Annotated in this window: 50 protein-coding genes, 2 tRNA genes and 1 pseudogene (2 of these 53 running past the window's edge); 22 read left to right on the plus strand and 31 right to left on the minus strand. The window is 70.7% G+C overall.

Going from position 1 to position 57,285, the window contains the following annotated elements:
- From R4P08_RS05510 to R4P08_RS05520, 3 genes are all read right to left on the minus strand, one after another.
- Nucleotides 1-1,097 carry the 5' portion of an FAD-binding dehydrogenase gene (locus R4P08_RS05510; RefSeq protein ID WP_317812778.1) on the minus strand. 724 nt of this gene lie to the left of the window's left edge, so 1,097 of the gene's 1,821 nt are visible here — the first part of the coding sequence; its start codon is at nucleotides 1,095-1,097; the stop codon falls past the left edge of the window.
- 58 nt (nucleotides 1,098-1,155) lie between these two features.
- Nucleotides 1,156-2,127: a DUF5995 family protein gene (locus R4P08_RS05515; RefSeq protein ID WP_317812779.1), complete on the minus strand. Its 972-nt coding sequence runs from the start codon at nucleotides 2,125-2,127 to the stop codon at nucleotides 1,156-1,158.
- Nucleotides 2,128-2,256: 129 nt separating this feature from the next.
- A complete protein-coding gene (locus R4P08_RS05520; protein ID WP_317812780.1) occupies nucleotides 2,257-2,988 on the minus strand; it encodes an AAA family ATPase in 732 nt (243 codons plus the stop codon).
- Between the two features lie 23 nt (nucleotides 2,989-3,011).
- Between R4P08_RS05520 and R4P08_RS05525 the strand changes: the two genes are divergently transcribed.
- From R4P08_RS05525 to R4P08_RS05535, 3 genes are read left to right on the plus strand one after another with little or no spacing between them, the layout of a single operon-like run.
- Nucleotides 3,012-3,836, plus strand: a complete 825-nt coding sequence (locus tag R4P08_RS05525) for an MBL fold metallo-hydrolase (RefSeq protein WP_317812781.1) — start codon at nucleotides 3,012-3,014, stop codon at nucleotides 3,834-3,836.
- Nucleotides 3,833-4,723, plus strand: a complete 891-nt coding sequence (locus R4P08_RS05530; RefSeq protein WP_317812782.1) for a Sir2 family NAD-dependent protein deacetylase — start codon at nucleotides 3,833-3,835, stop codon at nucleotides 4,721-4,723. Before R4P08_RS05525 ends, R4P08_RS05530 begins: the two co-directional genes overlap by 4 nt.
- Before the next feature lie 46 nt (nucleotides 4,724-4,769).
- The gene (locus tag R4P08_RS05535) at nucleotides 4,770-5,390 is read left to right on the plus strand and encodes a carbonic anhydrase (protein WP_317812783.1); all 621 of its coding nucleotides are present in this window, start codon (nucleotides 4,770-4,772) and stop codon (nucleotides 5,388-5,390) included.
- Nucleotides 5,391-5,442: 52 nt separating this feature from the next.
- Here R4P08_RS05535 and proB read toward each other — a convergent pair whose 3' ends face one another.
- The 12 genes from proB to R4P08_RS05595 form a co-directional block, all read right to left on the minus strand.
- Nucleotides 5,443-6,555: a glutamate 5-kinase gene (gene proB / locus R4P08_RS05540; protein ID WP_317812784.1), complete on the minus strand. Its 1,113-nt coding sequence runs from the start codon at nucleotides 6,553-6,555 to the stop codon at nucleotides 5,443-5,445.
- A complete protein-coding gene (gene obgE / locus R4P08_RS05545; RefSeq protein WP_317812785.1) occupies nucleotides 6,552-8,012 on the minus strand; it encodes a GTPase ObgE in 1,461 nt (486 codons plus the stop codon). Before obgE ends, proB begins: the two co-directional genes overlap by 4 nt.
- A gap of 126 nt (nucleotides 8,013-8,138) precedes the next feature.
- A complete protein-coding gene (gene rpmA / locus R4P08_RS05550; protein ID WP_317812786.1) occupies nucleotides 8,139-8,402 on the minus strand; it encodes a 50S ribosomal protein L27 in 264 nt (87 codons plus the stop codon).
- A gap of 69 nt (nucleotides 8,403-8,471) precedes the next feature.
- Complete coding sequence (gene rplU, locus R4P08_RS05555; protein ID WP_317812787.1) at nucleotides 8,472-8,777, minus strand: 50S ribosomal protein L21; 306 nt, start codon at nucleotides 8,775-8,777, stop codon at nucleotides 8,472-8,474.
- Nucleotides 8,778-9,015: 238 nt separating this feature from the next.
- Complete coding sequence (locus R4P08_RS05560) at nucleotides 9,016-12,786, minus strand: Rne/Rng family ribonuclease (protein ID WP_317812788.1); 3,771 nt, start codon at nucleotides 12,784-12,786, stop codon at nucleotides 9,016-9,018.
- A gap of 329 nt (nucleotides 12,787-13,115) precedes the next feature.
- On the minus strand, nucleotides 13,116-13,526 hold the full coding sequence (ndk, locus tag R4P08_RS05565; RefSeq protein ID WP_317812789.1) for a nucleoside-diphosphate kinase: 411 nt from the start codon (nucleotides 13,524-13,526) through the stop codon (nucleotides 13,116-13,118).
- A 30-nt stretch (nucleotides 13,527-13,556) separates the two neighbouring features.
- Nucleotides 13,557-13,973: a DUF4233 domain-containing protein gene (locus R4P08_RS05570; protein ID WP_317812790.1), complete on the minus strand. Its 417-nt coding sequence runs from the start codon at nucleotides 13,971-13,973 to the stop codon at nucleotides 13,557-13,559.
- A complete protein-coding gene (gene folC, locus R4P08_RS05575) occupies nucleotides 13,970-15,568 on the minus strand; it encodes a bifunctional tetrahydrofolate synthase/dihydrofolate synthase (RefSeq protein WP_317812791.1) in 1,599 nt (532 codons plus the stop codon). The genes R4P08_RS05570 and folC overlap by 4 nt, the downstream gene beginning before the upstream one ends.
- Nucleotides 15,568-18,315 (minus strand): valine--tRNA ligase, encoded by a 2,748-nt coding sequence (locus R4P08_RS05580; protein WP_317812792.1) that lies wholly within the window; start codon nucleotides 18,313-18,315, stop codon nucleotides 15,568-15,570. Before R4P08_RS05580 ends, folC begins: the two co-directional genes overlap by 1 nt.
- 64 nt (nucleotides 18,316-18,379) lie before the next feature.
- Complete coding sequence (locus R4P08_RS05585; RefSeq protein WP_317812793.1) at nucleotides 18,380-19,414, minus strand: malate dehydrogenase; 1,035 nt, start codon at nucleotides 19,412-19,414, stop codon at nucleotides 18,380-18,382.
- A gap of 78 nt (nucleotides 19,415-19,492) precedes the next feature.
- Complete coding sequence (locus R4P08_RS05590) at nucleotides 19,493-20,122, minus strand: 3-oxoacid CoA-transferase subunit B (protein ID WP_317812794.1); 630 nt, start codon at nucleotides 20,120-20,122, stop codon at nucleotides 19,493-19,495.
- Complete coding sequence (locus R4P08_RS05595) at nucleotides 20,119-20,892, minus strand: CoA transferase subunit A (protein WP_317812795.1); 774 nt, start codon at nucleotides 20,890-20,892, stop codon at nucleotides 20,119-20,121. The genes R4P08_RS05590 and R4P08_RS05595 overlap by 4 nt, the downstream gene beginning before the upstream one ends.
- Nucleotides 20,893-21,020: 128 nt before the next feature.
- On the opposite strand from R4P08_RS05595, the gene pcaD reads away from it, so the two are divergent.
- Genes pcaD through R4P08_RS05610 form a run of 3 tightly spaced genes read left to right on the plus strand, consistent with a single transcriptional unit; the run spans nucleotide 21,021 to nucleotide 23,917 of the window.
- On the plus strand, nucleotides 21,021-21,827 hold the full coding sequence (gene pcaD, locus R4P08_RS05600; RefSeq protein ID WP_317812796.1) for a 3-oxoadipate enol-lactonase: 807 nt from the start codon (nucleotides 21,021-21,023) through the stop codon (nucleotides 21,825-21,827).
- The gene (locus R4P08_RS05605; RefSeq protein ID WP_317812797.1) at nucleotides 21,824-22,666 is read left to right on the plus strand and encodes an IclR family transcriptional regulator; all 843 of its coding nucleotides are present in this window, start codon (nucleotides 21,824-21,826) and stop codon (nucleotides 22,664-22,666) included. Before pcaD ends, R4P08_RS05605 begins: the two co-directional genes overlap by 4 nt.
- A gap of 39 nt (nucleotides 22,667-22,705) precedes the next feature.
- Entirely contained in the window at nucleotides 22,706-23,917 is a 1,212-nt protein-coding gene (locus tag R4P08_RS05610; protein ID WP_317812798.1) for an acetyl-CoA C-acetyltransferase, read from the plus strand.
- Between the two features lie 539 nt (nucleotides 23,918-24,456).
- On the opposite strand, the gene catC is transcribed toward R4P08_RS05610, so the two are convergent.
- The 3 genes from catC to catA all read right to left on the minus strand — a co-directional run bounded on the left by catC (nucleotide 24,457) and on the right by catA (nucleotide 26,896).
- Nucleotides 24,457-24,738, minus strand: coding sequence for a muconolactone Delta-isomerase (catC, locus tag R4P08_RS05615; RefSeq protein WP_317812799.1), 282 nt, complete (start codon nucleotides 24,736-24,738; stop codon nucleotides 24,457-24,459).
- Nucleotides 24,739-24,808: 70 nt separating this feature from the next.
- Nucleotides 24,809-25,930, minus strand: coding sequence for a muconate/chloromuconate family cycloisomerase (locus tag R4P08_RS05620; RefSeq protein WP_317812800.1), 1,122 nt, complete (start codon nucleotides 25,928-25,930; stop codon nucleotides 24,809-24,811).
- Between the two features lie 99 nt (nucleotides 25,931-26,029).
- Complete coding sequence (catA, locus tag R4P08_RS05625; RefSeq protein WP_317812801.1) at nucleotides 26,030-26,896, minus strand: catechol 1,2-dioxygenase; 867 nt, start codon at nucleotides 26,894-26,896, stop codon at nucleotides 26,030-26,032.
- Nucleotides 26,897-27,236: 340 nt separating this feature from the next.
- Here catA and benA point away from each other — a divergent pair, with 340 nt between their 5' ends.
- The 8 genes and pseudogenes from benA to R4P08_RS05660 all read left to right on the plus strand — a co-directional run bounded on the left by benA (nucleotide 27,237) and on the right by R4P08_RS05660 (nucleotide 38,027).
- Nucleotides 27,237-28,664 carry a benzoate 1,2-dioxygenase large subunit gene (gene benA, locus R4P08_RS05630; protein ID WP_317812802.1) on the plus strand — a complete coding sequence of 476 codons (1,428 nt, stop codon included), beginning with the start codon at nucleotides 27,237-27,239 and terminating at the stop codon, nucleotides 28,662-28,664.
- 45 nt (nucleotides 28,665-28,709) lie between these two features.
- Nucleotides 28,710-29,219: a benzoate 1,2-dioxygenase small subunit gene (gene benB / locus R4P08_RS05635; RefSeq protein ID WP_317812803.1), complete on the plus strand. Its 510-nt coding sequence runs from the start codon at nucleotides 28,710-28,712 to the stop codon at nucleotides 29,217-29,219.
- 95 nt (nucleotides 29,220-29,314) lie between these two features.
- Nucleotides 29,315-31,411 carry a benzoate 1,2-dioxygenase electron transfer component BenC gene (benC, locus tag R4P08_RS05640; protein ID WP_317812804.1) on the plus strand — a complete coding sequence of 699 codons (2,097 nt, stop codon included), beginning with the start codon at nucleotides 29,315-29,317 and terminating at the stop codon, nucleotides 31,409-31,411.
- Nucleotides 31,408-32,241: a 1,6-dihydroxycyclohexa-2,4-diene-1-carboxylate dehydrogenase gene (locus R4P08_RS05645; protein ID WP_317812805.1), complete on the plus strand. Its 834-nt coding sequence runs from the start codon at nucleotides 31,408-31,410 to the stop codon at nucleotides 32,239-32,241. The genes benC and R4P08_RS05645 overlap by 4 nt, the downstream gene beginning before the upstream one ends.
- Before the next feature lie 169 nt (nucleotides 32,242-32,410).
- Entirely contained in the window at nucleotides 32,411-33,853 is a 1,443-nt protein-coding gene (locus tag R4P08_RS05650) for an aromatic acid/H+ symport family MFS transporter (RefSeq protein WP_317812806.1), read from the plus strand.
- Between the two features lie 13 nt (nucleotides 33,854-33,866).
- Nucleotides 33,867-34,385: pseudogene (locus R4P08_RS18535) on the plus strand (ATP-binding protein); the annotation flags it as partial.
- Nucleotides 34,386-34,590: 205 nt separating this feature from the next.
- Nucleotides 34,591-36,735: a helix-turn-helix transcriptional regulator gene (locus R4P08_RS05655; RefSeq protein ID WP_317812807.1), complete on the plus strand. Its 2,145-nt coding sequence runs from the start codon at nucleotides 34,591-34,593 to the stop codon at nucleotides 36,733-36,735.
- Nucleotides 36,732-38,027: a benzoate/H(+) symporter BenE family transporter gene (locus tag R4P08_RS05660; protein WP_317812808.1), complete on the plus strand. Its 1,296-nt coding sequence runs from the start codon at nucleotides 36,732-36,734 to the stop codon at nucleotides 38,025-38,027. Before R4P08_RS05655 ends, R4P08_RS05660 begins: the two co-directional genes overlap by 4 nt.
- A 152-nt stretch (nucleotides 38,028-38,179) precedes the next feature.
- On the opposite strand, the gene clpX is transcribed toward R4P08_RS05660, so the two are convergent.
- The 5 genes from clpX to R4P08_RS05685 form a co-directional block, all read right to left on the minus strand.
- Nucleotides 38,180-39,448, minus strand: a complete 1,269-nt coding sequence (gene clpX / locus R4P08_RS05665) for an ATP-dependent Clp protease ATP-binding subunit ClpX (protein WP_317812809.1) — start codon at nucleotides 39,446-39,448, stop codon at nucleotides 38,180-38,182.
- Between the two features lie 147 nt (nucleotides 39,449-39,595).
- On the minus strand, nucleotides 39,596-40,219 hold the full coding sequence (locus R4P08_RS05670; protein ID WP_317812810.1) for an ATP-dependent Clp protease proteolytic subunit: 624 nt from the start codon (nucleotides 40,217-40,219) through the stop codon (nucleotides 39,596-39,598).
- Nucleotides 40,220-40,290: 71 nt separating this feature from the next.
- Nucleotides 40,291-40,932 carry an ATP-dependent Clp protease proteolytic subunit gene (locus R4P08_RS05675; RefSeq protein WP_317812811.1) on the minus strand — a complete coding sequence of 214 codons (642 nt, stop codon included), beginning with the start codon at nucleotides 40,930-40,932 and terminating at the stop codon, nucleotides 40,291-40,293.
- A gap of 264 nt (nucleotides 40,933-41,196) precedes the next feature.
- A complete protein-coding gene (gene tig / locus R4P08_RS05680) occupies nucleotides 41,197-42,612 on the minus strand; it encodes a trigger factor (protein ID WP_317812812.1) in 1,416 nt (471 codons plus the stop codon).
- Nucleotides 42,613-42,664: 52 nt separating this feature from the next.
- A tRNA-Pro gene (locus R4P08_RS05685) sits at nucleotides 42,665-42,741 on the minus strand.
- A gap of 198 nt (nucleotides 42,742-42,939) precedes the next feature.
- Between R4P08_RS05685 and R4P08_RS05690 the strand changes: the two genes are divergently transcribed.
- A tRNA-Gly gene (locus R4P08_RS05690) sits at nucleotides 42,940-43,013 on the plus strand.
- A gap of 334 nt (nucleotides 43,014-43,347) precedes the next feature.
- Here the strand turns inward: R4P08_RS05690 and R4P08_RS05695 are convergent.
- Complete coding sequence (locus R4P08_RS05695) at nucleotides 43,348-44,274, minus strand: Fpg/Nei family DNA glycosylase (RefSeq protein WP_317812813.1); 927 nt, start codon at nucleotides 44,272-44,274, stop codon at nucleotides 43,348-43,350.
- Nucleotides 44,275-44,297: 23 nt separating this feature from the next.
- On the minus strand, nucleotides 44,298-44,771 hold the full coding sequence (locus R4P08_RS05700; protein WP_317812814.1) for a ribose-5-phosphate isomerase: 474 nt from the start codon (nucleotides 44,769-44,771) through the stop codon (nucleotides 44,298-44,300).
- Nucleotides 44,772-44,877: 106 nt separating this feature from the next.
- Between R4P08_RS05700 and R4P08_RS05705 the strand changes: the two genes are divergently transcribed.
- Together R4P08_RS05705 and R4P08_RS05710 are read left to right on the plus strand one after the other, a co-directional pair.
- The gene (locus tag R4P08_RS05705) at nucleotides 44,878-45,207 is read left to right on the plus strand and encodes a DUF1330 domain-containing protein (protein WP_317812815.1); all 330 of its coding nucleotides are present in this window, start codon (nucleotides 44,878-44,880) and stop codon (nucleotides 45,205-45,207) included.
- A gap of 55 nt (nucleotides 45,208-45,262) precedes the next feature.
- Nucleotides 45,263-45,892: a hypothetical protein gene (locus R4P08_RS05710; protein WP_317812816.1), complete on the plus strand. Its 630-nt coding sequence runs from the start codon at nucleotides 45,263-45,265 to the stop codon at nucleotides 45,890-45,892.
- Nucleotides 45,893-46,040: 148 nt separating this feature from the next.
- Here the strand turns inward: R4P08_RS05710 and R4P08_RS05715 are convergent, their stop codons facing one another.
- Nucleotides 46,041-46,667, minus strand: a complete 627-nt coding sequence (locus R4P08_RS05715; RefSeq protein WP_317812817.1) for a DsbA family protein — start codon at nucleotides 46,665-46,667, stop codon at nucleotides 46,041-46,043.
- 97 nt (nucleotides 46,668-46,764) lie between these two features.
- On the opposite strand from R4P08_RS05715, the gene pepN reads away from it, so the two are divergent.
- Together pepN and R4P08_RS05725 are read left to right on the plus strand one after the other, a co-directional pair.
- Entirely contained in the window at nucleotides 46,765-49,383 is a 2,619-nt protein-coding gene (gene pepN, locus R4P08_RS05720; protein WP_317812818.1) for an aminopeptidase N, read from the plus strand.
- A 112-nt stretch (nucleotides 49,384-49,495) separates the two neighbouring features.
- Nucleotides 49,496-51,013, plus strand: a complete 1,518-nt coding sequence (locus tag R4P08_RS05725; RefSeq protein ID WP_317812819.1) for a hypothetical protein — start codon at nucleotides 49,496-49,498, stop codon at nucleotides 51,011-51,013.
- Nucleotides 51,014-51,021: 8 nt separating this feature from the next.
- Here the strand turns inward: R4P08_RS05725 and R4P08_RS05730 are convergent, their stop codons facing one another.
- Nucleotides 51,022-51,633, minus strand: a complete 612-nt coding sequence (locus R4P08_RS05730) for an HNH endonuclease (RefSeq protein WP_317812820.1) — start codon at nucleotides 51,631-51,633, stop codon at nucleotides 51,022-51,024.
- Nucleotides 51,634-51,771: 138 nt separating this feature from the next.
- The gene (locus R4P08_RS05735) at nucleotides 51,772-52,239 is read right to left on the minus strand and encodes a hypothetical protein (RefSeq protein WP_317812821.1); all 468 of its coding nucleotides are present in this window, start codon (nucleotides 52,237-52,239) and stop codon (nucleotides 51,772-51,774) included.
- A 109-nt stretch (nucleotides 52,240-52,348) separates the two neighbouring features.
- Between R4P08_RS05735 and R4P08_RS05740 the strand changes: the two genes are divergently transcribed.
- From R4P08_RS05740 to R4P08_RS05750, 3 genes are read left to right on the plus strand one after another with little or no spacing between them, the layout of a single operon-like run.
- Entirely contained in the window at nucleotides 52,349-52,744 is a 396-nt protein-coding gene (locus tag R4P08_RS05740; protein WP_317812822.1) for a globin, read from the plus strand.
- Nucleotides 52,745-52,779: 35 nt separating this feature from the next.
- Nucleotides 52,780-54,345, plus strand: coding sequence for a glycoside hydrolase family 13 protein (locus R4P08_RS05745; RefSeq protein ID WP_317812823.1), 1,566 nt, complete (start codon nucleotides 52,780-52,782; stop codon nucleotides 54,343-54,345).
- A gap of 16 nt (nucleotides 54,346-54,361) precedes the next feature.
- Entirely contained in the window at nucleotides 54,362-55,105 is a 744-nt protein-coding gene (locus R4P08_RS05750) for an SDR family oxidoreductase (protein ID WP_317812824.1), read from the plus strand.
- Here R4P08_RS05750 and R4P08_RS05755 read toward each other — a convergent pair.
- The 3 genes in view from R4P08_RS05755 to R4P08_RS05765 are tightly spaced (each overlapping or abutting the next) and all read right to left on the minus strand, a layout consistent with a single transcriptional unit that may run on beyond the window.
- A complete protein-coding gene (locus tag R4P08_RS05755; RefSeq protein ID WP_317812825.1) occupies nucleotides 55,092-56,309 on the minus strand; it encodes a site-specific DNA-methyltransferase in 1,218 nt (405 codons plus the stop codon). The two genes, R4P08_RS05750 and R4P08_RS05755, sit on opposite strands and share 14 nt — an antisense overlap.
- On the minus strand, nucleotides 56,306-56,986 hold the full coding sequence (locus R4P08_RS05760; RefSeq protein WP_317812826.1) for a hypothetical protein: 681 nt from the start codon (nucleotides 56,984-56,986) through the stop codon (nucleotides 56,306-56,308). The genes R4P08_RS05755 and R4P08_RS05760 overlap by 4 nt, the downstream gene beginning before the upstream one ends.
- Nucleotides 56,983-57,285, minus strand: partial view of an acyl-CoA thioesterase gene (locus R4P08_RS05765; RefSeq protein WP_317812827.1) — the 3' portion only. 183 nt of this gene lie beyond the right edge of the window; only the last 303 of its 486 coding nucleotides appear in the window; the start codon falls outside the window, past its right edge; its stop codon occupies nucleotides 56,983-56,985. The genes R4P08_RS05760 and R4P08_RS05765 overlap by 4 nt, the downstream gene beginning before the upstream one ends.

The raw sequence follows: 57,285 nt of genomic DNA on the forward strand, positions 1-57,285 counted from the left end.
AAGCCCGGGAACAGCGGCACCGGCATGCGGTCGCCGTTCGCGTCGAGCCACAGCGTCGACGGCCCGGGGATGATCCGGATCGCATGCGAGGGCCAGACGGGCGCGAAGTTGGCGACCCCTTCCGTGTAGTGCCACATTCGGTCGCGGTTGATCAGATGCACCCCCGCCGCGCCGGAGATCTCCAGCATGCGCCCGTCCACGTGCTCGGGCACGCCCACGATCAGGTGCTCCGGCGCTTCGCCGAGGCGGTCGACGGGCCAGTACCGGCGGACGAGGTCCGGGTTGCCGCCGATGCCCCCGGACGCGAGCAGCACCGCCTTGGCGCGGAACTCGAATGTCCCGGTCTCGTCCCGAGGAGAGGCCACTCCGCGGTCGAGGTCGCAGGGGACGAGGGTGGCTCCGCGAACCCCGACGGCGCGGCCGTCTTCCACCACGATCTCGTCCACCCGGTGGCGCACCGCGAACCGGACCAGACCCGCCCGGGCCTGGTCGAGCACCGGCTCCTCGAAGACCCGGACCACCTCGGGACCGGTCCCCCAGGTCACGTGGAAGCGCGGGACGGAGTTGCCGTGTCCGTTCACGTCGCCGCCACCGCGTTCGGCCCAGCCGACGGTGGGGATGATCCGCAGTCCGAGCTCGTGGAGGTACTGCCGCTTCTCCCCGGCGGCGAACTCCACGTAGGCCCGGGCCCATTCGCGCGGCCAGTGGTCCTCGGGGCGGTCGAACCCCGCCGAACCCAGCCAGTCCCGCCATGCCAACTCGACCGAGTCCTTGATGCCGATCCGTCGCTGCTCCGGGGTGTCCACCAGGAACAGCCCGCCGAGCGACCAGAACGCCTGGCCGCCGAGGTTCTTCTGGTTCTCCTGGTCCACCACCAGCACCTTCTTGCCGGCGCGGGTGGCCTCGTACGTCGCGACCAGACCCGCCAGGCCGTGGCCCACCACGATCACGTCCGGCACGAATCCGGGCTCGGGGGTCGGCAGCGGTCCGGTGTTGGCGGCCCGGGAGGTCGACGGCGGCTGGTACGCCGGATAGGTGGGGTGAACGGGCCGGGCCTCGCCGGCGGTCCGGGTGGAACGGGACGCGGGATTGGTCATGAGCTCAGTGTGCCGCCTCGTCCACTTGCCATGTCCGTTACCCGGACCGTTCGAGGTTTCAGAGTCCGCCCAGCTGCGTGATCGACTGGAGCGCCAGGTCGGCGTCGACCCACAGTCCGAGGACCTGGCCTGCGGCCGTCGGCGCGACCGCCGGGTCCTGGAGGGCGAGACCGTGGACGAATGCCAGTGAGCTGTACGCCTGGTCGCCGAACCGCAGGAGCGCACCCGAGCCCACACCGGGGCCGGTGATCGAGTCGACCGCGGGCCCCACCGTGTACAGGTTCCACAGGGGGCCGAGGTCCGCGCCGTATTCGCGGCGGGTGCGGTCGATGATGAGATCGCTGTGGTCGGCGATACCGCCGACGATTTCAAAGTAACCGGCCGCGTGGTCGGGGCGGGTCCGGCTGGTCGCCACCGCCCGCGCGAGGTCGACTGTGAGGTGCGCGTTGTACCCGGTCATGGCTACGAACGCGGGGCGCTGCCGACAATCCGTGGCGAGGTCGAAGTAGCGCTTCCAGTGCTCGTCGACGGGCGCGCCGGTGAAATGGGCGTGGACCGCGGCGAGGTAGGGCTCGAGCAGCAACAGGCTCACTCGGCGAGCCCACTCCGGGTCGGGGGCCACCCCGCGCCGCTGCATCGGCAGCACCGGGTCGGACTCCACCTCGTCGAGGCCGACCCCGAACAGCCCCCGGCGGTCACCGCGCGCGGCGAGGAGGTCATGAATCTCGCGACTGGAGGCCACCCGCTGCTCGAATTGTCCGAGGGTGTCCGCCGCGGGTTCCGTGGCCGGCGCGGCGAGCACGCGGAGCCGGGCGAGGTCAGCGTCAGTCAGCGGGGCTCCGCACGCGCTCCTCGGAATCTCACCCGGAGGCAGCGCAGGTGGGGAGGGCACCGCAGTAGAGGAAGGCGCGGTCGAGGAATGGGCGTTCGAGGATTGCGCGGCCGATCCGGCCGGGGTCAGCTCGGCCGCGGTCGATCCGGCCGGGGTCGGCACGGCCGAGGCGGTGCCCACCGGGAGAACGACGAGCATGGCGGCAGCACACCAGGCGACACACCAGGCACCGCACCGGGCGACACACGAGAGTGCGGATGTCCGACGGCTCGTCGCGATCATGGTGGGCACGGTACTGCCGCGGTGACTGACGGCAACCGCTGCGGCTCACTCCAGCAGATGCCGCAGGTACGACTCGGGCGCCGCGAGGTACCGGCGGTAGTGGTTCACCATCGCCAGGTCCTCCCACCGGCTGCGGCGCATCCCGTCGTCGGAGAGCTCGTACAGCGCGGCTCCCGGAACGGAGGCCAGCACCGGCGAGTGCGTGGCCAGGAGCACCTGCGCGCCCCGGCGCCCGGCCAACTCCAGAAGCAGGGCGACCAGGCGGAGCTGGGCGTCGAAGGACAGTCCCGCCTCGGGCTCGTCCAGGACGAACAGTCCTCCGCCCGAGAACCGGGAGGTGGTGAGCATGTCCCAGAACGCCTCGCCGTGGCTGCGCGAGTGGAAGTCGTGCTCGGGGCCGGTGGACTGCAGGTAGGTGAACAACCCGTGCATGGTCTCGGCGCGCAGGAAGTACCCCCACTTCGGCGCCGCTCCCCCGCGCACCAGGCGGAGCGCCGAGTGCAGGACGGATTCGGACGCCCACGTGGAGTTGCGCGAGTTCACGGACCCGCCCTCGGAGTTCAGCCCGTACGCCATGGCCACGGCCTCGACGATCGTGGACTTGCCCGCGCCGTTCTCCCCCACCAGGATCGTGAGGTCCTCGAGCTCGAGCCCGTCGCGGGTCAGATCCGCCACCGCGGGGATCGAATACGGCCAGGCCTCGGGGTGCCCGGCCAGGCCTGCGTCCACCGCGACGCGCACGACCGGCCGCGGGTCCAGCACACCGTCTCGTCTCACGCGGCCACGGTACCGTGGCCGTCATGCGGATCCACCAGATCAACTGCGGGACGCTCGCCGGTCTGGTCCCCTGCCGCGTGCTCCTCCTCGAGGCGCCGGACGGCCTGGTGCTGGTCGACACCGGCCTCGGCCTGCAGGACATCGCCGACCCGGCCACCCGCCTGGGCCCGGCCCGGCACCTGCTGCGCGCCCGCCTCGACCCTGCCGAGACCGCACACCAGCGCATCGCGGCCCTGGGCCTGGATCCCCGAGACGTCCGGCACATCGTGCTCACCCACCTGGACGCCGACCACATCGGCGGGCTCGCCGACTTCCCCGAGGCGCAGGTGCACGTGGCCTCCGAGGCCCTGACGTGGGCGGTGCGCACCCCACGCTTCCTCGAGCGCCGCCGCTACCGGCGCATCCAGTGGGCGCACGGGCCACACTTCTGCGAGTACACCTACGGAACCGACCGGTGGGAGGGCTTCCGAGCCCATCCCCTGGACCACGTGGTCGAGGGGATGGTGCTGGTGGATCTCCCGGGTCACGCCGTGGGGCACGCGGGGGTCCTGGTCCGGGGAGGCGGGAGTGGCGGAGGGAGTGGGGACGACGACAAGAAGGACGTGCTGCACGCCGGAGACGCCTTCTACCACCGCGGTCAGCTCGACCCGTCGGTTCGTCCCCCGAAGCTGATCGCCGTCCCGGAACGCCTCATCGCGCTCCAACCGGCGGCGATCGAGCTGACCCACGCCCGGCTCGCCGCGCTGGCCCGCCGCCGCCGCGAGAACCTGGACGTGGTGTGCGCGCACGACGCCTCGGGCCCGGGCGGCCTGCGGGGACCGGGTGACTCAGGAGACCTCGCGAGATGAGGATCCGGGAGACCGCCTGGACGCCAGCCGAGCGCACCCGACCGGACCACGATCTGCCCGAGCGGGCGGCCGCGCTGGCGGATCTGCTCCGCGACCGGCGCGCGACCATCCTGACCGGGGCGGGGATCTCCACCCCCTCGGGCATCCCCGACTACCGCGGACCGGACTCCCCCGCCCGGACCCCGATGACGTTCCAGCAGTTCGTGGGCGACCCCGCGTTCCGCCGCCACTACTGGGCCCGCAACCACCTGGGCTGGAAGCACATGGAGGCCGCCCGCCCCAATGCCGCGCACCTGCTGCTGGCCGACTGGGAACGACGCGGCCTGGTCGCGGGGGTCATCACGCAGAACGTGGATCTGCTGCACCTCAAGGCCGGCAGCCGCCGACTGGTCGACCTACACGGCACCTACGCCGTGGTCACGTGCCTGGGCTGCGGCCTACGCCAGAGCCGCTGGGCGCTGCACGAGGAACTCGACCGCCTCAATCCCGGGTTCGCCGAGCGGGTGGCCGGCCGCGGGGCCATCGAGGTCGCCCCGGACGCCGACGCGGTACTGGAGGACACCGCCGACTTCCGGATGGTGGACTGCCGCCGCTGTGCCGGCGTGCTCAAGCCGGACATCGTCTACTTCGGGGAGAACGTCCCCGCGCATCGCGTGCACGAGGCCAACGCCCTGGTGGACGAGTCCGACCTCGTCGTCGTCGTGGGCTCCTCACTCACGGTCCGGTCCGGCTACCGGTTCGTGCGGCGCGCGACCACCACCGACACCCCTGTGGCCGTGGTCAACCGCGGCCACACCCGCGCGCACGCCGAGGCCACGCTCACCGTCGACGGCGACTGCGTGGAGGTGCTCACCCTGGTCGATCGAGCGCTCGGCCCGAGAGCATGACGGGGCCCGGTGGTCCGGCGCTCCGCGGCAGGCGCAAAATGGAGGGATGAGCACTGACCTGACTCCCGATGCCGCACTCGACCGACTCCTCACGGGCAACCGCCGCTACGTGGACGGCGCGGGACACCACGCCCACCAGGACCCCTCCCGCCGCGCCGAGCTCGCCGACGCGCAGCACCCCTTCGGCATGGTCTTCGGCTGCGCCGACTCGCGCGTGCCCGCCGAGGTCGTCTTTGACCAGGGCCTGGGCGACCTGTTCGTCATCCGCAACGCCGGCCACATCGTGGACCCGTCGGTCCTGGGATCGATCGAGTTCGGCGTGGACGTGCTCGGCATCCCGCTGACCCTGGTGCTCGGGCACACCTCGTGCGGCGCCGTGGGGGCGACCATCGCCGCGATCGACTCGCACTCCACGCCGTCGGGCTACCTGCGCGACGTGGTGGAGCGCATCTCGCCGGCGGTGTTCGAGGCGCGGCGCGACCCGGCGGCGGGGTACGACGACATCGTGATCGAGAACGTGCGCCAGACGGTCACCGCGATCCGCGAGAAGTCCGCGGCGGTCGACCGCGCCATCACCGAGGGCCGTACCGCGATCGTCGGGGCGCTCTACAACCTCGCCGAGGGCACCGTCACCCCGGTCCACACCGAGGGCCGGATCAGCCTCTAGGAGCGGTCAGGCGGGTCGGACCGGTCGGGCGGGGAGGACCCGGTCCTACCGGTCAGACGGGCACGAGGTCGTCGGCGTGGACCAGCGGGCGTCCCTGGCCGATATCGGAGCCCGACGCGCGCTCGGCCAGTCGGCCGCGCACCTCGATCGAGTCGTACTGGGCGATCCCCCGCGCGACGGTCTCCCCCGCGTGGTCGTGCATCTCGATCACGTCGCCGAAGTGGAACAGCCCGTCGACACCGGTCACCCCGGCCAGGAGCAGCGACCGCCGGGACCTGGTGACGGCCCGGACCGCGCCGTCGTCCAGGACCACCGCGCCGTGCGCGTCGGCGGCGTGGCGGACCCAGAACCGGCGCGCGGTCATCCGCTCGGGCCGGGGCGCGAAGACCGTGCCCACGTCCGGGTCGCCCGAGAGGGCTCGGGATGCCCGCTCGGCGGCGGTGAGCAGGACAGGGATCCCGGCGTCGGCGGCCAGGCGGGCAGCCGCCAGCTTGGAGGCCATCCCCCCGGTTCCGAGGGCGCCGCCCGCGCCGGCCACCACGCCGTCCAGGTCCTCCATCCCGGCGACCATCGACACCGGGGTGGCGCCGCCCTTGCGCGGGTCGGAGTCGTACAGCGCGTCCACGTCCGAGAGCAGGATCAGGGCGTCGGCGCTGGTCAGGTGCGCGACCAGCGCGGCCAGACGGTCGTTGTCGCCGAAGCGGATCTCGTTGGTGGCCACCGTGTCGTTCTCGTTGATCACCGGGACGGCCTTGAGCGTGCGCAGCCGGTCCAGCGTGCGCTGGGCGTTGGCGGCGCTCTCCCGGCGGCCGACGTCGCCCGCGGTGAGCAGGACCTGCCCGACCACGCGGTCGTAGCGGGCGAAGGAATCGCCCCAGGCCCGCGCCAGCTCGAGCTGTCCGACGCTGGCGGCGGCCTGCTTGGCGGCGAGGGTGGAGGGCCGGGTCGTCATGCCGAGCGGGGACATCCCCGCGCCGATGGCGCCGGAGGAGACCACGAACACGTCCGAACCCGCATCCATCCGGGTCTGACAGACGTCGGCCAGGGCGTCGAGCTGCGCGCGGCGGATCCCACCCTCGAAGCTCGTGATGGCGGAGGACCCGATCTTGACCACCACGCGGCGGGCCGAGCCGATGCGGCGGCGCAGGTCCCGCTCCGGGGTCACTCCAGGATCTCCTCGTCGGGATCGATCAGCCCGCGTCGCACCCGCTTGCGGTACTTGCGCTCGTGGGCGCCCACCCGACTCTCGTCCTCGAGGCGGATGTCGGTGCCGCGGCCGGTGCGCATGAGGTCCACGCCCGCGGGGGTCTGCGGCTCCCAGGCAAACGAGACGTCGCCGATGGTGACCGTGCACCCTTCCTCGGCGCCGGCCTTGATGAGTGCGGTCTCCACGCCGAGCCGGGACAGGCGGTCGCCGAGGAAGCCCACGGCCTCGTCGTTCTCGAAGTCCGTCTGCTTGATCCACCGCTCGGGCTTGGCTCCCGACACCACAAAGGCGCCGGCCTCGTTCGGATCCTTTCGGATCTGGAACTCCTCGACGTCGACCGCGCGCGGACGCAGCACGATCCGCTCGGGCGCCGCCGGGGGGTTGGCCTTCCGGTGTGCCTTGATCAGCTCGAAGAGCCCGTAGCGCAGCTCGTCGAGGCCCCTGTGGGCGACGGCCGAGATGGCGTAGACCGGCCAGCCCTTGGCCTCGAAGTGGGCGGTGACCATCTCGGCCATGTCCGCGGCATCGGGGATGTCGATCTTGTTGAGCACCACGACCCGCGGCCGGTCGGCCAGGTCGCCGAGGCCGGCGTCGGCCAGCTCCGGCTGGTAGGCGGCGAGCTCGGCCTCGAGCGCGTCGACGTCCGAGATCGGGTCGCGATCGGCTTCGAGGTTCGCGCAGTCCACCACGTGGGCCAGCACGGCCGTGCGCTCGATGTGGCGCAGGAAGTCCAGACCGAGCCCGCGGCCCTCGCTGGCGCCGGGGATGAGGCCGGGGACGTCGGCGATGGTGAACGTGTCGTCGCCCACCGAGACCACGCCGAGGTTGGGCGCCAGCGTGGTGAACGGGTAGTCCGCGATCTTGGGCTTGGCCGCGGACAGTACCGACACCAGCGAGGACTTGCCGGCTGACGGGAAACCGACCAGCCCGACGTCCGCCATGGACTTGAGTTCGAGCGTCACGTCGCGCTCCTCACCCGGCTCGCCGAGCAGGGCGAAACCGGGGGCCTTGCGGGCGCGGGACGCCAGCGCCGCGTTACCCAGTCCGCCCTTGCCGCCCTCGGCGGCGACGAACCGGGTGCCTGCTCCGGTGAGGTCGGCCAGGAGTTCACCGTTCTGGTCGAGCACCACGGTTCCGGGCGGCACTGCCATGACGAGGTCTTCGCCCTGGGCGCCGTTGCGGTTGGCGCCCATCCCCGCCTGACCCTTGCCGGCGCGCGCGTGGGGCCGGAAGTGGAAGTCGAGCAGGGTGTGGACCTGGGGGTCCACCACCAGGATCACGTCCCCGCCACTGCCGCCGTTGCCGCCGTCGGGGCCGCCGAGCGGCTTGAACTTCTCGCGGTGCACGGACGAGCAGCCGCGGCCGCCGTCCCCGGCCGCGAGGTGGAGCACTACGCGGTCGATGAATCTCGACATATGCGGACTCCTCCTGTTGGTCGTGGGACGTGCATTATGTGGCGGAAAAACTCTCGGGGACCGGGCGTGAGGTCAGCAGACCCCGCCCGGCCCCCGAGGGCGAATCGTGTTTCAGTGGCAGCCGGGTCAGGCCTCGACGCCGGCCGGCACGATGTTGATGGTCTTGCGGCCACGCTTGGTGCCGAACTCGACCGCACCGGCGGCGAGAGCGAACAGCGTGTCGTCGCCGCCACGGCCGACGCCGACGCCCGGGTGGAACTTGGTGCCACGCTGGCGGATCAGGATCTCGCCTGCGTTGACTTCCTGGCCGCCGAAGCGCTTGACGCCGAGGCGCTGAGCGTTGGAGTCGCGACCGTTGCGCGAGCTCGCCGCACCCTTCTTATGTGCCATGTCAGAGTCCCTCCTTAAGGAACCGCGCCCGAGGACGCTGAACTGGTGGCCGTGGTGGCCGGAAGTGGATTACTTGATACCGGTGATCTTGAGAACCGTCAGCTTCTGACGGTGGCCCTGACGCTTGTGGTACCCGGTCTTGTTCTTGAACTTGTGGATCCGGATCTTCGGTCCCTTGGTCTGCTCGACGATCTCGCCGGAGACGGTGACCTTGGCCAGGGCGTCGGCGGCGGAGGTGACGGTCGAGCCGTCCACCACGAGGATCGGGGACAGGGACACGGAGGTTCCGGCCCCGCCCTCGAGCTTCTCGACCTTGACGTGGTCCCCTTCGGCGACCTTGTACTGCTTGCCGCCGGTCTTGACGATCGCGTACATCGAGGGCTTCCCCTTGCTGCTCGGGTGTGTGGGCGCCTGAAGGGCATCCACACCGTATGTGCGGTGTTCTCTCTTACTCGCCGACTCTCGTCGGCCAGAATCGCAGGTCTTCAAAGCCCTCTCAGGCCCGACCCGCGACTTCTCGCGCGACGACATAGCGCCGCGACGAGCGACTTGTCAAGGTTACGGCCCGGCGGTACAGCAGGTCAAACCGACCGTGCCGCCGGGCCGCTGACCCCTACTGCTCGGTGCCCGCCGGGGCGGTCGTCGACCGGGTGGCACGGCGCCTGGCGGGGCGCTTGCGCGGTTCCGCGACGACCACAGGCGGGACCTCGGCCAGTGGCGCGGCCTCGACCGACGTTGCCTCGACCGGGGCTGTCTCGACCGTGGCCGCCGCGACGGCCGTGGATTCCTGCTCGGCCACCGCGGGGGCGGCGGAGCCGGCCTCGCGACGGGTGGACCGCCGGCGGGGACGCCGACCGGACGACCCCGTCTGCGCGGCGGGCTCGGCCTCGGGCTCGGGCTCGGCCGGCGCCGTTGCGACCACAGGGGCCACCTCGACTACCGGTTCCTGGGTCGACATCGCCTGCACGGCCTCTGACGCCGCTGCGACGACCTCGGCTTCGGCCGCCGGGGACTCCGTGGCCTCCGCCGCGCCTGTTGCCCCTGCCGTGCCTGCCGCAACAGTGGACTCGTCCGCCGTCGTGACCGCCGGAACCGCTGCCCCGTCGGCCGGGCGACGCGTGGAGCGACGACGACGACGAGACGGCCGCGTTCCGGCCGCATCCGAGGAGCTCGCGTCCTCCGCCGTGGCCGCCGACTCGGTTGCCCCGGTGGACTCGGTTGACCCCGTGGTCGCCCCGGAGGAGACGGGGGTCTCCGCCGCCGGCGAAGCCTCGACTGCCGCGGGGGCCTTCGCCTTGGCAGCGGCGGCAGCGGAAGCCGCGGAAGCCTTGGCGTCCACAGCAGCCTTCGCGTTGGCGCCAGCCTTCACGTCGGCCGCAGCAGCAGCGTCGGCGGCGGCCTGGTCGGCTTCCTGACGGGAGATCGCGAGAGCGGCCGGGTGGGCGGCCGGTGCCGGGCCGTCCTTCCTGGGCGTCTGCCTGGGCGCGGACACCGACGGGGACGAGCTCTCTGACTGACCCGAGCACGACCCGTCCGAGCCCTTGCCGCCACGCCGTCGACCCTTGCGGGCACCGGCCTCGTCCGCGTTGTGCGACTCGGTGTGAACCGGGTCGGAGTGGACGATCAGGCCGCGGCCCTGGCAGTGCTCGCACGGAGTGGAAAACGCCTCGATCAGCCCGGTGCCGAGCTTCTTGCGGGTCAGCTGGACCAGGCCCAGCGAGGTGACCTCGGAGACCTGGTGACGGGTGCGGTCACGGCCGAGCGCCTCGGTGAGTCGCCGCAGCACGAGGTCGCGGTTGCCCTCCAGAACCATGTCGATGAAGTCGATGACCACCATCCCGCCCACGTCGCGCAGGCGCAGCTGGCGGACGACCTCCTCGGCCGCCTCCAGGTTGTTCTTGGTGACGGTCTCCTCGAGGTTGCCGCCCGAACCGGTGTACTTGCCCGTGTTGACGTCCACGACGGTCATGGCCTCGGTGCGGTCGATCACCAGCGAACCACCCGACGGCAGCCACACCTTGCGGTCGAGCGCCTTGGCCAGCTGCTCGTCCACGCGGTACGTGGCAAACACGTCGAGGTCCGGGTTCTCGTACCGCTCGAGCCGCTCGGTCATCTCCGGCGCGACCCGCGAGACGTAGTCGCGCACGATGTTCCAGGACGTCTCGCCCTGGATGACGAGCTTGGTGAAGTCCTCGTTGAACAGGTCGCGGACCACCTTGACCAGCAGGTCCGGCTCCTCGTAGAGGGCAACCGGGGTCCCGGCGCCGGACGAGGTCCGCTTGGCGGCGGCCTCGGAGATCTCGGTCCACTGGGCCGCCAGTCGTTCGACGTCCCGCCCGATCTCCTCCTCGCTCACGCCCTCGGCCGCCGTGCGGATGATGACACCCGAGCCCTCGGGGACGACGTCCTTGAGGATCGCCTTGAGCCGGCGCCGCTCGGTGTCGGGGAGCTTGCGGGAGATGCCCGTGGAGTTGCCGTCCGGGACGTAGACCAGGAACCGGCCGGCCAGCGAGATCTGCGTGGTCAGACGGGCGCCCTTCTGCCCGATCGGGTCCTTGGTGACCTGCACCAGGACCATCGTCCCGGGCTTGAGCGCCTGCTCGATCCGCCGGGCCTTGCCACCGAGCCCGGCAGCCTCCCAGTTGACCTCGCCGGCGTACAGGACGCCGTTGCGGCCGCGGCCGATGTCCACGAACGCCGCCTCCATGCTGGGCAGGACGTTCTGGACGCGGCCGAGGAAGACGTTGCCCACCATCGACCGCGCGGACTCGGTGGTGACGAAGTGCTCGACCAGCACCTTGTCCTCGATCACGCCGACCTGGGTCATGACCCCGTCGCCGTCGGCCCGCTGCTTCTCCCGCACGACCATCACGCGGTCGACGGACTCGCGGCGCGCCAGGAACTCGGACTCGGACAGGATCGGCTGACGGCGGCGGCCGGCCTCGCGCCCGTCGCGGCGGCGCTGACGCTTGGCCTCGAGCCGCGTCGAGCTCGTGATGCCCTGGACCTCGTCCGCGGACGTACTGGTGCTGGCACCTGAACCCGAGCCCGAGCCCGCGCTCTGTCCCCCGCGTGCGGGTCGACGACGCGACTCCTGGTCGCTGACCTCCGCCTGGGGCGCATCGTCACCGGAGGCCTGGTTGTCGTCGGAGCCGGAAGCCCCACCACGACGACGACGACGACGGCGACGACGTGAACCGGACGGTGACCCGTCGGACCCGTCGGAGTCGTCCTCGGAGGAGTCGTCTCCGGAGTCGCCCTGCCCGTCGGCGTCGTCGGCCGTGCTGCTGTCGAAGGAGTCGGAGACGTCGTCCCGAACGGAGCTGCTGGAGGTCTCGTCCGCAGCGTCGGTGTCTCCCGCGCCGTCGTCGTCCTCGCTCCCGTTCTCGTTGTCCTTGTTCTGCGCGTTCTCGGTGTCCCCGGCGTTCTCGGTGTCCTGCTCGTCAAAGTTCTCGCCCCGGCCACGACCACGGCCGCGACGGCCGCGACGGCGCCGGCGGGCACTGCCGTCGCCCGCGTCGTTCTGCTCGTCCGTGATGTCGACGTCGTCCTGCGACTCCGTCTCGTCCGCGGCCTCAACGCCCGTGTCCTCGGACTGGTCACGGCCGGACTGGCCACGACCGGTCGGGCTGCTGCCCGACCGGGTGCTGTCGGTCCGGGCGGTCTCGGTCCGGGCGGTCTCAGGCTCCGTCGACCTCGAGCGCGTGGACCGCTCCTGCGCGGTCTTGGCAGCCGCCTCGTCAGGCGAGAGGAACAGGGGGGAGAACGAGGGCGTCGCGGTGGATCGACGCCGGTGATTGCCGGGCTCCGCCGTCCCGACCTCTCCGGTCACGATGGACATCTCCGGCAGCGGCCGGCGGACCGGGGCGTCCGACCCGGCGGGCGCGGCCTTCGCCGACGAGGCCTTGCGCGCAGTGGCCTTCTTGGCGGGAGCCTGCTTGGCGGCAGCCTGCTCCGCGGGAACCTGCTCCGCGGGAACCTGCTCCGCGGCAGCCTTCTTGGCGGCAGCCTTCTTCGCGGGAGCCTTCTTCGCGGGTGCCCGACGGGTGGGCTTCTCGGCAGGGGCGTCCTCCACGGCAACCGAGGCATCGGCCGACGGGGCGTCCTCGACGACGACGGGCGCCACCGCTGCGGGCCCGTCAGCACCACTGCCCCCGCCATCGCTGCTGCCGGCATCGCTGCTGCTCGAGGTGCTGTTGGCGAACCAGGTGAGCAGCACCGCGCGGGGCACCGAGGACTGGGCGCTCCTGACCTCCACGCCGATGCCGGCCATGGCGGTCAGGAACTCCTTGCTGGTCATCCCAACGGCCTTGGCGGCCGCGTGCGCGCGCATCTTCTCGGGTAGCGCGTTGAGATCGTCGATGGTCAGGTTCGAATCCGACACTTGTCTCCTCTGGCCGGACTCCGGGCGCGATCACGTCACCGAGACTTCCGGTGACCCACGCCGCCGCACGGGGTCGGCACTCTATCTGGCCCCACCTCGGGTGGGGCTATGTTTTTTGGTCCGCGGTACCGGTGTGATCCGAGCCGCAGATGGCGGGCGCCCGATCCGGGGCGAACTGGTGGTCCGCTCGCCAAGAAGGTGGGCTGCCGACATTCTCCCACATGCACGGGCGATCCGTCGCCGCGCGGGCGGGGAGAAATAGGAAAAGCACCCACCGGTCCGGGGACCGACGGGTGCTTCCAGCGCGATCGCTGCGGAGAGACGTCAGATCAGAGGTCGGGGAACCAGAGCGCGATCTCGCGAGCGGCGGACTCCTCGGAGTCCGACCCGTGGACGAGGTTGAACTGGGTCTCCAGGCCGAAGTCGCCGCGGATGGACCCGGGGGCGGCCTTCTCCACGGGGTCGGTGCCGCCGGCGAGCTGGCGCCACGCGGCAATAGCGCGGGGGCCCTCGACGACGCCCGCCACGACCGGCCCGGAGGTGATGAACTCGAGCAGGTCGCCGTAGAACGGACGCTCGGCGTGCTCGGCATAGTGCTCGGCCGCGGTCTCCCGGGGCACGGAACGCATGTCCATGGCAACGAGGCCGAGGCCCTTGGCCTCGATGCGCGCCAGGATGGTGCCGGTCAGGCCGCGCTGGACGCCGTCGGGCTTGATAAGGAAGAAGGTTCTCTCGGTCACGGCGGCAATGCTACAAGTGCGGGTCGCGTGTCAGTCGTGCTGGCTGGGCAGGTAGCCCCCGGCCATCCGCCGGGCCAGGTCCCGCCGCAGGTAGAGCACGTACGCCCACACCGCCGCGAACAGCAGGCCACACACGCCCATCGACCAGTGCACGGCCCAACCGGCCACGGCCAACCCGGCGAGGGTCAGGTTCATCGGGATCGCCCAGGGGCGCCGCTGCAGACCGCTGGCCACGATCATCGCGATCGCGAGCAGGCTGACAAACCACACCTTCCAGGACTGGAAGTGCGCCCCGCCGTCGACCCGCGCGATCACCGTGAGGACCAGGCCGATGACGATCGCCTCGAGCACGAGCGTGCCCGCCATGATGCCGCGCAGGCCCTTCCACAGATCCACCGAGGGTTCGTGGGCAGTCTCCAGGGGATTAGCCCGGATCGGATCGGTCACTGGGCGTCCTTTCCAAACAGATCGCGGGCGGCCCCGACGGTCACCACGGATCCCGTGACGATCACGCCGACGCCGGACACGTCGTCGTCGGCCGTCGGATCCGGGACGCCCACCAGGTCGAGCGCGGCGCTGACCGCGTCGGGGAGGGACTCGACCACGTGGACCCGCTGGGGGGTGAACCTCTCCTCGGCGATGCGGGCGAGCTCGTCGAGGGCCATCGCGCGCGGCGACGCCGCCCGGGTGACGACGACCTCGTCGACGACCGGCTCGAGCGCCGCGAGGAACGCGTCGGCGTCCTTGCCGTCGAGCATGGCCACCACGGCGACGAGCCGCTTGAAGTCGAACTCCGAGCTGACCGCCTGCGCGAGTGCGCGACCGCCGTGGCCGTTGTGCGCGGCGTCCACCAGCACGGTCGGGCTCGAGCTGAGCCGCTCGAGGCGGCCGGGGTTGTCCACGGCGGCGAACCCGGCGCGGATGAGCTCGGGGTCGAGCGCCCGGTCGGGACCGGCCCCGAAGAACGCCTCGACGGCGGCGAGTGCGGTGGCGGCGTTGTCGGCCTGGTGTTCGCCGAACAGCGGCAGGAACACCTCGGGGTACTCACCCCCGAGGCCGCGCAGGGTGAGCTGCTGCCCACCCACGGCGAGGCGGCGCTCGACCACGTCGAACTCCGAGCCCAACCGGGCCACCACCGCCCCCACCTCGACGGCGCGACGCAGCAGCACCTCCATGGCCTCGGGCTCCTGGCGGCCGATCACGGCGATCGGATCCCGGGGCAGCAGCTCGTCCTCGGGACCCGGTTGGATGATCCCCGCCTTCTCCCCCGCGATCGTCGCGAGGTCGTCACCGAGGTACTCGGTGTGGTCCATGCCCACCGGGGTGACGACGGCCACGGCCGGCCGCACCACGTTGGTGGCGTCCCAGGTCCCGCCCATCCCCGTCTCCACCACGGCCACGTCCACGGGCGCGTCGGCGAAGGCCGCGAACGCCATGGTGGTGATCACCTCGAAGTAGCTCATCCGGGGCCTGCCCCCGGCCTCGGAACGCTGGTCGACGAGTTCCAGGTAGGGCTGCAGTTCGCGGTAGCTGTCCACGAACAGCCGCGCGGTCACCGGCTCGCCGTCCACGGCGATGCGCTCGGTGACACTCTGCAGGTGAGGGCTGGTGTTGCGCCCGGTGCGCTGATGCAGGGCTCGCAGCAGCGCGTCGATCATCCGCGTGACCGAGGTCTTTCCGTTGGTCCCGGCCACGTGGATGACGGGGTAGGTGTGCTGCGGGTCGCCGAGGACAGTGGTCAGTTCCGCGATCCGGTCCAGGCTCGGTTCGAGCTTGCTCTCCGGCCAGCGGGTGGCCAGTTCCTCCTCGACGGCCGCGAGGTCGGCCGTGTCGGCCTGCCATTCGGGGCTGCCCACCTCGGGGATCGGGCGCGGCGCCTGGTGGTCGTCACCGTCGCCGTCCTCGTCCCCGGGGAGCGGTCCGCCGAGCGAGACGCCCGAGACCAGGCCCTCCTCGCCGAGCATGTCGGCGACGTCCTCCTCGGTGGGGGTGTCCCAGCCCTCAGCCGGGTCGTGCGGCGGGAGCCACCTCGGGCCGGCCATCAGACCGCGCTCCCGGCCGGGATGGCCTCGAGGCGGGCGGTGATCCTGGTGACATCGGTCTCGGCCAGGTCCCGTCGTGCGCGGATCTTCTCCACTACATGGTCGGGGGCCTTGCCGAGGAACGCCTCGTTGCCCAACTTGGCACCGGTGGTCTCCAGCTCCTTGCGCGCACTCGCGAGGTCCTTCTCCAGTCGGCGGCGCTCGGCGGCGAGGTCGATGGTCCCGGAGGTGTCGATCTCGACGCCCACCGTCGCCAGCCCCAACCGCACCTCCAGCGAGGCGGAGGCGGTGAAGTCGTCGCCGGCGGGGGTGAGCCTGGCGAGTGCGGCCACCTGGTCGAGCAGGTCCGCCGGGAGATCGGCGTCGTCGACGCCGACGATCCGGGCGGGGACCCGCTGGCCGGGCTTGAGTCCCTGGTCCGAGCGGAAGCGGCGGATCTCGGTGACGAGCGTCTGGGCGTCGGCCACGCGGCGGACGGACGCCGCAGCGACCGAGGCGCCGGCGGACGAGGGCGAGTCGGACGAGTCCATGTCAGACGGGACGACGTCCGTGGGCCAGTCGGCGATCACCACGGACTCCCGACCGGTCAACGCGGTCCAGAGCACCTCGGTGACGAACGGGATGACCGGGTGCAGCATCCGCAGGACCACGTCGAGGACGTGTCCCAGCACCAGTCGGGTGTGCTCGGCCCGCTCGGAGTTGCGCGCCTCGTCGTCGTTCCCGAACTGGACCTTGGCCAGCTCCAGGTACCAGTCACACACCTCGTCCCACGCGAAGTGGAAGAGGGCCTCACAGGCCTTGGAGAACTCGTAGCGGTCCAGGGCGTCGTCGACGGTCACGCGGACCTGGCCGAGCCGGTGGAGGATCCAACGGTCGGCGTCGGTGAGCGCGGAGGCGTCCGGGAGCTCCCCCACCTTCGCGCCGTTCATCAGCGCGAAGCGGGTGGCGTTGAAGAGCTTGGTGGCGAAGTTGCGTGAGGCCTGGGCCGCGTCGTCGCCAACGGAGAGGTCACCGCCCGGGTTGGCACCGCGCGCCAGGGTGAAGCGCAGGGCGTCGGCGCCGAAGCGGTCCACCCAGTCCAGGGGGTCGATGCCGTTGCCCTTGGACTTGGACATCTTCTGGCCGTGCTCGTCGCGGACCAGCCCGTGGAGGAACACGTCGGTGAACGGCACCTTGCCCGGGGCGGCGTTCTCGCCGGTGAGGGTGCGGCCCACGAAGGTCCCGAACATCATCATCCGGGCGACCCAGAAGAACAGGATGTCGTACCCGGTGACCAGCACGGATGTCGGGTAGAACCGCTCGATGTCGGCGGTGCGGTCGGGCCAGCCCATGGTGGAGAACGGCCACAGGCCGGAGGAGAACCACGTGTCCAGCACGTCGGTCTCCTGGGTGTACCCGGCGGGCGGCTGCTCGCCCGCACCCACGCAGACGACCTCGCCTGACGGCCCGTACCAGATGGGGATCCGGTGGCCCCACCACAGCTGGCGGGAGATGCACCAGTCGTGCATGTCGTCGACCCAGTCGAACCACCGCGGTTCCTGGCTCGTCGGGTGGATGACCGTGTCGCCGTCGCGCACGGCGTCGCCGGCCATCTTGGCCAGCTCCTCGACCCGGACCCACCACTGCAGCGACAGGCGCGGCTCGATCGGCTCGCCGGAACGCTCCGAGTGTCCGACCGAGTGCAGGTACGGGCGCACCTCCTTGACGATGCGCCCCTGCGCGGCCAGGTCCTCGCGGATCGCCCGGCGCGCCTCGAACCGGTCCATCCCGTCGTAGCGGGTCCCGGTGTCGGCGATCTGGGCGGCGGCGTCCATGATCGTGGGCATCTCGAGCCCGTGGCGCTGGCCGATCGCGAAGTCGTTGGGGTCGTGCGCGGGCGTGACCTTGACGGCGCCGGTGCCGAACTCCGGGTCCACATAGTCGTCGGCCACCACGCGCATGGTCCAGCCCTCGCGGAACGGGTGCGGGAGCTCGGTGCCCACCAGGTCGGCGTAGCGCTCGTCCTCCGGGTGCACGGCGATGGCGGTGTCGCCCAGCATCGTCTCGAGCCGGGTGGTGGCCACCACGACGTGCGGCTGGGAGTCGTCCATCGACCCGTAGCGGAAGCTGACCAGCTCACCCTCGACGTCGGAGTATTTGACCTCGATGTCGGAGATGGCGGTCTGCAGGGTCGGCGACCAGTTGACCAGCCGCTCGGCGCGGTAGATCAGGCCCTGGTCGAAGAGCTCCTTGAAGATGGTCTGCACGGCGCGGGACAGGCCCTCGTCCAGGGTGAACCGCTCGCGGGACCAGTCCACGCCGTCGCCGAGTCGGCGCATCTGCTCGCCGATCGTGCCGCCGGACTCACGCTTCCACTCCCAGACTCGTCCGATGAAGGCCTCGCGGCCGATCTCGTGCCGGTCGATCCCCTCGGCGGCGAGCTTGCGGTCCACCAGGGTCTGGGTGGCGATCCCGGCGTGGTCCATCCCGGGCAGCCACAGCACCTCGAAACCCTGCATCCGCTTGCGGCGGGTCAGCACGTCCATGAGCGTGTGGTCGAGCGCGTGGCCCATGTGGAGGCTGCCGGTGACGTTGGGCGGCGGCAGGACCACCGAGAACGCCGGCTTGTCACTGGAGGGATCGGCCTCGAAGTAACCGGCGTCGACCCAGCGTCGGTACAGCTCGGACTCGACCTCACCGGGGTTCCAGGAGGCGGGGAGGGAGTCCGCACGATCGGTGTCGGGGCCGGGAGCAGCAGGAGTCGTCACCCGACCATCCTAGGCCGTCGGCGCGCGGGACCCCGAACACGCCGTCGGGCGCCCACCCTCGCGCTCAGTCGGTGAGGCCGAGTCCCTGCACGGCATCGCGCTCGGAGACCAGCTCGGCCACCGAGGCGTCGATCCGGGCGCGCTGGAATCCACCGATCTCCAGCCCCTCGACGACCTCCCACTCCGCGCCGCGGCTGCGGCACGGCAGACCGGTGACCACGCCCGGGACCGTGCCGTACTGGCCCTCGGAGGGCAGCGCCACGGTGGTCCAACTCTCCCCCGGAGTGCCCTGCACCCACTCGCGCATCTGGTCGACCGCGGCCCCGGCCGCCGACGCCGCCGAGGACAACCCCCGCACGGAGATGATCTCGGCTCCCCGACCCGCCACCCGGGGGATGAACGACTCGGCGAGCCACTCCTGCTCGAGTCCGCTGGTGACCGGCTCGCCGCGCCGGGTGAGGTAGGAGACGTCGGGGAACTGGGTGGCCGAGTGGTTGCCCCAGACCACGACCCCGTCCAGCTCCGCCACGGGGGCGCCCAGCCGGGTGGCCAGCTGGCTCAGCGCCCGGTTGTGGTCGAGCCGCATGAGGGCGGTGAACCGGCCGGCGGGCACGTCCGGGGCGTGGCGGTGCGCGATGTAGGCGTTGGTGTTGGCGGGGTTGCCCACCACCACCACGCGGATGTCGTCCGCCGCGTGGGAGTTGATCGCGCGGCCCTGCTCGCGGAAGATCGCGCCGTTGGCGGTGAGCAGGTCGGCCCGTTCCATCCCCTTCCCGCGCGGCTTGGCGCCCACGAGGAAGGCCGCGTTGGCTCCGTCGAACGCGGCGTCCACGTCGTCCGTGACGTCGATCGAGGCCACCAGGGGCAACGCGCAGTCGTCGATCTCCATGGCCACGCCCTCGGCGGAGACCACGGCGGCCGGGATCTCCAGCAGTCGCAGGCGCACCGGGGTGTCCGGACCGAAGACCAGCCCGGACGCGAGCCGGAACAGCAGCGAGTACGAGATCCTCCCGGCCGCGCCGGAGACGGTGACCGTGACCGGGGTGGTGGTGACAGGGGCGGTGGTGATCGGTGTGGTCGTGACCTGGCTGGTGTTCATGAGCGGGGCTCTTCTCAGACGACGACGGGGGCCGGTCCCCACAGTAGTGAGGAACGACCCCCGGTTCGCGAGGTCGGGCTAGGCCAGGATCTCGGCGTCGGTCTTGGCGCGGACCTCGTCGAGCGTGACGTCCGGAGCCAACTCGACGAGCCGGAAGCCCTCGGGGGTGATGTCGAGGACGCACAGGTCCGTGACCACGCGCTGGACGCAGCCGCGCCCGGTGTACGGGAGGGTGTTCTCCGCCATCAGCTTGATGTCGCCCTTGCGGGTCACGTGGTCCATCATCACGATCACCCGACCGGCGCCGTGGACCAGGTCCATCGCGCCGCCCATGCCCTTGACCATGGCGCCGGGGATCATCCAGTTGGACAGGTCGCCGGACTGCGAGACCTGCATGGCGCCGAGCACGGCCACGTCGACCGTGCCGCCGCGGATCATGGAGAAGGACTCCGACGACGAGAAGAACGCCGCCCCCGCCGCGGCGGTGATGGTCTCCTTGCCGGCGTTGATCATCTCCGGGTCCAGCTGTTCCTCCGTGGGATACGGACCCACGCCGAGGATGCCGTTCTCCGAGTGCAGCGTCACCGCGACGCCCTCGGGGATGTAGTCGGGGATGAGGGTCGGCATGCCGATCCCCAGGTTGACGTACTGCCCGTCCACGAAGTCGGCGGCGACGCGCGCCGCCATCTGCTCCTGGGTCCAGCTCATGACCGGTCCTCCCCGTTGCCGCGGCTACTGAGTTTCCTGATCTCCACGCCCGTCTCCTGCCGCCCGACCTCGACGAGGCGCTGGACATAGATCCCGGCGAGGTGGACGTCGGCCGGATCGATCCCGCCGACGGGCACGATCTCCTCGGCCTGGACGATCGTGATGCGTCCGGCCATGGCGACGTCGGGGTTGAAATTCCGGGCGGTGGCGCGGAACTGGAGGTTTCCGGCGGTGTCCGCGCGGTGGGCGTGGACCAGCGCGTAGTCGGTGACGATCGACCGCTCCAGGACGTACGGCACGCCGTCGAACTCGCGCACCTCCTTGGGCTCGGAGGCCACGGCCACGCCCCCGTGACCGTCGTACCGCAGCGGGAGGCCACCGTCGGCGACCATCGTGCCGACGCCGGCGGGGGTGTAGAAGGCCGGGATGCCCGCGCCACCGGAACGCATCCGCTCGGCGAGCGTGCCCTGGGGGGTGAGCTCCACCTCGAGCTCCCCGCTGAGGTACTGCCGGGCGAACTCCTTGTTCGCCCCGACGTAGGAGGCGGTGGTCCGCGTGATGCGGCGGGCCTCCAGCAGCTTGCCGAGGCCGAAGCCGTCGGTGCCGCAGTTGTTGCTGACGGTGCTGAGGTCGGCGGCCCCCTGGTCGAGGAGCGCATCGATCAGGACGGCGGGGATGCCGACCAGACCGAAACCTCCCACGGCGAGGGAGGCGCCGTCGGGAATGTCCGCGACCGCTTCCGCGGCCGAGGCGAAGATCTTGTTGGTCATGTCACACAGCGTAGGCCGTGTTCGTCTGATGCACAAGCGTTCGCATCACGTACAACTCTCGCGTATCGTGGTGCACGTCACCCGGGTCCGACCGGTCCGGGACACGAACTGCCCGAGAGGACCGACCCATGACCGCCACCCTGTCTCACGAGGTCAGCGGCCCGCAGGCCGCAGACTCCCCCGTCGTCGTACTCCTCGGATCCCTCGGTTCCGACCGATCGATGTGGGACGCCCAGGTACGCGACCTCTCCCGTGACCACTCCGTCATCGCGGTGGACCACCGCGGACATGGAGGCTCTGAGGTCGTCCCCGGGCCGTGCACGATCGCCGACCTCTCCGGCGACGTCCTCGCGCTGCTCGATTCGCTCCACGTGGACCGTTTTCACGTGGTCGGGCTCTCGCTCGGGGGTGCGGTGGCGCAGTGGCTCGCCGTCCACGAGTCCGCCCGGGTCCGCTCCGCGGCACTGCTGTGCACGGCCGCCAAGTTCGGCGAGCCCTCGGGCTGGGCCGAGCGTGCGGCCGCCGTCCGCGGCGGCGGCACCGAGGCCGTCGCCGACGGGGTGGTGGCGCGGTGGCTCACCCCCGCCCGCGCCGAGACCGACCCGGCGCTGGTGGCCGGGCTCCGCGAGATGGTCGCGGCCACCAGCGCAGAGGGCTACGCCGCGGCCTGCGACGCGCTCGCGGGCTGGGACGGACGCGCGGACCTCGGACGCATCTCCTGTCCCACACTCGTGGTGGCGGGCGACGAGGACCCGTCGACCCCGCCGGAGGTGCTCCGGGAGATCGCCGACGGCGTCCCGGGTGCCGATTTCGTCCTCCTTTCCCCCGCCGCGCACGTTCCCACCGTCGAGATGCCCGAGCGCGTCTCCGAGGTCCTCCGCGCACACCTGACCTCGGCCGGATCACCCTCTGCCACCTCAGCGGACCCGGCGTGACCGCTGAAGTCGGGGAGTCGCCCGCATCCGAGCCCGCGACCTCCGCCGAGCAGCCGGCCTCTTCTGAACGATCGGCCTCCCCCGATTTCGTCCAGTCGCTCGCGCGCGGCCTCGCCGTCATCACCGCCTTCGACGCCGATCACCCGCGACAGACCCTCAGCGAGGTCGCCCGGACCACCGGGCTCACCCGCGCGACCGCCCGGCGGTTCCTCCACACGCTGGTCGAACTCGGATACGTGGACTGCGCCGGGTCGGCCTTCTGGCTCACCCCGCGGGTGCTCGACCTGGGGTACAGCTACCTCTCCGCCATGCCCCTGGCCGACCTGGCCCAACCACACCTCGAGCGGCTCAGCGCCCAGCTCGACGAGTCGTCGTCCGTCGCCGTTCTCGACGGCTACGACATCGTCTACGTCGGCCGCGTCCAGGTGCGCCGGATCATGACCATCGGGATCACCATCGGCACCCGCTTCCCCGCCTTCGCCACCTCGATGGGCCGGGTCCTGCTCGCGGCCCTGCCCCCCGCGGAGCTGGACGCCTACCTGACCGGAACCGACCTGCGGGTCCTCACGCCGCACGGGATCGCCGACGAGGCCGAGCTGCGCGCCGAGCTCGCGGCCGTCGCCGATCGCGGGTGGTCGCTGGTCGACCAGGAACTCGAACCCGGGCTGCGCTCCCTGGCCGCACCGGTCCGCGACCGGGACGGGCGGGTCGTGGCCGCGCTCAACCTCTCCACCCACGCCGCCCGGTACTCCACCGAACAGCTCCGGGACGAGCTGGTCCCCGTCGTGGTGGACGCCGCCCGGGCGCTGTCCGTCGACCTGGCCAGCGTCAACCGTTGATCCGTTAGACCCCGACCTCAACCCTCACCAGGAGAAATCATGCGCGACGTCGTCATCTGCCAACCCCTCCGTACCCCGGTCGGCCGCTTCGGCGGCGTGTTCCGCGACCTCGACGCGAACACCCTGGCCACCTCCCTGCTCACCGCGCTCGTCGAGCGCACCGGCCTGACCGGCACCGACGTCGACGACGTCATCCTGGGCCAGGGCTCACCCGGCGGCGAGGGCCCGGCCATCGGTCGGATCGCCGCACTGGACTCCCCCCTCGGCATCGACGTGCCGGGGATGCAGCTGGACCGGCGCTGCGGCTCGGGCCTGCAGGCCGTGATCACCGGCGCGCTGCAGGTGGCCTCCGGCGGCGTCGACCTCGTGGTGGCCGGCGGCGTCGAATCGATGAGCCAGGTGGAGTTCTACGCCACCCCGACGCCCCGCTGGGGCATCAAGGGCGACGGGCTCTCGCTGGTCGACCGCCTCGGCCGCGCCCGCACCACCGTCGGTGGCCGCTCCCACGTCATCGACGGCGGGATGATCGAGACCGCCGAGAACCTCCGCCGTGACTACGGCATCACCCGCGAGGAGCAGGACCAGCTGGCCGCGCAGTCCCATCGGCGCGCCGTGGCCGCGCAGCAATCCGGGGTGTTCGCCGAGGAGATCGTCCCCGTCGCCGTGCCGCAGCGCAAGGGCGACGACGTCGTCGTCGACACCGACGAGCACCCCCGCGCCGACAGCACGGTCGAGGCCCTCTCGGGGCTCCGGGCGATCATGGGCCGCACCGACCCCGAGGCCACCGTCACCGCCGGCAACGCCTCCGGCCAGAACGACGGCGCCGCGATGTGCGTCATCACCACGGCGGACAAGGCGGCGGCGCTCGGCCTGACCCCGCTGGTCCGGTTGGCGTCGTGGGCCGTGGCCGGTGTGGCCCCGGAGACCATGGGCATCGGCCCGGTCCCGGCCACCGCCAAGGCGCTCGGCCAGCTCGGGATGACGCTCGCCGACATGGGCGTGATCGAGCTCAACGAGGCGTTCGCCGCGCAGGCGCTGTCTGTCATGCGCGAGTGGGACATCGACCCCGCCTCAGAGCACCTCAACCCGCACGGTTCCGGCATCTCGCTCGGCCACCCCGTCGGCGCGACCGGTGCGCGGATGCTCGCCACCCTCTCCCACGAGATGGTCCGCCGCGACGCCCAGTGGGGCCTGGAGACCATGTGCATCGGCGGCGGCCAGGGCCTGGCAGCGGTGTTCGAGCGCGTCTGACCTGCCCTCCCCCGTCGGCACGAGCGTTCCGGACACACCGCCCGAGGTGGCGTCCGGAACGCTCTCGTCGTCGGGGGGTCGACCTTTTGCCCGGAGTGCGGTCGGGCCCCCGCTGTCGCCCGGAGCGCTGCGTCTTCGCCCCCCTGTCGCCGAATTCGCTGCGTCTTCGCCCCCCCGACGCGGGCGCGTGGGTCTGGACGGTCCATTCCGCCAGCGCACCTGCGGCCGGATGTGCTGCGTCTTCGCCCTACGCTGGCCGTCTGGTCCATTCCCCCAGCGCAGCCCCGGGAAATCCGGACGAAGAGGCAGCGCGGGCCGAAGAGCCAGCGTAAGGCGCGGGGGTCGCGCTGCGGCTATGCTCGCCGCTCGCGTGGACGCCACCGCTCACGTCGACGCCGCCGCTCGCATCCGCTTCGAATAGAGCAAGAGCGTTCCGCGCACCTCGCCCGGGGCGGGGCGGGGCGGGTGCGCGGAACGCCTCTTCTCGTGCCCGGGTCGGCGCGCGGGTGAATCGTCTGACCCGCCGGCCGGCCGAGCGATCAGTCGACGCGCGAGGGGTGCCGGGTCAGCGCCATGACCTCGATGTCCATGAACGGGAACAGCGGCAGGCCCTGGAGCAGCTCGTGCAGTTCGTCGCCGGACTCGACGTCGAAGATGCTGATGTTGGAGTACTGGCCCACGATGCGCCAGAGCTCGCGCCACTTGCCGGAGCGCTGCAGGTCCTGACTGTAGGCCTTCTCGCGCGCCAGGGTGTCAGCGCGCACCTGCGGGTCCAGGTCGCTCGGAATATTGACGTCCATGCGGACGTGGAACAGTGCCATCTCTTCTCGTCTCCTTCAATCGTCTTCGGTTTGTGGTCGGCTGCAAGTAGAAAGCCCAAGGAGGCAGCGGTCAGCGGCGCGTGAACTTCTCGACCGCGTCGTGGTCGATCTCGACTCCCAGCCCCGGCCCCTCCGGGAGGTGCACCCGGCCGGCCTCGTATCGGATCGGGGTGGTCACGTAGGTCTCGGCCAGCAGGAGCGGGCCGAACAGCTCGGAGCCGTAGTTGAATCCCGGTTCGGCGCAGGCCAGGTGAAGCGAGGCCATGGTGCCGATGGGGCCCTCCAGAGAGGTCGCGGCGTGGCAGGCGATGCCGGCCGTGCGGGCGATCGCCACGACCTCTTTGCTCCGCGTCAGGCCACCGAGCTTGGTGGTCTTGACCGCGATCACGCCGGCGGCGTCCTGACGGACCACCTCGAGGGCGTCGTGCGGGGACTGCACCGACTCGTCGGCCATGATGTGCACGGGCAGAGTGTGGTTGAGCTCGGCCAGGACCTCGATCTGCTCGGTCGGGGTCGGCTGCTCGATGAGCTCGATCCCCGCCTCCACCAGCGCCGGGAGATGCGTGTTGGCGGTGAAGCGGTCCCAGCGGGCGTTGATGTCCACCCGCAGTCCGGCGCGGCCGTCGAGTCGCTCGGCGAGCGCGGCGATGCGCGCGACGTCCTCGGCCGGGTCCAGTGCACCCATCTTGAGTTTGAAGGTGCGGTGCCGGTCGGTGGCGAGCAGCTCGTCGATCTCCTCGACCATCTCCTCCAGCGGCATCGCACCCAGCGCCCACGTGCACTCGATCGAATCGCGGACCGCGCCACCGAGAAGTGACCGCACGGGCACTCCCAGGCTGCGCGCCCACGCATCGAACATCGCGATCTCCAGCGAGGCCTTGGCAAAGCGGCCTCGGGCCACCACGCCCTCCATCGCCTCGAGGACCGCCGGGACCTCGTCCACGCGCCGACCCACGGCCACGGGTGCGAGGTACTTCTCCACGAGTACCTGCATGGTCTCCGCGGACTCACCTCCCCACCAGGGCCCACCCGGGGTGACGCCCTCGCCGTAACCGACCACCCCGTCGGCGGTGGTCACCGAAACGAGCAGGATCGACTGCTTGGTGGCCGTGGTGGTGGCGAACTTGTGGGGGCGGATGAGAGGGACGTCGAGAATGCGGGTCTCGACGGAACGGATGGTCATGTCGGTCATATTCGGTTCTCGATTCGGTCATAGCACCGGCGCCCCGGTCGCGGGAGGCGACCGGGGCGGGTGAGGTCATGCGTGGTGGGTGCGACGGGACACGTCAGGTCAGGCCACGTACCGCTTCTCGGACTCGGGGTCCAGGACGAAGTCGTAGACGACCTCGTCGATGCCGTCCGCACCCGGCTTCGGGTCGAGCAACAGCTCGGGCTTGACCGCCCCGGCGACATCGTCGTCGACCCACTGGCCGCCCTGGAAGTAGAGCTGGGTGGTGATGAGGCGCTTGCCCGGTGCCGTCACCTTGAGGTGGAGGTGGGCGGGGCGCCACGGGTGGCCGTCGTAGCTGGCGATGAACTCGCCGGTCGGGCCGTCGTGCGGGATCTGGTACGGCGCGGGCTGGATCGTGGTGATCTCGTAGTTGCCCTCGGCGTCGGTGGTGAACGTGCCGCGCAGGTTCCACTCCGGGATGCCCAGGCCGTCGTCGAACTGCGAGTAGTAGCCGTCGGAATCGGCGTGCCAGAGCTCGACGCCCGCACCCTCGATGCCGGCGCCGTCGAGGTCGCGGACCTGGCCCTTGAACACCAACCTGGTGCCCTTCTCGTCCTCACGCATCGGCATGGTGCCCTTGGAGCCGAGGTTCGGGGCGTTCGGCACGTAGTACGGGCCCTCGATGGAACCCTTGGTGCCGTTGAAGATCCGGCTGTTGGAGTCCTCGATGAAGTGCTCGAGGAAGACGTCGAGCCACAGCGGCCACTCGCCACCCTCGCCGACACTGATGAGCCACTGCTTGAGAACGCGGTACTCGTCGTAGGTCACCTCGTGCTGGTAGATGACCTCGGACAGCTTGGCCAACACATCCTTGTAGATGGCGGCGGCGCGCTCGGTAGAGGTGTCGGAGGTGAACCGATGGTCCTTGAACTTGTCGGTGGCGGCGGAGCCTGAGCCGGAGGCGGTGGGGACTGCAGTGGTGGACATGACGCTCCCTGAGGAAGTGGCGGACTGGATCGGGCCGGTGGAGGTTGCCGGATTCGGGCTCTCCGTCGGCCGATGGCCCTACTGTGCACCGCGAATGATGTGTCGTCAATCACTGGTCTCTACAGGTGTTGCGTGAAATTGTGCGCACTGCGAACCGCGGGATGGCGTTCTCGCAGATGAACGCATATCGACTGCATGCCTGTTCGCAGACCGAACAATGGGTACCTAGGTATGACTAGGGGATCCCCTAGTGTGACTCCGCCCACACTGAGGCACCGTGGGGTAACACCGGCGACAGGCCACCCCACGTGGCCCGCCCCGAACCCGCGAGGAGACCTCGATGTCTGAACGGCTCGACCACCTGCAGAAGACCCTCGACACCGCGCTCGACGACCGGCCCGCCGAGGGCATCATCCGCGCGAACCGCCGCATCTTCACCGACGAGGAGCTCTTCGAGCTCGAGATGAAGCACATCTTCGAGGGCAACTGGGTCTACCTCGCCCACGAGAGCCAGATCCCGAACGTCGGCGACTACTTCACCACCGACATCGGCCGCCAGCCCGTCATGATCACCCGTGGCAAAGACGGGGAGCTGAACTGCCTGATCAACGCCTGCTCGCACCGCGGAGCGATGCTGTGCCGCCGCAAGACCGACAATCGCACCACGCTGACCTGCCCGTTCCACGGCTGGACGTTCTCCAACTCAGGTGAGCTCCTCAAGGTCAAGGACCCCCGGGACGCCGGCTACCCGGAAGAGTTCAACAAGAACGGTTCGCACGATCTGCGCCGTGTGGCCAAGTTCGCCAACTACCGCGGCTTCCTCTTCGGCAGCCTGAACGCCGACGTCCTGCCTATCGAGGAGCACCTCGGCGACAGCCGGACGATCATCGACATGCTCGTCGACCAGTCCCCGGACGGGTTGGAGGTGCTCCGCGGAGCATCGACCTACACCTACGACGGGAACTGGAAGCTCCAGGCCGAGAACGGGGCCGACGGCTACCACGTCTCGGCGACCCACTGGAACTACGCCGCCACCACCGCCCGGCGCGGCTCCGGCGAGTCCAAGAACGAGACCAAGGCGATGGACGCCGGCACGTGGGGCAAGCAGGGTGGCGGGTACTGGTCGTTCGACCACGGCCACCTCCTGCTCTGGATGTGGTGGGGCAACCCGGAGGACCGCCCGCTGTGGGAGCGCCGGCAGGAGCTGGCCGAGCAGATCGGTGAGAAGAAGGCCGAGTTCATGGTCGGGGCCTCGCGCAACCTGTGCCTCTACCCCAACGTCTACCTGATGGACCAGTTCTCCAGCCAGATCCGGCACTTCAAGCCGATCTCGGTGGACAAGACCGAGGTGACGATCTACTGCATCGCACCCAAGGGCGAGAGCGCCGACGCCCGCGCCGCCCGGATCCGTCAGTACGAGGACTTCTTCAACGCCACCGGCATGGCCACGCCGGACGACCTGGAGGAGTTCCGCTCCTGCCAGAAGACCTACCTCGCCGACGTCGCCCCGTGGAACGACATGACCCGCGGTGCCACCCACCAGACCACCGGTCCCGACGCGACCGCGCTCGGACTGGGGATGGAGAACGTGCTCTCCTCCGGCGCCAAGACCGAGGACGAGGGCCTGTACCCGGTGCAGCACGGCTACTGGGTCGACACCATGCGCCGCGCGTTGGAGGTCGAGGAGCGGGCCACCGCCGAGGCCGAGGCCGCCGCGGCCGGCCAGAACGGCGTGGCGTCGCGCCCCGCGGCGACCGTCGAGATCTAGAGCCGCGCCCACCTCCACTCCAGCAAGAACACGAAAGGCCTGATCATGTCCGCACCTTCAGTGGCGTCGATCTCCGTCGAAGAGATCACCACCTTCCTGTTCCGCGAGGCCCGCCTGCTCGACGACCGGCAGTTCGAGGCATGGATCGAGTGCTATCGCGAGGACGCGATGTACTGGATGCCCGCCTGGGACGACGACGGCGAGCTCACCAAGGACCCGTACTCGGAGATCTCGCTGATCTTCTACCCCAACCGGGCAGGCATCGAGGACCGGGTGTTCCGGATCCGCACCGACCGGTCCTCGTCGACATCGCTGCCCGAGCCCCGCACCAGCCACCTGATCAGCAACATCGAGGTGATGGACCGGCGCCCCGGCGAGGTCGACGTCCGCTTCAACTGGCTCTCCTCGTACTTCCGCTACAAGACCACCGACCAGTACTTCGGCACGTCGTTCTACACCCTCGACGTCACCGGGGAATCCCCGCTGATCACCTACAAGAAGGTCGTTCTCAAGAACGACTACATCCACCACATCGTGGACGTCTACATGGTGTGATCGCGCACCCGCTCGAGCCCGCCCCGCCGGGGCGTCGGAGACCACCGATCGACCACAACGCGGCCGATCATGCCAGCGACCAGAAGTGAGAACCCATGAGTTACCAGGTGGCCCTGGGCTTCGAGGACGGTGTGACGCGCTTCATCACATGCGGCCCGTCGGAAACCGTCGCCGACGCCTCGTACAAGGCCCGAATCAACATCCCGCTCGACTGCCGTGACGGCGCGTGCGGTACCTGCAAATCGCTGTGCGAGTCGGGAGACTTCGACGGCGGCGACTACATCGACGACGCCCTCACCGAGGCCGAGGCCGCGGCCGGGTACTGCCTGCCCTGTCAGATGGTCCCCCGCTCGGACCTGGTGGTCCAGATCCCCACCACCTCCGACGTGGCCAAGACGACCGCGGCCACCCACCCCGCGACGGTCACGGCCGTCACCCGGCTGGCCGAGGGTGCGTTCGCGCTGTCCGTCGAGCTCGACGACCGCCGGGCCCTCGCGTTCCTGCCGGGCCAGTACGTGAACGTGTCCGTGCCCGGCACCGACCAGGTGCGCTCGTACTCGTTCTCGACCGGCCCGGACGACGACCGCCTGTCGTTCCTCATCAAGTACGCCCCCGGTGGCGCGATGTCGGAGTACCTGGCGCAGCGGTGCGCGGTGGGCGACCGCCTGGAATTGACGGGCCCGATGGGCAGCTTCTTCCTCCGGGAGTCCCCGCGACCCCTGCTCCTGCTGGCCGGCGGCACCGGTCTCGCGCCCGTGCTGTCGATCCTGGAGAGCCTCGCCGTCGCCGACTCCGGGGACCGACCCGTACACCTGGTCTACGGGACCTCCCGTGACGCCGACGTGGTCTACACCGACCTCCTCGACGACTACGTGACCCGCCTACCCGGACTGACGTGGGACCTCATCGTCTCCGACCCGGCCACGGCGTACCCGAACACCGGGTACGTCACCGGATTGATCCGCCCCGAGCACGTCCACAACGGCGAGGCGGACGTCTACCTCTGCGGCCCGCCCCCGATGGTCGAGTCCGTCCGTACCTTCCTGGACTCCGAGAAGCTCGAGGTCACGCACTTCTACTACGAAAAGTTCACCCCGGCCACCGGCGTGCCGGGCGGGGCGGCAGCGCCTGCCCCGGTCGAGCCCGGCCAGGACGGCTCGGTCGCGGACGGCTCCGACCGGGGCGAGGTTCCCGCGCTCGAAACGCCCGCCCCTGCGGTCGCGCCACCCCCGGTGCCGTCCCCGGCGCCGGAGACGCCGGTCATCGCACCCGTCGCCTCACGAGACGACGACGACGACGACGACGACGACGACGACAGCATCCCCTCGCACGTCGCAGCCCGAGGAGAAATCGCGACCACCGTGGGCGGTATCGCCGCTCGGCCCCTCGGTTACCGTCCGCCGGCGCCGGGGCTGCACCACGCCCCCGCTGCGGCCTCGGGTGAGGCGGCCGCAAAGCAGGCGGCCATCGCCGCCCGACCCGTCGGGTTCGAGCCCCGCGTCCCACGGGGGCCCGGTGCCGACACCTCGCCGGCCTCCTCCGCCCAGGAGACGACGGCCCCGATCGCCGCCCGTCCCGTGGGTTACATCCCGCCTCCGGTCACCGTGCGGCCGACCACCACGACCACCGCCGGCGGGACGACCTCGTCGACGCTGTCACTGTCCGGGGGCGAGCGGTCGGAGACCATCACGGCCTCGACCGGCGTGGTCAGCGGCGAGGTGCATCCGGGGATCGCCAATTCGGACGCCCAGTTCGACGCCCGGATGGCGCTCGAGCTCGGATCCATCGAGCTCACCATGGGCAGGCTCGACGCCGCCCGCCTGGCGGAGTTCCGGATGCTGGCCGAGTCCGCCAACCAGTACATCGAGGGCGACCACTTCCTCGACCCTGAGCGCTTCACCGCCGCCAACGCCCAGTTCCACGAGTACCTCTTCCGTTGCACGGGTAACGACGCGCTGCTGCAGGCCTACCGGATGCTGGAGGTCACGCAGGTGATGAACAGCGTGCTCCCGGACGCCCGGTGGGTGTCGGAGGAGATCGTGCCGGAGCACCTCGAGATCGTCGCCGCGTTCGAGAACTCCGACCGCGACGCCGCGCGCTACCTGATCCGGCGCCACACCGAGCACGCCAAGGCGACCATGCGGGCCGCGCTCGCCGCCAAGGCCGCCGACACCGCCGGGGCGGCGTCATGAGCGCCCCGGTCGGTGACCACGACTCGGTCCCTCCCGTCCTGTCCCCCGGGCGCTTCGCCGGACTGTCCGTCCTGATCACCGGCGCGGTCCAGGGAATCGGCCGGGCGGTCGCGGACCGGGTCGTCCGGGAGGGCGGGCTCGTCACCGCCGTCGACCGCGCGGACCTGATCACCACGGTCGCCAGCGAGCTCAGCGCGGTGTCCCCGGACGGCGACCGGGTCACCCCGGTGGTCGCCGACCTCGAGACCTTCGAGGGTGCGCAGGCCGCGGCGGACGCCGCGCTGGAGGCTCACGGCCGGATCGACGTGTTGATCAACAACGTCGGCGGCACGATCTGGGCCCGGCCGTACCACGAGTACTCGCCGGAGCAGATCGAGAAGGAGGTGCGCCGGTCCCTGTTCCCCACGTTGTGGATGTGCCGGGCGGTCCTGCCGTCGATGGTCGCCCGAGACGCGGGCACCATCGTCAACGTGTCGTCAGTGGCCACTCGCGGCGTCAACCGCGTCCCCTACGCCGCCTCCAAGGGCGGGGTCAACGGCCTGACCTCCGCGCTCGCGCTGGAGGCGGCTCCGCACGGGATCCGCGTGGTGGCCACCGCCCCCGGTGGCACGCTCGCCCCGGAGCGGCGCATCTCCCGCGGCGGTGACGCGCAGACCGACGACGAGAAGCGCTGGTACCAGCAGATCGTGGACCAGACCGTCGACTCCACCGCGCTCGGCCGCTACGGCACGCTCCACGAGCAGGCCGCCCCGATCTGCTTCCTCGCCTCCCCAGAGGCGTCCTACGTCACCGGGTCGGTCCTGCCCGTCGCCGGCGGCGACCAGGGCTGATCGCCCGTCCCGCCACTTCTCGCTCCTCCCTCCTCCCGCCGCGATTCCCGGCTCCCGCATCCCGGCTCCCCAGCCGCCGTCCCGCGGCGCCGCACTCCGCGGCGCCGCGCATCCTCTCACGCTCGATCGCTCCGCCTCACCCATCTCACCGATACTCGAAAGGTCCACCGTGACCGAGAAAACCGCACCAGAAGTAGACGTCTGGGAGTCCCCAGCACATAAGCGCACCGTCTACGGCGTGCTCGCCGTGGTCGCGCTGGCCATCCTCTTCGACGGCTACGACCTCGTGGTCTACGGAGCGATCCTGCCCTCGCTCATGGCGGACCCGAGTCAGATCGGTCCCCTCGGCGCCGCGCAGGCCGGAGCATTGGGTTCCTACGCCCTGGTCGGCGTCATGATCGGAGCGCTGAGCGCGGGCGCCGTGGGTGACCGCCTCGGCCGCCGGAGGATCATGCTCGGCGCGATCGCCTGGTTCTCGATCGGCATGGCCGCCACCTCCTTCGCGACCAACATCACCACGTTCGGCATCCTGCGGTTGCTCACCGGGCTCGGGATCGGCGCGATCGTCGCCACGGGCGGGGCGATCATCGCCGAGTTCGCCCCGGCCGGAAAGCGGAACCTCTTCAACGCGGTGGTCTACAGCGGAATCCCCGCCGGTGGCGTCCTCGCCTCCGCCCTCGCCATGGTGCTGCGCGAGCACATCGGCTGGCGGGGACTGTTCCTCATCGGCGCGCTGCCCATCCTCATCGTTCTGCCCTACGCCTGGTACGCGCTGCCCGAGTCCCCCCGCTGGCTCTCCTCTCGCGGCCGGACCGACGAGGCCGTCGCCCTGTGTTACGCCCGGGGGCTGCCCACCGCCGCCTTCATCGACCCCCCCGCCGCCCCCGCTGCTGACACCACTGCCGACTCCGTCGCAACGGCTGCCGCGCCCACCGGATTCGCCGGACTGCTCACCCCCGCCTACCGGCTGGGCACGCTCCTGCTCGGGTTCATGAGCTTCGCCGGACTCCTGCTCACCTACGGCCTCAACACGTGGCTCCCGACCATCATGGAGAGCTACGGCATCAACGCCAAGAGCTCGCTGGGTTTCCTCCTCGTGCTCAACGGCGGCGCCATCCTCGGCGGGCTCGCCGCGTCGCGGTTGGCCGACAAGCACGGCCCGCGCGTCATCGTGGCGTGCTCGTTCGTCCTGGCCACGCTCGCGCTGGTAGCGGTGACCCTGTCCCCGCCGTTCGCGCTGATGATCCTCCTCGTCGCGGCGGCCGGCATGGGCACCATCGGTACGCAGGTGCTCGTATACGGCTTCGTCTCGAACTACTACGAGACCGGCTCTCGCGCCGCGGGTGTGGCGTGGTGTGCAGGTTTCGGACGTCTCGGGGGGATCCTCGGTCCTGTCATCGGCGGACTCCTCGTCGCCGCCGGCCTCCAGGCCGAGACCTCCTTCCTCGTCTTCGCGGGTGTGGCGCTCGCAGGAGCCCTGATCACCCTCGCGGTGCCCCGCTCTCCGGGCCTGGTCGCCCAGGTCCCGGACACCGTGCTCGGCGCCGGGCGCGACGACCAGGCCGGCGGTTCGCCGGAACCGGTCAAGACCCCCGGGGCAGACCTACGCTGAGGGAATGACCGAGATGCCCACCCAGCTCCACCGCCACGGTCACCACCGCGCAGCCGAGAGACTCCGGCATATCCACAGCGCGGTGGTGGCCCGGGGGTCGTCGGTGGTTCTGGTGACCGCCCCGGACGGTGGGGGCAAGAGCCACCTCGTCGACACCGTGCTCACCGGGACCACCGGCGTCACCGCGGTCCTGACCAGGGCGTTGCCGTGGGAGCAGGAAGTCCCCTGGGTGACCGCGGATCGGATCCTGCAGCGGCTTCCCCGCCCCACCACCGGAGTTGCTCCAGCGCGCGGCCCGACGACCAGCGCGGACCTCAGCGTGGAGGCCGATATGGAGGCCGACGGGGACGCCGCCGGGGAGGACCCCGGCACCGCGCCCACCGGGCGGTCGACGGCGCAGGTCGTCGAGGCCCTCGCCACCGCGATCGGGTCCGCGGGCCCGGGGACGATCATCGTGATCGACGACGCAGACCACGCCGACCCGGACTCGCTGAGGGCGCTCGGGTCCGCGCTCGAGTCCTCCGTGGACGGATCCGTCCTCCTCATCCTCACCGCCCGGAGCCCCTCGATCGGACAGTCCGCCGACCTGTGCGCTGTCCTCTCCCGGGAGACCGTGCGCCTGGGCGCGCTCGACCACTCCGAGATCCGGGCGCTCGCGGCCGCGCGCACCGGCCGGGAGCCGTCCGCCGCCGCCCGCCCGCCGGATCCAGGACTACACGGGAGGCGATACCGGCGCGGTGACCGCGGTCGTCGACGAGGCGGCCGACTCCTGGTGGGCCAGCCCGTTCTCGCCGCCACCCCTACCGGCCTCGGTCGAACTGGAGACCGCGGCACTGCTGTCGGAACTCGATCCCGGGGACCGATCGATCATCGAAACCGCCGCCGTGCTGCCCTCCCCCGTCCTGCTGGAGTCGCTGGCCACCCTCGCCGCCACCCGGGAGCAGACGGCCGGCGTGGACGGGCGGGTCCTGGCGGCCCTCGATGCCGCGCACCGGGCCGGGATCCTCCGGGTGGACCTCTCCCCCGGCGCGGCCAGTCTCACGTTCCGATCCCCGCTCGTCCGCACCGCCGTCCTGCGCGGTATCCCGCCCCGCGAGTTGATCTCGCTGCACACCGCCGCAGCCCGGCTCGCCCGGGAACAGGATCCCGACGCCGCGCTCGACCACCTGGCCGCCACCTCCACCGGGCCAGATCCCGAACTCTGCCGGACGTTGCGGGACCGCGCGCTCGAGCACGCCAGGTCCGGGCACTGGAGCGCCGCCGGCCACGCCTACCTCACGGCGGCCGCACTCACCCCCGACCCGGAGGAGGCCCGTGGACTGCACATCGACGGCATCGACGCCCTGCTCGGAGCCGGACGGATAAGCGAGGCCGCCGCGCTCTCCCACGCCCTGGACCGCGTGCGGCCCGACCCTCGGCGCGACGCGGTCCTCGGGTCGCTCGCGATGCACCTCGGACACGCGACCGAAGCCGAGGCACTCTTGCGGCGGGCCCTCGAGTCGAGCGCACCGGCGGACTCCGGCGCCCCCGCCCCGGACCCGGTCGCCCTCGCGCAGAAGTTCGTCGTGCACTCGCTCTGCGGGTGGCGGCCCGACCGGTTGCGGTACTGGGCCGGAAAGGTCATCAGCAGCGCGCAACCCGACCAACCGGAGGTCGAGGAGGCCCGGGCCGTCACGCTCCTCGGACAGGCCATCGACGCGGAAGCGGGATCCGGCGCGGCCGACGAGGATCGGCTCGGGGCGCTCGCGCCGGCGGTGGCCCAGCGCTTCGAGATGTCCTCGGGGTGGATCGCCCTCGCCCACGACGACCTCGAGACTGCCCGCCGGCGCCTCGGCTCCGCCGTTCCCACCGCCGATGTCTCCGGCTCGGCGCGGATCTCGCTGTGGTCGCAGGCCTGGCTCGCGCGCACCCACCTGCTACGCGGCGACTGGGACGACGCCCTGCGCGTCGTGGACACCGCGGCCCGCCGGCTCGACGACCTCGAACTCGACCTCCTGGCCCCGGTGATCCACTGGTCCGGCGCCGTCATCAGGTCCATGCGCGGAGACCACATCGGAGCGGCCGCCCACATGCGGCACTTCACCACCTCCGGCGACGCCTACCCCGTGCAGATCATCCCCTCCGCGATGGCGCGCATGCAGGTCGCTGCGGCCGCCGCCGATCACACCTCGGTACGTCGGGCGGCAGAACCCCTGCACTCCCTGTCGCTGCGGGTCGACATCGATCAACCCGGGTTCTGGCCGTGGCACGACCTCTACGCCCACTCCCTCGTCCTGGCCGGCCGACTCGAGGACACCGAAGCTCTGATCGGCCCCCCTGAGGCGCGGGCTCTGGAACTCGGGCACAGGTCCACGCTGGCCCGGCTCGGCGCTGTCCGGTCCCGGATCGCCGCCGTCCGCGGGGACATCGACGAGTGCACCCGCATCTTCCACCGCAGTCTGGAGTACCTGGACGGATTGGCGATGCCCTACTACTCGGCGCAGCTCCACTTCGCGTTCGGCCAGACCCTGCGCCGGGCGGGGCGCCGCCGCGAAGCCCACCTCGCGCTGGGAACGGCCCGCGACCTCTACGAGCAGCTCGGCGCCCGCGCCTACGTCGAGCGGTGCGATCGGGAACGCCGCGCCGGGGGCGTCGACGTGGCCCGCAGCGTCGGGAACTCCACCCTCACCCCCCAGGAGCGAGCGGTGGCCACCCTCGTCGCCGCGGGTCGCACCAACGCCCAGTCCGCCGAGGAGTTGTTCCTCAGCGTCAAGACCGTTCAGTACCACCTCACCCGCATCTACTCGAAGCTCGGGATCAGCGGCCGCACCGAACTGGCTGCCCACGTCGCGCGGTCCAGCCGACCGTTCGGACCCGAACCGGGCGACCAAGGAGTCCCATGACCACCGAGAGCACCCCGACGGACGGCCGGGTCCGGGACGGGCAGGCCCCGGCGCCGCACCCGTTCCGGACCGCCGCCCTGCTTCCTGTCGAGCTCCCCCACCATCGTCGGCCCTCGCCCAGGCAGGTGCTCGCCGATCTCGGACCGCGCGAGTTCGCCAACGCCCTCATCGCGCTCATCTTCTCGGCGACCGGCCCCGTCGCCGTCATCCTCGCCGCCGGCGCGCAGGGCAACCTGACCCCCGCCCAGCTGTCCTCGTGGATCTTCGGCGTCTTCTTTGCCAACGGCCTCCTCACGATCATCTTGAGCTGGACCTACCGCACGCCGCTGGCCTTCTTCTGGACCATCCCCGGCACGGTGATCGTGGGCAATTCACTCGAGCACCTGCGCTGGTCCGAGGTGCTCGGCGCCTATGTGATCACGGGAGTGGTCATCCTCCTGGTCGGCCTGAGCGGACTCGCCCGCCGCATCATGGACTGGATCCCGATGCCGATCATCATGGCGATGGTCGCCGGGGTGTTCCTCCGTTTCGGGCTGGGCCTGGTCGACGCGGTGTGGTCGTCCGTGGCCGTCGCACTGCCGATGGCGCTGGCATTCCTCGCCGTCGGCGCGCTCCCCCGGGTCTCCCGCGTCGTCCCGCCCATCCTCGCGGCGATGGTGGTGGGGATCATCGCGGTGGTGATCGACGGCGGGCTGTCGCGGGGCATCCTCGACGACGGGCTCCTGGCCGCACCGATGCTGCAGGCTCCGGAGTTCACCCTCCGCAGCCTCTCGGAGCTGGTCGTCCCCCTCGCCATCACCGTGCTCGTCGTGCAGAACGGTCAGGGGGTGGCGGTGCTCCGCGCGAAGGGACACCACCCGCCGGTGAACGCGAGCGCGGTGGCGTGCGGGGTCTGGTCGCTGCTCGTCTCGGCGATCGGCGCGGTGTCCACCTGCCTGACGGGTCCAACAAACGCCCTGATCGTCTCGTCCGGCGAGCCCCGCCGGCACTACGCGGCGGCGATCGGTAACGGCGGTCTGGCGCTGATCGTGGGCGTGCTCTCCCCGGCGTTCGTCGGGCTCATCCTGGGGACCCCCGCCGCGTTCATCGCCGCGTTGGGGGGTCTGGCGATGCTCGCGCCGTTGCAGTCGTCGTTCGTCACGGCGTTCCGCACCGACCGGGCCCTGGGCCCTCTCGTGTGCCTGCTGGTGACCGTGGCCGACGTGTCCCTGGTCGGGATCTCCGCGCCGTTCTGGGGAATCGTCCTCGGACTGGCCGTCTCGGCCCTGCTGGAGCGGCGGACCCTGAGCTGACACGTTGACACGGACGGTCGGCGGTCACGGACACTGGTTGACACCGACCATCGGCTGACACGACTGAAGGGGCGCCCCCATCGGGGACGCCCCTTCAGTCGTGCCGATCGTGCGCCGGGCACAGAGCCCAAGCCGGGCCCGGCCAGCCCGACCTAAGCGGACTTCTCCCGCGGCTCCTCGTCCGAGAACGGGACGATGGTCGGCAGGACGTTGTCCCGCACCGTCTCGCCGGTGACGACCACGCGGGCCACGTCGTCGCGACCGGGGATGTCGTACATGACCGGCAGGAGGACTTCCTCCATGATGGCGCGGAGGCCGCGGGCACCGGTGCCGCGCAGGATCGCCTGGTCGGCCACCGACTCCAGAGCATCGTCGGTGAACTCCAGCTCGACCCCGTCCATCTCGAACAGGCGGGCATACTGCTTGACCAGCGCGTTCTTGGGCTCGCTGAGGATGTTCACCAGTGCCTCACGGTCCAGACTCGTCACCGATGCCAAGACGGGGAGACGGCCGATGAACTCGGGGATGAGCCCGAACTTGACCAGATCCTCCGGCATGACCTGGGCGAAGTTGTCCATGGTGTCGATGTCCTTCTTGCTCGCCACCTCGGCGCCGAACCCCATACCCTTGCGGCCCACGCGGTCGCCCACGATCTTCTCCAGACCCTGGAACGCCCCGGCCACGATGAACAACACGTTGGACGTGTCGATCTGGATGAACTCCTGGTGCGGATGCTTGCGGCCGCCCTGCGGGGGAACCGACGCCTGCGTGCCCTCGAGGATCTTGAGCAGCGCCTGCTGGACCCCCTCGCCGGACACATCGCGGGTGATCGACGGGTTCTCCGACTTGCGGGCGATCTTGTCGACCTCGTCGATGTAGATGATGCCCATCTCGGCGCGCTTGGTGTCGTAGTCCGCGGCCTGGATGAGCTTGAGGAGGATGTTCTCCACGTCCTCGCCCACGTAACCGGCCTCGGTCAGCGCGGTGGCGTCCGCGATGGCGAACGGCACGTTGAGCATCTTGGCGAGTGTCTGGGCGAGGTAGGTCTTGCCACAGCCCGTCGGTCCCAGCATGAGGATGTTGGACTTGGCCAGCTCCACACCGTCGCCCCGGCCGAGCTGGGCGCCCACCCGGATGCGCTTGTAGTGGTTGTAGACCGCGACGGCCAGCGTCCGCTTGGCGTCGTCCTGCCCCACCACGTAGCTGTCGAGGAAGGCATGGATCTCCGTCGGCTTGGGCAGTTCCTCGAGCGCCGAGTTCTGGGAATCGTCGACCTCGGACTCGATGATCTCGTTGCACAGCTCGATGCACTCGTCACAGATGTAGACCCCGGGACCGGCGATCAGCTTCTTGACCTGCTTCTGGCTCTTCCCACAGAAGGAGCACTTCAACAGGTCGCCGCTCTCGCCAACACGTGCCATGAGTTCTACGTCCTCGCATTCCAGGGGTTCGGGGTCACACCCCGTAGTCGACGGTACGCGGGAAGGGCCGGATACCTCGACCCCCGCGCGGTCAGTTCATTGGACCCGACGGCGCGCCACCACCCGCAGTGGCGCGCCGCCCGGGCGTCACTTGCCCGTCGACAGCTTGCGGTAGTCGAACACGGTGTCGATGATCCCGTAGTCCTTGGCCTCCGCGGCCGTGAGGATCTTGTCGCGGTCGGTGTCGTCGCGGACCTGCTCGGCGGTCCGGCCCGAGTGTTGCGCGAGGGTGGACTCCATGAGCCGACGCATGCGCTCGATCTCGGCGGCCTGGATCTCCAGGTCGGAGACCTGGCCCTGGAAGCCCCCGGTGGAGGGCTGGTGGATGAGGATGCGGGCGTTGGGCAGCGCGGCCCGCTTGCCCGGGGTGCCGGCGGCGAGCAGGATCGCGGCGGCCGAGGCGGCCTGACCCAGGCACACCGTCGAGACGTCGGGACGGACGTACTGCATCGTGTCGTAGATCGCCATGAGCGAGGTGAACGAGCCACCGGGCGAGTTGATGTACATGGTGATGTCGCGGTCCGGGTCCTGGCCCTCGAGCACGAGGAGCTGGGCCATGATGTCGTTCGCCGAGGCGTCGTCGACCTGGGTGCCCAGGAAGATGATGCGTTCTTCGAACAGCTTGTTGTACGGGTTGGACTCCTTGACGCCGTAGCTCGAGTGCTCGACGAAGGACGGGAGGATGTATCGGGAGGTCGGCAGTGAGGTCATCGGTGACTCCGTGGTGGTGTTCGGGGCGGGCTGGGCTGCGGGAGCGCTCCCGTGGGCAACGGGTTCGATGATCACGACGGCGAGGTTCCGCCGGTCTGGGCCGCGCGCGCGATCACGTGGTCCACGAAGCCGTACTCCTTGGCCGCCTCCGCGGTGAACCAGCGGTCGCGGTCCGAGTCCTCGGTGACCTGCTCGAAGGTCTGCCCGGTGTGCTGGGCGATGAGCTCGGCCATCTCCCGCTTGGTGGCGGCGTACTGCTCGGCCTGGATGGCGATGTCGGCGGCGGAACCACCGACACCGGCCGACGGCTGGTGCATCATGATCTTGGCGTGCGGCAGGGCGTAGCGCTTGCCCTTGGTGCCGGCGGTCAGCAGGAACTGGCCCATCGACGCCGCCAGGCCCATGCCGTAGGTGGCCACGTCGCACTCCACGAACTGCATCGTGTCGTAGATGGCCATCCCGGCCGTCACCGAACCGCCGGGCGAGTTGATGTACATCGCGATGTCGCGGGTGGGATCCTCCGCCGCGAGCAGGAGGATCTGCGCGCACAGGCGGTTGGAGATGTCGTCGTCCACCTGGGAGCCCAGGAAGATGATCCGCTCCTGCAGGAGACGCTCGTAGACCGAGTCTCCCAGCGTCAGCCCGTGCGATCCGGGCGAGTTGAGGGCGGGCTGCGTCGAACTGGGCTGTGCCACTGAACCGTTCTGGGCCACGGGGAACCTACCTTCGCTCATCGTCTCGCCGCTCACGCGGCGCCCGACCGTCCGGCGGCCGGGTTTCCGTTACGTCAGACAGTAACCAACGGCCACGACGGAACCGTCCCGGCGGGGCGTATGTTCGCTGTCAGCGTCGGTGTGCCCCACCCGGACGGCGGCCGTGGAACGCCGACGTCCAGCCCGACGTCCATACCCACAAACGGGGGCCGGTGACCACACGTGGTGGTCCCCGGCCCCCGGAGGTCGATCAGGTGGTGGCGATCAGGCGTCGGCGGCCTTCTCGTCGGTGTTCTCCGCGTCCGCCTCGATGGCGTCGGCGGAGTCGGCGGCCTCGACGGAGTCGGCGCTCTGGTCCTCACGTGAACCGAAGAACTCGGTGGTGTCGATCGTGTTGCCGTCGGTGTCCTTGATGGTCACCTGGGCGATCACGTCGGCCAGCGCCTTGGAGCGGCGGACATCCGAGAACAGGGACCCGAGCTGGCCGGCCTGCTGGATCTGCTGCACGAACTGGTTGGGGTCCATGCCGTAGCGCTGGGCCTGGAACATGATGTGCTGCGAGAGCTCCTCCTGCGAGACGTCGGTGGAGGCCTGCTCGGCCACGGCGTCCAGCAGGAACTGGCTGCGGATGGCGCGGGCGGCGCCCTCGCGGGTCTCAGCCTCGAAGGTCTCGCGGTCTGTGCCCTCCGCCTCGAGCATGGAGTTGATCATGTCGTCATCGTGCGCGGCATCACCGAAAATCGAGTGCAGCTGCTGGTGGGCCTCGGAATCGACGATGTTCTCGGGGGTCGGGACGTCGGCGGCCTCGAGAAGGGCCTCGAGGACCTTGTCGCGGATCTCGCCCGCGAGGCCGGCCTTGGCCTGCTGTGCGACCTTCTCCGCGAGGTCGGTCTTCAGCTCGTCGAGAGTGTCGAACTCGCTGGCCATCTGGGCGAACTCGTCGTCGGCGTCGGGCAGCTCGCGCTCCTTGACGGACTGGACGGTCACCGTGATGATCGCCTCCTTGCCCGCGTGATCGCCGGCGACGAGGGACGAGGTGAACTCCTTGGACTCGCCGGTCTTGAGGCCCTCGGCCGCGTCGTCCAGGCCCTCGACGAGGGTGCCCGAGCCGAGCTCGTAGGACAGGCCTTCGGTCGAGGCCTCCTCGACGGGCTCGCCGTCGACGGTGGCGGCGAGGTCCACGGAGAGGAAGTCACCCTTCTGGGCCCCGCGGTCGACGCCCTTGAGGGTGCCGAAGCGGGCGCGGAGGTTGTCCAGCTCGGCGTCGACCGCGGCGTCGTCGGTCGCGGGGACCTCGACGGTCACCGACAGGTCGGAGTAGGTCGGGAGGGTGATCTCGGGGCGCACGTCCACCTCGGCGGTGAACTCCACGAGCTCACCGTCCTCGAGCTTGGTGACCTCGATGTCCGGCTGCGCGAGGACCTTGAGGTCGTGCTCGTCGACGGCCTGGCTGTAACGCGCCGGGATCATGTCGTTGACGACCTGCTCGAGAACGGCCGGGCGGCCGATCCGCGACTCGAGGAGCTTGGCCGGGGCCTTGCCCGGACGGAAGCCGGCGATGTTGACCTGGCCCGCGAGGGACTTGTAGGCCTTGGCGAAGTCCGGCTCGAGCTCCGCGAACGGCACCTCCACCGTGACCTTGACCCGGGTCGGATTCAGCTGCTCGACAGTGCTCTTCACGGTGATGATCTCCTAGGGAAGTTCGTGTGGGGTTTGTGTTTTCGGGCTCCGCTGGTCGGGATGACAGGATTCGAACCTGCGACCCTCCGCTCCCAAAGCGGATGCGCTACCAAGCTGCGCCACATCCCGGTGAGTCGCGCGGCCGACCATCCCGCGCCGTGCGCGGAAAATCTGCCGAGCCGCCAAACCAACTCGCCCAGTGTACGACAGCGCCCTGTCCCAGCAGATTCCGAGTTCACGGGCCGGGAGTTGGGGGCGCCGGAGTGGTCCGGTAGTGTGGCTACAGCGCGAGCAAGATGTGGGAGTAATCCCAGGTCAGCCGCCGATGCGGGCGTAGCTTAATGGTAAAGCCCCTGCCTTCCAAGCAGGCTACGCGGGTTCGATTCCCGTCGCCCGCTCCACTCGAGTCCCCCGCCCCGTCACCCACCGACGAGGCGGGGATCTCCCATTCGGCGCCTGTCCCCTCGGGTGCCGCTCGCGCTTAACAGCGTCCGGTTAAACAGCGTCCGGTTCGCAGGCGCTCGTGCGGATGGCGTCTCGCTCACCCGCTTGACCGGTCGGATCGCAGCCGCTCCTGGACCTGGCTTCCCGCCTGGACTTCGGTGCACGCGAGACGCCATGTCTGTGTGCGGCTGCGTCCTGTGACCCACGGTCGGGGCGGACATGCCCCACTCGAGCGGTAAGTGAGATCGAACTCTGCGGGGCGCGGCCGGGACTTCGGTTCATCGCTTCCGGTCAGCGCCGCAGGCGCCCCGCCTGGCACGTCGGGCACCAGAACAGGGTGCGTGCCTCCATCGTCTGCAGCCGGATCTCGTCTCCGCACACCCGGCACGCCCATCCGTCGCGTTGGTACACGTAATTGCGGGGACGGTCCGAGCCCCGCCTGGGCACGTCGCCGTGGTCGTGCTCGGGCCGGATCGTCACGATCCCCCCGGCGTCCGCCCCGACCTTCATCAGTGCCACGAGGTCGGCCCAGATGCGGTCGAACTCCGCGCGGTCCAGCTCCACGCCCGGCCGGAACGGGTCGAGGCCGGCCCGGAAGAGCACCTCGGCCCGGTAGACGTTGCCCACCCCGGCCAGCACCTTCTGATCCATGAGCAGCGCGGCGATCGAGCGGGCGCTGCGGGAGATCCGGGCCCATGCCCGGTCGGGGTCGGCGCCCGGGTCCAGCGGGTCGGGGCCCAGTCGCGCGTGCACCTCGGCCACGCCGTCGTCGTCGAGGACCTCGCACCTGGTGGGTCCGCGCAGGTCCACGTAGTGGACCGGCCCGTAGGCCGCCGCTCCGCCGACTCGGGTTCCCCCGGCCTGCGCTTCCCCGGCCTGCCCTTCCCCGCCACGCGCGGAACCGACACGCGCGGCCCCGACGCGCGCAGCCCCGACGCGCATCCGCACCTGGCCGACCGGCGCCGGCGGCTCCTGTCCCTCGTCCGCGAGGTAGGTGTCAAAGAACCCGTAGAGACCCAGGTGGACGTGGACGGCCAGTCCGCCCTCGTAGTGGTGGAAGAGGTGCTTGCCGACGGCCGTGGCGTGGCTGAAGTACCGACCGTCGACGACGACGTGGTCCGCGAACCGCCCCTGTGGGCTGGAGACACGGACGGGCCCGCCTGCAAAATACTCGGTGTGCAGGCGGGCCAGCCGGTGGAGGGTGTGCCCCTCAGGCACGGGAACTCAAGCGCCCGTGGCTCTCACGCGCCGGGGACGGCGGGAGCCTCGTGGGTGCGCTCGTACTCGGCGAGGATGTCGATGCGCCGCTGATGCCGCTCCGCCTCGGACCAGCTCTGGTCCAGGAACGCGTCGACGATCGCAAGCGCCTCGGACTGCGAGTGCATGCGCCCACCGATGCCGATCAGCTGGGCGTTGTTGTGCTCGCGGGCCAGGCGGGCGGTCTCGGGGCTCCACGCCAGCGCGCATCGGGCGCCGGGCACCTTGTTGGCGGCGATCTGCTCGCCGTTGCCCGAACCGCCCAACACGATGCCGAGGCTGCCCGGGTCCGCGACGACCTTGCGGGCCGCGTCGATGCAGAAGGCCGGGTAGTCGTCCTCCGCGTCGTAGGTGTGGGCGCCGCAGTCGATCACCTCGTGGCCGGAGGCCTTCAGATGCTCGGCGATGATGTTCTTGGTCTCGAAGCCGGCGTGGTCCGCCCCCAGGTAGATGCGCATGGCGGCGATTCTGCCACGTGGGCCCGAACATCCCCTCGCCCTGTCCCCTCGCTCTGTCCCCTCGTTGGCGGCCCCGGTGCCAGCGTCCGGTTGCCATGTTCGACAAATGGCTGCCCCCGCGTACGTCCTCGTGCGGCGCCGATCTGCAGTTCGCGCCCGAATTGGGCTCGGACATCCGTTCCTCGCCCCCTCTCTCGGGGTGCACGGAGCCGAGGTTTCGGTGCAGAACCCGCCGGCCCGGGTTCTTGAAGGGGCCTGGGATGGCTTCGTCACTCTGTTGCGTTTCGCTGAGCTGTCGGCCGCCGAGAGGTGGTACGACTCTCCGGAGTACACGGCCGCTCGCCGCCTGCGCCAAAAGTCGTCGACCCCGAAGGACATCATCGTCGAGGGCGTCGCGGGCACACGTCTGCGGATCTGGCGGAGCTCCACGATCTGACCGGCCCGCTGCAGAGGGCCGTAGACCTCGGTGACGTGACCTTAGGATTCATTTCATGACGGGCAACCAAGAAAAGGGCGGAAAGAAGAAGACCGGCGGAACCACTGCCGCAGAGGCGGTTGCTCAGTTGGCGCAGGATCCCGAGTTTCAGCGGGCTCAGGCAGAGCGAGACGCCCAGTTGCAGGCCCGCGTCCGCGAGTGGCGTCGAGCTGAGCAACCGGCCATTGAAGATTTGCGCCGTGTGGGCGTGGAGGTCGAGACAGCCTGGGACCTGGTGAACACCTCGGAGCCGTATCCTGACGCGCTTCCCATTCTCATTAAACATCTCGAGCGCGGCGGATACCCCGACCGCGTTCTCGAGGGCATGGCACGTGCAATGGCCGTGAAGCCAGCGCACGAGTATTGGGAGCGTCTGCGTGACCTCTACCTGCGGGCGGAAGGTCGTGATGAAGAAGAGGGCCTGGCCGTTGCCCTATCTGCCTCAGCGACTCCTGAGCACGTCGACGACCTACTGAATCTATTGCGCGACGACTCGCGTGGGGACTCCAGAATTCTCTTATTGGAGACGATCCTCAAACTCGGCGGCAAGCGTGGCCAAGAGGTCATCGAGACGCTCTGCTCCGATCCCCTGCTGGGTCGCGAGGCGACAGCACTGACACAACGGCGGTCACGTCGGCGGCGGTGAAGCGCTGTCCCCCGTCCAGTTCACGATGACCAGGGTCGTGTAGCCGAGCAGCGTGGTACCGGCGGCTCGCAGCGGCCTGAGAGCCACCGCGCCGACGGGTCAGTCGACCGGCGTTACGCAGTCAGCCGGGGAGGCCGTCCCGATCGCCTCAGTCGAACCGCGGGTCCTCGGTGCGGCTGCGCTTGAGCTCGAAGAAGTACGGGAACTCGGCGAGCAGGGCCGCGCCGTCGAACACCCGGCCCGCGTCCTCGCCGCGCGGGATGCGGGTCAGGACGGGCCCGAAGAACGCCACGCCGTCCACGTGCACGACCGGGGTCCCGACCTCGTCGCCGACCGGGTCCATGCCGCGGTGATGCGACTTGCGCAGCTCGTCGTCGTACTCATCGGTCCCCGCGGCGGCGGCGAGGTCGGCGTCCAGGCCGGCCGCCGCCAGCGCCTCGGTGATGACGGCCGGGTCCTCGATCCCCCGACCCTGGTCGTGGATGCGGGTGCCGAGCTCCGTGTACAGCCGGCCCAGGACCTCCTGGCCGTGGCGCTGGGCGGCGGCGATCGCCACGCGGACCGGGCCCCAGCCGAGCTGCATCTTCTCCATGTACTCCTCGGGCAGGTCGCGGCCGTCGTTGAGGACCGCCAGGCTCATGACGTTCCAGGTCAGCTCGATCTCGCGGACCTTCTCCACCTCGAGGATCCAGCGGCTGGTGACCCACGCGAAGGGGCACAGGGGGTCGAACCAGAAGTCGACGGAACGGGTGGCGGCGGAACCGGGAGTTGTCATAGCGCCATCTTCCTCGTCGCGGGCACGCCCCGCCACCCGCGTCCGGTGGTAGGACTGGGACAACCACCGTCACGCCACGAACCGAGGACCTCTGAAGATGCGCTCGCTCAATCTCACCCGCTCCGACGCCGCCGCCCGGGCCGACCTCCTGGCTGTGGACACCTACCTGGTGGACCTCGACCTCACCGACGGCTCCGGCGGGCCGGGATCGGGGACGTTCCGCTCCCGGACGATCGTGCGCTTCGCCTGCTCGCGCCCGGGGTCCGAGACGTTCATCGACCTGAGGTCGGCCCGGATCCGTTCCGCCACGCTCAACGGCCGGGACCTGGGGATAGAGGACTACGACGACGAGGTGGGGCTGACGCTGACCGACCTGCAGTCGACCAACGAGCTGATCGTGGACGCCGACCTGGCGTACACCTCCACCGGCGAGGGCCTGCACCGCATGGTCGACCCGGTGGACGGCGAGGTCTACCTCTACACCCAGTTCGAGACGGCGGATGCCAAGCGGGTGTTCGCCTGCTTTGACCAGCCCGACCTCAAGGCCCGCTACACCCTCACCGTGACCGCCCCAGCCGACTGGGTGGTGGTGGCCAACACCCTGGCGTCGGAGACCCCCGGCGACAGTGGCGCGGTCGTGCACCACTTCGCACCCAGCGAGATCATGTCGACCTACCTGGTGGCGCTCATCGCCGGGCCGTACCACGTGGTGGAGGACGCCTACTCCGACGAGCACGGCACGATCCCGCTGCGCCTGCTGTGCCGCGCGTCGCTGGCCGAGCACCTCGACGCCGAGCGCCTCTTCGCCGAGACCAAGGAGGGCTTCGGCTTCTACCACCGGGAGTTCGGCCTGCCGTACGCGTTCGGCAAGTACGACCAGATCTTTGTCCCCGAGTTCAACGCCGGGGCCATGGAGAACGCCGGGGCCGTGACGTTCCTCGAGGACTACGTCTTCCGCTCCCGGGTCACCGGCTACCGCTACGAGCGGCGCAACGAGACGATCCTGCACGAGATGGCGCACATGTGGTTCGGCGATCTGGTGACCATGCGCTGGTGGGACGACCTGTGGCTCAACGAGTCGTTCGCGACGTTCGCCTCGGTCCTGGCCCAGGTCGACGCCACGCAGTACACCGACGCGTGGACGACGTTCGCCAACGTGGAGAAGTCCTGGGCCTACCGGCAGGACCAGCTGCCCTCCACCCACCCCGTCGCGGCGGACATGAAGGATCTGGAGACGGTCGAGTCCAACTTCGACGGCATCACCTACGCCAAGGGTGCCTGGGTGCTCAAGCAGCTGGTCGCCTACGTCGGCCGCGAACCGTTCCTGGCCGGGCTGCGCGCCTACTTCGCCGACCACGCCTTCGGCAACGCCGAGTTCGGCGACCTGCTGGGCGCCCTCGAGAAGGCCTCGGGCCGGGACCTGTCGGGTTGGGCCGACCAGTGGCTGCGGACCACCGGCATCAACCCGATCTCGGTGGAGTTCGACACCGCCGGCGGCGCGGGGGACCATGCGGCCGGCGACGCCCCCGGGACGATCTCGGGGCTGACCGTGGTGCAGGGACCCGCCGCCCCGGGTGCGGGCGAGTTGCGCACACACCGCCTCGCCGTGGGCCTCTACAGCCGTGACGACGCCGGCGCGCTCGTGCGTACCGCGCGGGCTGAGCTCGACGCGGAGGGCGAGCGGACGGCCGTCCCCGACCTGGACGGTCAGCCGGTCCCCGACCTGGTGCTGCCCAACGACGACGACCTCACCTACTGCTCGGTGCGGCTCGACGAGCGGTCGCTCGCCACGGTCCTGAGCTCACTCGAGGACGTGACGGATTCTCTCGCCCGCACCCTGTGTTGGTCCGCGCTGTGGGAGATGACGCGGGAGGCCCGTCTCCCGGCCCGCCGGTTCGTCGAGGTGGTCTCCCGCGCCGCACCCCGGGAGCGTCACATCGGGGTGGTGCAGCGCGTCCTGGCCCAGGCCCAGACCGCCCTGGCCCGGTACGCCGACCCGGACTGGGCCGCCGCCACCGGATGGCCGGAGTTCTCCGCCGCGATGCTCACGGCGGCCCGCGCGTCGGAGCCGGGCTCCGACCATCAACTGGCCTTCCTCGGCGCGCTGTGCGGGTGCCCGATCAACGAGGAACAGGTCCGGGTGCTCGAGCTGCTCCTGGACGCCGGAGCCGACGAGGCGGGGCTGCCCGGCCTCGTCGTCGACACCGACCTGCGCTGGACCGTCCTCACCGCACTGGTGGCGGCCGGCGCCGAGGGGACGGACCGGATCGAGGCCGAGCTGGCCGACGACGACACCGCCGGCGGCGCCCGGCGGGCCGCCACCGCACGGGCTTCCCGCCCCACGGTCGACGCCAAGGAGGAGGCCGAGGAGCTGCTCTTCTCGAGCGGCCCCGACGCCCCGAGCAACGCGATCGTCCGGGCGACCCTGCTCGGCGTGGATCTCCCCGGCCGGGAGCACCTGCTCACCGGCCTGTGCGAGCGCTACCTGGACAACGTGGCCGCCCTGTGGACCGCGCGGCCCGGGGACCTGGCCCAGACCGTCGCTGAGGGGTTGTTCCCCTCGTGGGCGGTGGACGCCGAGTCCGTGGACCGGTTCGACGCGGTGGCCGCGGATTCCTCCCGGCCGGCCGGCCTGCGCCGGATCATCGCCGAGCAGACCGCGGACCTCTCCCGGGCGCTCGCGGCTCGAGCCGTGGACATGGCCGAGGCCGGCTGAGAACTCCGTCGCGCCTCGACCAGGACGCATAAGCAAAGCCACACCAGCCGTGTGAGAGAATGTACGGCGAGTTCCGGCGCGGTCCGCGCGGGAGGCGACGCCGGGAGGCCCCGTGACCACCACCCCACCAGACACTCCTGCCCGGCGCTCCCGCCGGACACGACTGGCGACGGGGGTGGCGGCTACGGCGATCCTTCTCCTCGGCTCCGGCTGCTCCACCGCCGACGACCCCGGAGGGGTGGCGGGTGCGGCGAGTGCGGCGACGGGCGTGACCGTTGTGGAGACGGTCCTGGTCGGCGACCTTCTGGACGGGCCGAGCTCGTTGGCGGTGCGCCCGGGAACGACCGAGCTGTGGGTGGCCAACTCGGGGGACGATTCGCTGACCGTCGTCGACCTCGAGGATCCGGAGTCGGCCCGCCGCCTGCAGGACAGCTATGGCGAACACTTCACCGCTCGCCCCTCCGGGATCGCCTTCGACGAGGACGGCACGTTCTTCGCCGTATCCAACGACTCGAACAACGAGGTCCGTGACATGGAGTTCGAGCTCAACCCCGAGCGCGACTCCCACTTCCGGAACAACAACTTCATGGGGCCGTCCCTGTTCTCCCCGGATACCTTCGCGCTGGCCGGACAGAACAAGGACTACCTGGGCGACTGGCCGCAGCCGGGCATCAGCCACGACCCCCCGGACGACATCCCGGAGCACCAGTGTCCGCCGGAGTACTGGTCGGAGTCCACGGCCAGGTGCGCGTGGCCCCGTCAGGGCAGTCACCTCGACATGCTGCACGGCAATCCGCTCAGCACCGGCATCGTCCACGACGCCGCCAACGCCTACTTCGTCCTCGACGGCTGCGGAGTCGGCAACAGCGACGGTGAGTGCAGCGGGCCGGGCCACGTGGCGCGCGTCGACTTCAACCGCGACCACCAGGAGGGCAACGGCTTCCACGGCGACGGCACCACCCGGCGGTACATCGATCTGCCACATCAGCGGGTCGAGGGAGTACCCAGCGGGATGATGTCGCACGGGCAGTGGGTGTACTACGCCGACACCGGCGCGGGCGTGGTCCGACGGTTCCAACCGGACAGTGGCCGGACAGAGGTGATGGTCTCGAACTGGAACGGCTCCCCCGCCGGCCACGGTGAGCACGGCCCCGGCGTGATCGACTGGAGCCACCTCGAGGACGGGCCCGGCGACGGTGACGACCCCGACACGGTGCGGACCTGGGTAGCCGAGCACGGGAACCAGGAGGCGATCAAGGCGGCCGGGGACCGGTGGATCCACCCGCGGGAGACGCTGGCCGAGTACTCGTACGTCTGGGACGCCACGGTGGAAGAGATCGCGGTGGAGGGGATCGCGGCGGAGGGGGTCGCGGTGGAGGGGATCGCGGTGGAGGGGGTCGCGCCGGGCTCTGCGGCCCGCCCGTCCGGGCTCGTCGCCGGCGGCGAGTCATGGTTCGTCGCCGACAACGCCTCGGGACGCATCCTCGAGTTCAAGTGGGACGGCACCGCGGGCCGGGTCTTCGAGACCGGGAAGAACGGCGTGACCGGACTGGCACTCTCTCCCGACGGGCGCACCCTGTACTTCGCCGACTCGGGAACCGACGGCATCTACCGCCTCTCGCTGAGCTGACCTCCTCCTCAGGCCGCGTCGAGGAACAGGTAGTCCTCCCAGTAGGGGCCGATCTCGCGGAGCTGGGAGACCAGCCGCCACGTCCGGCCCCTCGGCGCCACCAGCGGAGCCCGCAGTTCCCACCCCAGCTCGGAGAGCAGCTTGTCGGCTTTGCGGTGATTGCACGGGGCGCAGGAGGCCACGCAGTTCTCCCAGGCGTGCGCGCCACCGCGGCTGCGCGGGATCACGTGGTCGACGGTGGTCGCGCGGGCGCCGCAGTAACCGCAGCGGTGTCCGTCGCGGTGCATGAGCGCGGCTCGGGTCATGGGCACCTGCGCCCGGTACGGGATCCGCACGTACTCACGGAGCATGATCACCGACGGCACGCGTACGGCCGTATCCACCGAGCGGACCAGCACCTCGGTGGGATGTTCGTGAACGACGACGGCCTTCTCGCAGAGCAACATCACCACCGCGCGCCGGGCCGGGAGGGCGGTGAGCGCCTCGTATCCGGCGTTGAGCAGCAGTACCCGGGGCGCCGCCGCCAGCGGGATGTGCGGGTCCGGGACGCGTTCCAGCAGGGCGGGGGGCCGTGAACCCCGTTGTCGGTACTCCGAGTTCTCGCGCACTGCTGTGCCCATGTTCGGTCTCCGCTCGTCAGCTACGAGCCCAGTGCACCATGACCGACCGGGCCCGTCGTGAACCTTGCCTGCAACGATGATGCACCCTCGATGAACACTTCGTGCGTTATCGCCGCTCAGAAGCGCACTCGCCCAGGCTCAGCCGGTTGGAGGCACTGTTCCACAGAGGTCGATGTACTCCTCTCGCGTAACCTCCTGCCAGCCGTGCAGTCCGCCGCAGACACCTTCCGCCCGCGATGACCTCGGCTCGGGGCACCGGTTGTCTGGCCGGGTGGAGCCATCGCTGTAGATCCCCATCGAGGCGAGACCCGTCACGCAGCGAACGAACGTCGGTTGCGCTCGCACTGTCTCCACCGGCGGCACGGGTAGCTCGACGGTCGCAGGGGGCTCGGCCGGCTGCGCGTCCGAGGTCGGGGGGTCCTCGCTCACCGTCAGGCTGGTGGTGCTCGCCGAGGTCGGAGCCGACGACGACGAGGTGGTCGGGTTCGTCGCCGTATCCGCCTCTCGGTCAGCGCCCGAGCCCAGGAGATAACCCAGCAGCACCGCGAGGACCACCGCGACCACCGCCAACAGCGAGAGGAGGACGTACGCCTGACGTCTGTTCACGAATCCCACTCCCCCCGTGCCTTCCCCGCGCCGCATCGGTCCCGCGGGAAGTTATCACCCGACCACGTGCCGCGCGCCCCCGATACGGCATGCGGGCATGATGGGGGGCATGAGCAGCACCACCTTCTATGAGGAGATCGGCGGGGCGGAGACTTTCCGCAAGCTGGTCCACGAGTTCTACCTGCGGGTCGCCGACGACCCGGTGCTGCGGTCGCTGTACCCGGAGGAGGACCTGGGCCCGGCCGAGGACCGCATGCGCATGTTCCTCGAGCAGTACTGGGGTGGCCCCACCACCTACTCCGACCAGCGCGGACACCCCCGACTGCGGATGCGCCACAACCCCTTCCAGGTCGACCGCGCCGCTCACGACGCCTGGCTCACGCACATGCTCTCCGCGCTGGACACGATCGACGCCCGGACGCTGGACGACGCGCACCGGGCGGCGATGGTGGACTACTTCACCCGCGCCGCCGCGATGATGGTCAACACCCCGGAGGATGTGTGAGGCCACCTGGCCACGCGCCGCGGCCGTGGGAGGACATGGTCCTGTACCAGATCTATCCCCGCTCCTTCGCCGACTCCGACGGCGACGGGTGCGGCGACCTACAGGGCGTGATCGACCGCGTCGGTTACCTGGAACTCCTCGGGGTGGACGGGGTCTGGCTGTCCCCCATCATGCGCTCCCCCGGCGCCGACCACGGCTACGACGTGTCGGACCCGCGGGACGTGGATCCGCTGTTCGGCGATGTCGCCACGCTGCGCCGGTTGGTGGAGGTGCTGCACGCCGCCCGGATGGTGCTGATCATGGATCTGGTCCCCAACCACACGAGCATCGAGCACCCGTGGTTCGCCGCCGCCGCGCAGGCGGGCCCCGGTAGCCCCGAGCGGGAGCGCTACTTCTTCCGCGACGGGCTCGGCGAGGACGGCTCGCGACCGCCCAACAACTGGCCGTCGGTGTTCGGCGGGCCCGCCTGGACCCGCCTCACCGAGCCGGACGGCCGCCCCGGGCAGTGGTACCTCCACCTCTTCGCCCCGGAGCAACCGGACCTGGACTGGTCGCACCCCGACGTGGGCGACGACCTGGACGAGACCCTGCGCTTCTGGCTGGACCTGGGCGTCGACGGGTTCCGGATCGATGTGGCGCACGGCCTGGCCAAACCCGAAGACCTGGCCGACCTGCCCGACGACGTGGAGATCGCCCAACTCGTCGTCGACCAGAGCGACGCCCGGTGGGACAGGCCCGGCGTCCACGCCATCCACCGTCGGATCCGGAAGGTCGTCGACGAGTACCCGGGCGCGGCCACGTTCGGCGAGGTGTGGGTGGGCCCGGTCGAGCGGTTCGCGCGGTACGTCGCCGCGGACGAACTGCACTTCGCGTTCCACTTCGCGCTCACCAGCGCCCCCTTCGAGGCCGGCGCCGTCCGCAGCGCCGTGGAGTCCACCCTCGAGGCCTCCCGCATCGCCGGCTCGACCCCCACCTGGGCGCTGTCCAACCACGACGTGGTGCGCGAGGTGACCAGGTTCGGCAACGGCGCCCCCGGCACCGCCCGGGCCCGCGCCATGCTGCTGGTCGAGTTGGCGCTGCCGGGGATCGCGTTCATCTACAACGGAGCCGAACTGGGCCTGCCGAGCGACTTCTCGATCCCCCAGGACCGGCTGACAGACCCGTCCTGGGAGCGCACCGGGCACGCGGAGACGGGCCGGGACCACTGCCGCGTACCGATCCCCTGGGAGGGTGCCGAACCGCCGTACGGCTTCTCGACGACCGGAGACACCTGGCTGCCGATGCCCGCGTCCTGGGGGCCACGGACGGTCGAGGCCCAGATCGAGGACGTGGAGTCCACGCTGTCGCTGTACCGGTCGGCGATCGAGATCCGCCGGTCGTGGCCGGGACGGCGAACCGCGTCCGTCGAGTGGTACGGGGCGCCGCCCGGCTGCTTGGCTTTCCGCCGCGACGACGGCGTGGTGTGCGCTCTCAACACCTCCGGCCGATCAGTCCCGCTTCCCGCGGGCGAGGTCCTGCTCGCCTCCGGTCCTGTCACCTCCGGAAACCTGACCGGCGAGGTGCTGCCGCCGGACACCGCAGTATGGTTACGCCCACACTAAGAATGGGGATTAAACCATGAGGCTGACGGAGAAGGTCGCGATCGTCACCGGTGCTGCCGGCGGCATCGGCCGAGGCATCACCCGAGCGTTCGTCAAGGAGGGCGCCTCCGTCCTCGCCGTGGACATCAACGCCCAGGCCGGCGCAGCGCTCGTCGACGAGCTCGGAGACCGGGTGCGTTTCCTGGACGCGGACATCTCTGTCGAGGCCAACGCCGAGAGCATCGTCTCCACCGCAGTCCAGGCATTCGGGCGGGTCGACGCCCTGGTCAACAATGCCCACGCCTCCCGGCAGGCGCCGCTGCTCGAGACCACCCAGGACATGCTGGACCTGTCGTTCAACACCGGTTTCTACCCCACCTTCTGGCTCATGAAAGCCGCGCACCCGCAGTTGTCCGCCAACGGCGGTTCGGTGATCAACTTCGCCTCCGGCGCCGGGATCGAGGGCAGCCCCACCCAGGGTTCGTACGCCGCCGCCAAGGAGGCGATCCGGGCGATCAGCCGGGTGGCCGCCAACGAATGGGCGCGCGATGGGATCAACGTCAACGTGATCTCGCCGCTGGCGCTCACCGAGGGGGTCGAGGCCTACATCGAGGCGAATCCCGGTATCGAGAAGCAGCTGTTGGCCGGGACCCCGATGCGGCGCTTCGGCGACCCCGAGGGTGACATCGGCCGGGTGGCGGTGTTCCTGGCCAGTGAGGACGCCTCCTACATGACCGGGCAGACGCTGATGGTCGACGGCGGGAGCGTCAAACTCCGGTAGGACCGAACCCGGTCGGCGGCCGGTCGCCCGCGCGCAGCCTCGGGAGCAGCACGTTGCGGACGGTCTCGGGGTTGCGTTCCACCGCCACCCAGCGGCGGCCCAGATCGCGGGCCGCCACCGCCGTGGTCCCCGAGCCGGCGAACAGGTCCACCACCAGATCGTCCGGCTCGGTCGCCAACTCCACCACCCGTCGCATCAGCGCCTCCGGCTTGGGCGTGCGGAACCCGTCGACCCCCGCCGCGCGCAGCTCGGCCCGGGCGCTGTCGGTGGACCCGACCTCCTGGGCCAGCCAGATGGACTTGAGCTTCTTGATCCGGCCCACCTCGTGCCGGTCGCGCTGGTAGATGTCGACCCGGCGTCCCGCCCGCCCCTTGACCACCCGGCACACCAGTTCATCGCAGCGCTCCTGCGCGCGATCGCGGGACCACCGCCACACGGCGGGGCTGAGGTCGCCGAACACCGGCAGGATCTCGGTCAGTCCGTCTGCGGGCTCCACCGACACCGCTCCGGTGTCCGGATCACCGTAGAGCGGGAACGTCATGGTGGGCGTGGTTCGCGGGTTGAACCGCTTGTTGGTGTTGCGCAACGGGAGCAGGCGGAAGTTCACGCCGTCTGAGGCGGTGTGCGGGAAGTCGGCGGGGTCGACCCCGGACGCCACCCCTCCCGCCAGTCGCACCCGCTCGGGGTCGCGGGCGTACACCATGAGCCGGTCGTGGGATCCGGCGAAGAACTTGTCGAGCTGCCGACCCTTCGGGTTGCTCTCCACGGTCAGATCGGCGATGAACGCCCCGGTGCCGAAGACGTCGTCGAGGAGACAGCGGACGCGGTGCGCCTCGGCGTCGTCGAGGTGCACCCAGACCGTTCCGGTCTCCGCGAGCAGGCCGTGCGCCACGGCCAGGCGCCGCTCGATGTAGCCCAGCCACTCGTGTCGGGGCATGTTGTCGTGGTAGCCGTCGAAGCGGCCGCCTCTGTTGTAGGGCGGGTCCAGATACACCAATTGTGCCCCCGCCGGGGCCAGTCCCACGGCGTCCAGGGCGGCACCGGACTCGGTGATCCGCGCCCCGTCGCCGATGAGCACGGCGCCGGTCGCCCGGTCCTCGGCATCGCGGAAGATCGCGGCGATCTCCGGTGACGGGCCGTGCGCGCCGACGACCTCGGGATCCCCCCGGCCGGGCCAGGAGACGGAGAAACCCTGTGCCGTCACCGCGGTTCGAGCGTCAGCGCGTCAGTGCGACGGAACACGCTGCCGTAGCGGGCGTCCAGCCGTAACCAGGCGCCGCGTTCGCTCACCCGGACCGGTTCACCCTCCGGTGTGCGACCTGCCCGCTCGGGCACGAAACCGCACATCACCAGGGAGAACACGGTCCGCATGTCCACGCCCACCGGGTGCTCGCTGTCCGCGCGCACCGTGAGCGCCTCCTGGTCGAGCAGCGACGGCGGCAACCCGGCGGGCCCGGCGTTCTCCCGCGCGGCGGCGCGCCCGGACTCGGTGAGGTCGAGCAGGATCTGCGCGGGGATGTCCTCGACACACTGGAACCCGTCGGTCGGCGGGAGCAGCCCCTGCCAGGACGAGGTGAGGGGCATCCCCGGATCGACCAGGCCGTCGCGGTCCCCGCGGGGCAGGATGTCGAGTTGGGTGAGCAGGTGGTCGGCGCCGCACACCACGTCGCCGCCGGGGCAGTGTCCGCCGAGCCCTCGGACCACCAGCGCACCGAACGGGGTCCGGGCCCACACCCGCATCCTGCCGTCGTTCCCGCTGGTCAGGCGGACGACCGTCGCCTCGTCGAGCCGCAGCAGCCGGCGCAGGAGAGTGCGCAGATCCTCGCGGTCGGCGGGATCGGGCACCGCGATCTGCCCGGCCCCCGCCCAGGGAAGAGTCATGCCGGGCCCTCGTGGTGGAACTCCAGCAGGTGCTCGCGCTCAGGGCGGGTGAATCGGCGGGGCCGCTGGGTGCCGAGGTCGAACGCCGCGATGGTGGCCGTGCAGTCGACCGCCGGGGGCGCCGAGTCCGGGGTGGTGCGCCCACGGACCTCGTGCCTCGCCACGAACATGGCCCCGCCGACCTTCTCGCACCACATGCGCACCCGGATCGGGCCGTCAGCGTGCTTGATCTGGCCGCGGTACTTCACGGCGAGATCGGTCATCACCGCGCCGGCGGTGAGGGTGGCCGTCGGCTTGCC

The sequence above is a fragment of the Rhodococcus sp. IEGM 1408 genome (assembly GCF_033142235.1).
Classification (GTDB): Bacteria; Actinomycetota; Actinomycetes; order Mycobacteriales; family Mycobacteriaceae; genus Dietzia.

Coding starts and splice junctions, on each gene's coding strand:
- R4P08_RS05705 (WP_317812815.1), top strand. CDS start 44,878: ATGGCTGCCCCCGCGTACGTCCTCGTGCGGCGCCGATCTGCAGTTCGC.
- benA (WP_317812802.1), top strand. CDS start 27,237: ATGTCTGAACGGCTCGACCACCTGCAGAAGACCCTCGACACCGCGCTC.
- folC (WP_317812791.1), bottom strand. CDS start 15,568: ATGGCCGGCCCGAGGTGGCTCCCGCCGCACGACCCGGCTGAGGGCTGG.
- benB (WP_317812803.1), top strand. CDS start 28,710: ATGTCCGCACCTTCAGTGGCGTCGATCTCCGTCGAAGAGATCACCACC.
- pepN (WP_317812818.1), top strand. CDS start 46,765: ATGCGCTCGCTCAATCTCACCCGCTCCGACGCCGCCGCCCGGGCCGAC.
- R4P08_RS05660 (WP_317812808.1), top strand. CDS start 36,732: ATGACCACCGAGAGCACCCCGACGGACGGCCGGGTCCGGGACGGGCAG.
- rplU (WP_317812787.1), bottom strand. CDS start 8,777: ATGTACGCGATCGTCAAGACCGGCGGCAAGCAGTACAAGGTCGCCGAA.
- obgE (WP_317812785.1), bottom strand. CDS start 8,012: ATGTCGAGATTCATCGACCGCGTAGTGCTCCACCTCGCGGCCGGGGAC.
- R4P08_RS05515 (WP_317812779.1), bottom strand. CDS start 2,127: ATGCTCGTCGTTCTCCCGGTGGGCACCGCCTCGGCCGTGCCGACCCCG.
- R4P08_RS05745 (WP_317812823.1), top strand. CDS start 52,780: ATGGTCCTGTACCAGATCTATCCCCGCTCCTTCGCCGACTCCGACGGC.
- R4P08_RS05530 (WP_317812782.1), top strand. CDS start 3,833: ATGAGGATCCGGGAGACCGCCTGGACGCCAGCCGAGCGCACCCGACCG.
- R4P08_RS05590 (WP_317812794.1), bottom strand. CDS start 20,122: ATGAGCTGGACCCAGGAGCAGATGGCGGCGCGCGTCGCCGCCGACTTC.
- R4P08_RS05645 (WP_317812805.1), top strand. CDS start 31,408: ATGAGCGCCCCGGTCGGTGACCACGACTCGGTCCCTCCCGTCCTGTCC.
- R4P08_RS05610 (WP_317812798.1), top strand. CDS start 22,706: ATGCGCGACGTCGTCATCTGCCAACCCCTCCGTACCCCGGTCGGCCGC.
- catA (WP_317812801.1), bottom strand. CDS start 26,896: ATGTCCACCACTGCAGTCCCCACCGCCTCCGGCTCAGGCTCCGCCGCC.
- R4P08_RS05750 (WP_317812824.1), top strand. CDS start 54,362: ATGAGGCTGACGGAGAAGGTCGCGATCGTCACCGGTGCTGCCGGCGGC.
- catC (WP_317812799.1), bottom strand. CDS start 24,738: ATGGCACTGTTCCACGTCCGCATGGACGTCAATATTCCGAGCGACCTG.
- R4P08_RS05700 (WP_317812814.1), bottom strand. CDS start 44,771: ATGCGCATCTACCTGGGGGCGGACCACGCCGGCTTCGAGACCAAGAAC.
- R4P08_RS05535 (WP_317812783.1), top strand. CDS start 4,770: ATGAGCACTGACCTGACTCCCGATGCCGCACTCGACCGACTCCTCACG.
- pcaD (WP_317812796.1), top strand. CDS start 21,021: ATGACCGCCACCCTGTCTCACGAGGTCAGCGGCCCGCAGGCCGCAGAC.
- R4P08_RS05710 (WP_317812816.1), top strand. CDS start 45,263: ATGACGGGCAACCAAGAAAAGGGCGGAAAGAAGAAGACCGGCGGAACC.
- rpmA (WP_317812786.1), bottom strand. CDS start 8,402: ATGGCACATAAGAAGGGTGCGGCGAGCTCGCGCAACGGTCGCGACTCC.
- R4P08_RS05670 (WP_317812810.1), bottom strand. CDS start 40,219: ATGACCTCACTGCCGACCTCCCGATACATCCTCCCGTCCTTCGTCGAG.
- R4P08_RS05595 (WP_317812795.1), bottom strand. CDS start 20,892: ATGACCAACAAGATCTTCGCCTCGGCCGCGGAAGCGGTCGCGGACATT.
- R4P08_RS05740 (WP_317812822.1), top strand. CDS start 52,349: ATGAGCAGCACCACCTTCTATGAGGAGATCGGCGGGGCGGAGACTTTC.
- benC (WP_317812804.1), top strand. CDS start 29,315: ATGAGTTACCAGGTGGCCCTGGGCTTCGAGGACGGTGTGACGCGCTTC.
- R4P08_RS05730 (WP_317812820.1), bottom strand. CDS start 51,633: ATGGGCACAGCAGTGCGCGAGAACTCGGAGTACCGACAACGGGGTTCA.
- clpX (WP_317812809.1), bottom strand. CDS start 39,448: ATGGCACGTGTTGGCGAGAGCGGCGACCTGTTGAAGTGCTCCTTCTGT.
- R4P08_RS05715 (WP_317812817.1), bottom strand. CDS start 46,667: ATGACAACTCCCGGTTCCGCCGCCACCCGTTCCGTCGACTTCTGGTTC.
- R4P08_RS05585 (WP_317812793.1), bottom strand. CDS start 19,414: ATGAACACCAGCCAGGTCACGACCACACCGATCACCACCGCCCCTGTC.
- R4P08_RS05760 (WP_317812826.1), bottom strand. CDS start 56,986: ATGACTCTTCCCTGGGCGGGGGCCGGGCAGATCGCGGTGCCCGATCCC.
- R4P08_RS05525 (WP_317812781.1), top strand. CDS start 3,012: ATGCGGATCCACCAGATCAACTGCGGGACGCTCGCCGGTCTGGTCCCC.
- R4P08_RS05620 (WP_317812800.1), bottom strand. CDS start 25,930: ATGACCGACATGACCATCCGTTCCGTCGAGACCCGCATTCTCGACGTC.